Here is a 55,710-nt window from a genome sequence, read left to right on the forward strand (position 1 = left end):
ACTTCGATACGTCCATCGCTTTCCAGGCCGCCTGCGCGTTGGTGTTCGAAGGGCTGGCGCAGCCCAACGGCTACACCGAGCCGCTGCTGCACCAGTACCGCCTGGCCTTCAAGGCGCGGCACAACAAGGGCTGACGCCGGGCGCCGTCCGCGGCGCCAGACGCCCCGCACCGCTAATCAGGGGAAACCTGGATAGGCGGCGCGGGGCTTTTTGCGCAAATTATGGTCTTTGATTTTTGATCAAAGATCTAAATGGCTGGCCACCCCGATCTGGAACCCCTGGTCCACACCTCGGTCAACGAAGCCGTCTACCGCCGGCTGCGCGACCACCTGATGCGGGGCGACTACGCCGCCGGCGAGGTGCTGGGCATACAAGAACTGGCCGATGCCTTCGGCACCAGCGCCATGCCGGTGCGCGAGGCCCTGCGCCGACTGGCCGCGCAGCAGGCGCTGGAACCGATGAAAAGCCGGTCGATGCGGGTGCCAGTAGTTTCGCGGGCGCGGCTGGAAGACATCCGCCGCACCCGAGTCCTGATCGAAGGCACGGCGACGGCCTGGGCGGTTGAGCACATCGATGGCGATACGCTGGCCACCTTGCGCGGCCTGGCTGAGCAAATCGGCCAATCTCTGGCCAACCCCACGTCGGTGCGAGACGGCCTGGAACACAACCAGCTGTTTCACTTCACCATCTACCGCGCGGCCCAGTCGCCCTCGATGATGGCCATGATCGAAAGCCTCTGGCTGCAATCCGGTCCTTATCTGCGCGCCACCCGCGAGCTCATGCATTCCGACGAGCGGCCCACCGCCGAATTCCATGCCGCCATCGTGCAGGCCATCGAGCAGCGCGACGCCGGCAAGGCCCGCGTGGCCATGGAGCGCGACATCTGCTGGGCGTTCGACAAACTCACGGCCCACCGCGCCATGCTGGCTGGCTGATTCACCAAGGAAGCTCGCATGTCACTGCACAAACACCGCTCGCGGATGGTCACCGACGGCCTGACCCGGGCGCCTCACCGGGCCTTTCTGCGCGCCACCGGGTTCGACGACGAAGCCCTGAAGAAATCAATCGTTGGCATTGTCAGTACCCAAGGCGAAAACACGCCCTGCTCGATGGCCCTGGCGCCCCAGGCGGACCGCGCCCGCCTGGGCGTGGCGGCCGGGGGCGGCGTGCCGGTCAGTTTTTCGACCATTTCGGTGTCGGATGGCACGTCCATGAACCATGCCGGCATGCGCATGAGCCTGCTTTCGCGCGAGGCGATCGCCGACAGCGTGGAAATGGTGATGCGCGGCCACGCCTATGACGGACTGGTGGCGTTCGCCGGCTGCGACAAGACGCTGCCCGCCATGATGATGGCGATCGTGCGCCTGAACGTGCCGGCGGTGTTTCTCTACGGCGGCGCGACGTTGCCCGGCCACGCGCTCGGCAAGCAGGCCACCATCCTGGACACCATCGAGGCAGTGGGCCGCGTGCAGCATGGCGGCATGACGGCCGCCGAGCTCAAGACCATGGAGCGTACTTGCACGCCATCGGCCGGCTCGTGCCCGGGCCAATTCACCGCCAACACCATGGCCATGGTCGGAGAAGCCCTGGGCTTGTCGCCCCTGGGCACCGCCATGATGCCCGCGGTGTACAGCGAACGCCTGGCCATCGCCCAGCGGGCCGGCGAACAAGTCATGCGCGCCCTGGCCCAAGGCGGCCCCCTGCCGCGCGACCTGGTCACGCGCGCCAGCCTGGACAATGCCTGCGCCGCGGTGGCTGCCACCGGCGGCTCGACCAACGCGGCGCTGCACATTCCCGCCATCGCTCACGAAGCCGGCATCCGCTACACGCTGGATGACGTTGCCGCCGTATTCCAGCGCACGCCATTGATCGCGGACTTGCAGCCGGGCGGACGCTTCCTGGCGCGCGACCTGCACGAAGCGGGCGGCGTGCCCGCCGTACTGAAAGCCCTGCTGGAAGGCGGTTATATCGACGGCAACGTGCCGACGCTCGACGGCCGGCCGCTGGCGCGAGCCCTGGTCGACTTCGCCGGGCCGGACGGCGAGGTGGTGCGCCCCTGCTCGCGCGCGATCCACCCTTCGGGCGGCGTCACGGTGCTGAAAGGCAACCTCAGCCCGCAAGGCGCGCTGCTCAAGATCGCGGGCCTGAAATCGCTGCAATTCTCCGGGCCGGCGCGCGTGTTCGAAAACGAAGAAGACTGCATGCGCGCGGTGTCACAGCGCACCTACCAGCCCGGCGACGTGCTGGTCATCCGCAACGAAGGCCCCCAGGGCGGGCCGGGCATGAGAGAGATGCTCAGCGTGACCGCCGCACTGTATGGACAGGGCATGGGCGAAAAAGTGGCCCTGCTGACCGACGGCCGCTTCTCGGGCGCGACGCGCGGGCTGTGCATCGGTTATGTGGGCCCCGAGGCCGCGGCGGGCGGCCCCATCGCCTTCGTTCGCGACGGCGACATCATCCATATCGACGCCCAGGCCAATACCTTGCGCGTCGAACTCAGCGACGCCGAACTGGCCGCCCGCCGCGCCAGCCATGTGCCGCCGGCACGGCCGCGCCTGGCCGGCGCGCTCGAAAAATACGCCTTGCTGGTGCGGCCGGCGCACGAAGGCGCCGTCACGCACTCGGGGGGATTGGATTGGCCCTACGAAACCCCGGAGGCCGAATGAGCGCCGCATTGGCATTTTGCGGCACCGGCCTCATGGGCGCGCCCATGGTGCGCCGGCTGCTGGCGGCAGGGCATCGCGTGCGGGTCTGGAACCGCAGCCCCGACAAAGCCCGCGCGCTGGCGGCCGACGGCGCCGAGCCTGCCGACACGCCGGCCGAAGCCGCCGACGGCTGCGCCGGTGTATTCCTGTGCCTGACCGACGAGCGCGCCGTGCAGGACACCGTGTTTGGCGCCCAGGGCGTACATCGCGCCCGCGGCGCCTGGCTGGTCGATCATTCCAGCATTGCCCCTGAAGCGGCGCGCCGCTTTGCAGCACAGCTGCAGCAAATCAACGGACGCACCTGGATCGATGCGCCGGTCTCGGGCGGCGTGGCGGGGGCGCGGGCCGGCACGCTGTCGGTCATGGCGGGCGGTCCGGCCGATGCCATCCAGGCAGCCTCCGCATGCATGCGAGCGTACGCGGCGCGCATTACCCGCATGGGCCCGGTAGGCGCAGGGCAGATCGCCAAGCTGTGCAACCAGACCATTGTCGCCAGCACCGTCAACGCGATCGCCGAGGCCGTGGCGCTGGCGCAGCGCAGCGGCATCGATGCGGCCACGCTGAATACCGCCCTGGCCGGTGGCTGGGCCGACTCGGTCCTGCTGCAGATCTTCGTGCCGCGCATGACCGCTGCCGTCGAGCAGCCTCTGGGCACGGTGGACACCATGCTCAAAGACGTAGAGAACATAGCGGCGCTGGCGCGCGCCACCCACACCGAGCTGGCCGGCCTGAATGGCGTGCTGGCCAGCTACCGGGCCGCCGCCGCGCAGGGCCTGGGACCGGCCGACCTGTCGGACATCGTGCGCGTGGCCTGGCCCGAGCGGCCGCACGGGCACGGGCACGGGCACGGGCACGGGCAGCCATGATGACGCCGCCCGCCTGCCTGTCGCCGTCCATGCCACACGTGGCCGCGCGATGCGATTCCGGAGTATCGCCATGAATATTCTCGTCACAGGAGCCAACGGCTATATCGGCAGGGAACTGGCGCGCCAGCTGTGCGCCATGCCGGCCGTGGCCGGATACGAGGCCACCGGTACCATCACGCTGTGCGACCTGGCCTTTGACGCGCCCCCCAGCGACCCGCGCGTGCGGTGCATCGAAGGCAACTTTGCCGACTCCGCCACGCTGGCCGCCATGACCGAGCCGGCGCCGGACTTGGTGTTTCACCTGGCCAGCATCGCCAGCGGCCGGGCCGAGCAGGAATTCGAACTGGGATTGCAGGTCAACCTGGAGGGCTCGCTGCGCCTGCTGGAGCGGCTGCGCCGGCAAGGCCGCGCCCCCGCGCTGGTATTCACCAGCAGCATCGCGGTATTCGGCGCCCCGCTGCCCGAACAGGTCGACGATCACACGCCGCTGGCGCCAGCCCTGAGCTATGGCGCGCACAAGTACGCCATGGAGATACTGCTGGCCGACTACACGCGCCGCGGTTTCGTGCGCGCGCGCGCCGTGCGCCTGCCGGGCATCGTTCCGCGGCCGCCGGTATCCAACGGTGCCTGGTCGGCGTTTTCCAGCACGCTGATACGGTCGCTGGCCGCAGGCCAGCCCTGCACCATGCCGGTCAGTCCGCAAGCCACGCTCTGGCTCATGTCGCTGTCGTGCTGCGTGGCCAACCTATTGCACGCCGCCAGGCTCGCCACGCTGCCTCCCGGCGAGCTTACGGCCTGGACCCTGCCCGCCCTGCGCGTATCGGTGCAAGAAATCGTGCAGGCTTTCGACGCGCGCAGCGGCGACCAGGCCAGCAAGTTGGTGCGCTATGCGCCCGATCCGGCCATCGAAGCGCAGTTCGGGGCGCAGCCCCCTTTGCATACCCCGGCCGCAGAAGCCGCGGGGTTTCGCCATGACGGCGACCTGTCGGCGCTGCTCGGCAGCGCGGCGCCCATACCACCATAGCAGCCCTGAGCATAAAACCGAGACCCTACCGAGGAGACACCATGATCAAATCCCTGGCCATCATCCTTACCGCCGGCGCGGCCCTGGCCGCGCCGCTGGCTGCCCATGCGCAGAAAGTTGAGCTGACCGTGTCCAGCTGGCTGCCCCCCACGCACGCCGTCGTCGCCGACTTCCTGGTGCCTTGGGGGCAGGAAATCGAAAAAGCGACCGAGGGCCGGGTCACGTTGCGCCTGCTGCCTAAGCCGGTCACCAACCCGGCGGGCCATTTCGATGCGGTGCGCGACGGCCTGGTGGACATCTCCTTCGTGTCGCACGCCTATTATCCGGGCCGGTTCCAATTGACCAAGTTCGCCGTCATGCCGTTTTCGGGCAACACGGCCGTGTCCCGCTCGGTCGCGGCGTGGGACACCTACGAGAAATACCTGTTGAAAGCCGACGAGCACAAAGGCGTGAAACTGCTGGGCATCTACGCGCACGGGCCGGGCATCACGTTCACGACCAGCAAGACCGTCGCCCGCATCGAGGACTACCAGGGGCTGAAGATCCGCGTGGGCGGCGGCATGGCGGCCGACGTGGCCAAGGCTGTGGGCGCCACGCCGATTGCCAAGCCGGCTCCCACCTCGTACGAACTGCTCAGCACGGGCGTCGTGGACGGCGTTTTCTTCCCGGCCGAATCCCTGGTTTCGTTCAAGCTGGACGGCATCATCAAGCATGCCACCGTCTTCCCCGGCGGCCTGTATTCCGACACGCACGCGGTCATCATGAACCCCGACGCCTTCGCACGCCTGTCGAAGCACGACCAGGCGGCCCTGCTGAAGTTGTCGGGCCGCCACCTTGCCGAACTGGCCGGCAAAGCATGGGACAAACACGATGCCGAAGCCCACAAGGTGCTGGACGGCGGCGGCATACAGGTCGTGAAAGCCGACGATGCCCTCGTGGCAGCCGTGCGCGAGCGCACGCAGGGCTTCGAGCAAACCTGGCTGGACGCCGCCGCCGCGAAAAACATCGACGGGCCGGCGGCGCTCGCGGCATTTCGCGCCGAGATCAAGCAGCTCGACAATCAATGACTGTGGCCGGAAACGGCCGGCAGACCCCGCCCGGCCATCCGGGCAGGGCGGGGACCGTTATTGCGAGAACGCCATGAAACACCTTAACTGCGCCATCGTGGCGGCGCTGAAGGCCATCGCGGTGGTCAGCCTGTGCGGCATGAGCCTGTTGACCGTGATCGACGCGGCGGGCCGCTATCTGCTGAACCGGCCCATCATCGGCTCGGTCGAACTGGTCGAGCTGCTGATGATCGCGGTGATCTTCTCCAGCGTTCCCCTGATGACGCGCGCGCGCGGCCACATCACGGTAGACGGCTTCAGCCATTTGTTCTCGGCCCGGGCAGTACGCCTGCAAGACCGATTCGGCGCACTGCTGGCCACGCTGGTCAGCGGCTTCCTGGCGTGGGTGACCTGGGCCAAGGCCGAGAGCACGGCCGAATATGGCGACATCACCGCCATGCTGAGCATTCCGCTCGCCCCGTTCGTCTATTTCATGGCGGTCATGCTTGCCCTGGATGCGATCTGCCACGCAGCCAATTTCTTCTACGCCGGGCCCGCCACAGGAAGCCATAAATCATGACCGAATCGCTGCTAGCCCTGGGCGCCATGCTGACGCTGGTATTCCTGCGCGTTCCTGTGGCGTTCGCCATGGCGCTGGTGGGGTTCATCGGCCTGGGCCTGTTGCGCAACTGGCATTCCGCCTATGCCATGGCGGGTTCCGTCATCTATGAAAGTGGGTTCCAGTATTTGCTGTCGGTGTTGCCGCTGTTCATCCTGATGGGCAATTTCGTGACCCAGTCGCGCATGTCGCGCGAACTCTATACGGCGGCCCACGCCGTGCTGGGGCACCGCCGGGGCGGGCTGGCCATGTCGACCATCGTCGCCTGCGGCGGCTTCGGCGCGATCTGCGGCTCCAGCCTCGCCACCGCGGCCACCATGGCCAAGGTCGCCTACCCGGAAATGCGCCGCATAGGCTACAGCGAAAAACTGGCTGCCGGCTCGATCGCCGCGGGCGGCACGCTGGGCATCCTGATCCCGCCCTCCATCATCATGGTGGTGTATTGCCTGCTGACCGAGCAGAGCATCGGCAAAATGTTCGCCGCCGGCGTGCTGCCCGGCCTGCTGGCCATTGCCTGCTACATGGGCGCCGTGGCCTGGGTCGTGCGCCGCGACCCCGCCGCCGGCCCGAAGGGCGAACGCAGTACGTGGCCACAGATCCGCCAGGCGCTGGGCCAGGTATGGAGCGTGCTGGCGCTGATCGCCATGCTGATGGGCGGCATTTATGCCGGCGTGTTCACTCCCGCGGAGGCGGCCGGTATCGGCGCGTTCCTGGGCTTTGTCTTCGCATGCAGCCGCCGCAGCATGAGCTGGCGCACCTTCGTCGAGGTGGTGGTCGAGTCGGCCAAGACCACCGGCATGATATTCCTGGTGATGATCGGCGCGCTGATGCTGGCCAACTTCATCAATTTCACCTCATTGCCCGGCGACCTGCTCGAACTGGTGGAACGCTATCACCTAAGCCCGCTCGCTGTGATCTTCGCCATTTGCGGCATCTACATCGTGCTGGGCTGCGTGCTGGAAAGCATGTCGATGATTCTGCTGACCGTGCCGGTGTTCTACCCGCTGGTGCAGAGCCTGGGGTTCGACCTGATCTGGTTCGGCATCATCGTGGTCGTGGTCACCGAGATCAGCTTCATCACGCCGCCGTTCGGCATGAATGTGTTCGTGCTGCGCGGCTTGCTGCCCGGCGTCAGTACGCAGACCATCTTTCGCGGCGTGGCGCCCTTCGTAGTAAGCGATATCGGGCGGCTGACCGTACTGATCCTGTTTCCGGCGATATCGCTGTACTTGCCCCAATTCGTGAGCTAGCGGCCCGCCACGGCCTCCCCGGGCCGCGGTGCGACCAGCCGCTGGCTGAAGCGCTGCACCGCCGGGCCCGTTGCCAGCATGATCATGAAGGCCGCCGGCCAGGCGGCAAAAAAGGCCCGCGCCCATTGCGCGGCGAAGTCCGGGCCCAGGCCCAGATTCATCCACGACACCCACCCGGTCATCAACATCGACATCAGGCAGGACATCAACAAAGCAAAAATGAAACGCAGGCGAGTGGGGTTGATGGTGGCCATGGCCGAGGCCGGGCTGGGCATCATGTACTGCCCGCACACGCTCACCCGCGAAGCGCTGGCCAGCGGCCGCCTGCAACGCGTGCTGACCGGCTGGCGCACGCCGCACCGCACCCTGTACGCGGTCTGGCCGCAACAGCAGTTGCCACGCAAAGTGCGCGCGCTGCTCGAACACTTGTCGGACTTCGCCCGGCAGACGCCGCTGCTGCAGGGCGACGAAGCGCCTGCCGCGTAACGTACCCCTTAGTTCGCCTTAGTACCCCTTGGCCGGATCGTACAAGTTCGGCAGCGGCTCGCCTGCCTCGCAGCGGCGGATCAGCTCGGCCACGTAGCGGGCGCGTTCGCGCCGGGTGGGCGTGGCGGCGCAATGCGGCGTGATCATCACGCCCGGATGCCGCCACAGTGGCGAGTCGGCCGGCAGGGGTTCGGCCTCGAAGACATCCAGCACCGCTTGCGACAACTGGCCGCTGTCCAGCGCGGCCAGCAGGTCTGGCTCGACCATGTGCGAGCCGCGCCCCACGCTGATCAACGCCGCGCCGCGCGGCAGTTGCGCCAGGGTCTCGGCGCCCAGGATGCCGCGCGTGGCCTCGGTGCCAGGCAGCAGGCAAACCAGGATGTCGGTGCGGGCCAGGAACGCCGGCAGTTGCTGCGGCCCGCCATAGGTGTCCACGCCGGCGATCGGGGCGGGCGCCCGCGACCAGCCGGCGGTGGGAAAGCCCGTGCGCGCCAGCAGCGCGGCGGTGGCCGAGCCCAGGTAACCCAGCCCCATGACGCCGACCCGCATATCGCGCATCATGCGCGGCACCTCGGGCGTGTCCCAGCGGCAGATGGCCTGGTCGTTGGCGAAACGCTTGAACTCCTTGGTAATGGCTAGCGCCGCGGCCAGCACGAACTCGCTCATTTCGCCGGCCGTTTCCTGCGTAACCAGCCGCGCAATCGGCACATGGGCCGGCAATTGCGGATCAGCCAGAATGTGGTCAACGCCCGCGCCCGAACTGATGATGAGCTTCAGGTTGGGAAACGACGCCAGCCAGCCGGGGTCGGGTTCCCACACCAACGCATAGCCGACCTGCCCGGGGTCGGCCACGGGCTCGTGGCGGCCGCTGATCTGCAGGCCGGGCGCGAACTCGCGGAAATGCTCGCTCCATTCGGGCAGGGCCTGCGCCCCCCCAGACTTGATCACCAACTGCATGAGTGCCGGATTTCCCTTTTCGAACAGCCGCGCGGCCTGGTGCGCGCGCGGCCCCGTATTAAACCAGCTTCCATTTTTTCAGCAGCGCGTCGAGCTCGCCGCTGCGCTTGACCTCATCGAGCGCGGCCTGCAGCTTCTGCTTCAGCGCATCGTCGCCCTGCCGCAAGCCCAGGCCAATGGAGCCGGGCAGCGAAGCCTTGTAGCTCTGCACCAGCCGCGTGCGGGGAAACTGGCCCAGGCCCAGATAGTAGGAAAGCGTGGGATAGTCGGCAATGCCGGCCTCGATGCGCCCGGCATTGACGTCGCGGATGATGGCCGGAATGGTGTCGTACACCTTCACTTCCTTGAAAATGCCCGCGGCCTTCAGCGCGTCGACATAAACGGTGCCTACCTGCGCGCCCACCACACGGTCTTTGAACGGCTGGTACGAGGGGTAGTCGGTCTTGTCGGTGGACGGCACGATCATGCCTTCCCCATACGTGTACACCGGCCGGGTGAAGTCGATCACCTGCTTGCGCTTGTCGGTGATGTACATGGCCGAGGCGATGATGTCGATTTTCTTGGACGTCAGCGACGAGATCAGGGCGGAGAAATCCATGGCCTCGATAGCCGGCGTGAACCCGGCGTGCTTGCCCACGGCCTGGATCAGGTCGATCATGAATCCCTGCATCTGTTGTGTGGCAGGGTTCAGGAACGAGAATGGCACGCCGTTGGTTTCGGTGCCCACCTTCATCACGGTTTGTGCGGTGGCGGGCGCCGCGCTGGCGGCCAGGGAGACCGCCGCGGCGGCCAGGGCAAATTGCACTCTTCGGATCATCGTCATGCTCCAGGAGATGGCTTGCGCCGTTGGGAATGCCTGCGGGCATTGTCCTACTTTTCTCGCCGCGCGGTCGCTTATCTCGCCACGGGCCACCGGCTAGGGTAGATCAGGCTTGACACCGATTTATGCTCAGACGTAGCATAAATACAGGTTCCTCTTTTTTTACCCTAAAAATGCTCGATATGAGCATAAATTGGCCGTCGCGCCAGACAGCTCGCCACGGAGACCCCGCCATGCACACACTTGCCGCTCGGCCAGTGGAATTCGACCTGCCCGCCTCGCCGGCCCAGGCAGCCTGCCCCACCACCATCGGCCAGGCCTGGGCCCGCGTGCCAGAACCCTTGCCCCCCGGCCAGCGCGCCGCCTTGATCGAGCGTATTCGCGAGCTGCTGGCGCGCGAGCGCGCCGTGCTGGTGGCGCATTACTACGTCGACGCCGACCTGCAGGAACTGGCCGAAGCCACCGGCGGCTGCGTGGGCGACTCACTGGAGATGGCCCGCTTCGGCCGCGACCATCCGGCCGACACGCTGGTCGTGGCGGGGGTGCGCTTCATGGGCGAAACCGCCAAGATCCTCAGTCCGTCCAAGCGCATCCTGATGCCCGACCTGCAGGCCACCTGCTCGCTGGACCTCGGTTGTCCCGACGATGACTTCACCGCCTGGTGCGACGCACATCCCGACCGCACGGTGGTGGTCTACGCGAACACCAGCGCGGCCGTGAAGGCGCGCGCCGACTGGGTGGTAACTTCATCCATCGCGCTGGACGTCGTGGCCAACCTGCACGCGCGCGGCCAGCGCATCCTGTGGGCGCCCGACCGGCACCTGGGCAGCTACGTGCAGCGCCAGACCGGCGCCGACATGCTGCTGTGGCAGGGCGCCTGCGTGGTGCACGATGAATTCAAGGGCGTCGAACTCGAACTGCTGCGTGCCGAACACCCCCAGGCCCGGGTGCTGGCGCACCCCGAATCGCCCCAGGCGGTGCTGGCCCAGGCCGACGTAGTGGGCTCGACCACGCAGCTGATCGACGCCGCGCGCGCGCTCGACGCCGGGCAATTCATCGTGGCCACCGACCAGGGCATTCTGCACAAAATGCGCGCGGCCGCGCCCGGCAAGCAGTTCATCGCGGCCCCCACGGCGGGCAACAGCGCCACTTGCAAAAGCTGCGCCCATTGCCCGTGGATGGCCATGAACGAGCTGGCCGGACTGGCCAACGTGCTGGAACACGGCCACAACGAAATCACGCTGGACCCGGAGCTGGGCCGCCGCGCCAAACTGCCTATCGACCGCATGCTGGCCTTCGCCGAACAGCGCAAGCAACGCGTGCGCGCCAGCGGCGACCTGGCGCGCGACACGGCGCTGTACGAACGGGTCGGCCCGGCCTGACAGGAGTGCCCACCATGACATACGACGTCATCGTCGTCGGCAATGGCCTGGCCGGGCTGGCCACCGCGCTGGAACTGGCGCCGCGTTGCCGCGTGGCGCTGCTGGCCAAGGGCGGCGTCGAGCACAGCGCGAGCCATCGGGCGCAGGGCGGCATCGCCGCCGCGCTAGACCCGCAGGATAGCGTGGCCGAGCACGTGCGCGATACCCTGGTCGCGGGCGGCGGCCTGTGCGACGCCGACGCCACGCACCGTATTGCCGCCGATGCGCGCCGCGCGATCGGCTGGCTGCAACAGCAAGGCGTGGCCTTCACCCCGGAAGCACCCGGCCAGCCGGCATTGCACCTGACGCGCGAAGGCGGACACGGCCGCCGGCGCATCGCGCACGCGGCCGACGCCACCGGCCGCGCGGTGGTGGCCGCACTGGCCGAACGCGCGCGCCGCCATCCGAACATCACCTGGCTGCAAGCGCATTGCGCCATCGACCTGGTGCTGGCCGGGCCCGCCGGCACGCCCGCCGCCCGCTGCCTGGGCCTGACGGTGCTGGACACGGCGCACGGCCGGCTGGCCACGCTGGCCGCGCCGCGGGTCGTGCTGGCCACCGGCGGCGCGGGCCAGGTCTACGCGCAGGCCACCGCGCCAGCGGCGGCCACCGGCGACGGCATCGCCATGGCCTGGCGCGCGGGCTGCCGCGTCGCCAATCTGGAATTCATCCAGTTCCACCCCACCAGCCTGCACCACCCGCAAGGCGATGCCTTCCTTATTTCCGAAGCCGTGCGCGGCGAGGGCGGCCTGTTGCGCCTGCCCGATGGCACGCGCTTCATGCCCGCGCACGATGCGCGCGCCGAGCTCGCGCCGCGCGACGTGGTGGCGCGCGCCATCGATACGGAAATCAAGCGCCACGGCCTGGAATGCGTGTACCTGGACATCAGCCATCGCCCGCGCGAATTCCTGCAGGAGCACTTTCCGAACATCTATGCCCGCTGCCTGGAACTGGGCATCGACATGGCGACCGAGCCGATTCCGGTGACGCCGGCGGCGCACTACACCTGCGGCGGCGTGCTCGCCGATACCGCGGGCCGCACCGACCTGCCCGGGCTGTACGCCGTGGGCGAAACCGCCTGCACCGGCTTGCATGGCGCCAACCGCCTGGCCAGCAATTCACTGCTTGAATGCGTGGTAATGGGCCACGCCGCGGCGCAGGCCATCCTGGCCGAGCAGCGGGCGGGCACCATGACGGCCAACATCGCGACCGCGGGCGCGGCGGCCGGCGGGGCGAACGCGCCGCACATGCGGGCCGGCAGTGCGACGCACCCATCGGTCGCGCGCGACCGCCAGGCCCTGCGCCAACTGATGCGCGACGACGTCGGCATCGTACGCAGCAACGCATCGCTGGCCCGCGCCGCGCAACGCATCGCGCAATGGGAGGCCGACACGGCCCGGCGCTGGCAGGCTGGCGGCATCAGCCGCGGCCTGCTCGAACTGCGCAACCTGCTGCAGGTGGCGGCCCTGATCGTGCGCGCCGCCAGCGCGCGCCACGAAAGCCGTGGCGCGCACTTCAACCAGGACTGGCCCGCCACCCTGCCCGAGGCGCACCCCAGCATCATGCGTGCCACAGCCCTGCACGAAACGCAGGCCGCCGCATGACCGGATAGGCCGGGCGCCAGGCGCTCATGGCGCAACCTTAAGGCGAAGAACTGCGCGTTGCCTGCGTATAGGCCAGGTGTCAGGCTCCCGAAGGGTGCCTGACACCGTACGACTGAGATCGCTGAGGCATACAGCGGGTGTCAGACACCTGGCGCTTCCGGCGGCAAGCCCGGTATCAGGCCTTGGCCTGCACGCCGAAACAATGTTCGGGCGCCGGGAAGGCCCCCGCCCGCACATCCTGCGCATAACGCTGCGCCGCGCGCCCGATCTCGTCGCCCAACTGCGCGTACTGCTTCACAAAACGCGGCACCCGGGCGCCCGACATACCCAGCATGTCTTCGGTAACCAGGATCTGGCCGTCGCACGCTGGCGAGGCGCCGATGCCGATCACGGGAATCTGCAGGGCCTCGGTCACGCGCCGGCCCACGGCCTCGGCCGTGCACTCGACCACCAGCGCGAACGCGCCGGCCTCCTGCAGGGCTTGCGCGTCGCGCAGGATGCGCTCGCTGCCGTCGGCCTGCATGCCCTGCGCCTTGTAGCCGCCCACAGTGTTGACCTGCTGCGGCATCAGGCCGATATGGCTGACCACCGGCACGCCGCGCGCCGTCAGGAATTGCACCGTTTCGGCCATCTCGACGCCGCCTTCCAGCTTGACGGCCTGCGCGCCGGTCTCGGCCAGCACGCGCGCGGCCGACTCGAACGCCTGCATGGGCGAGGCCTGGTAGCTGCCGAAAGGCAGGTCGACCACCACGCAGGCCTGCGTCGAGCCACGCACCACAGCGGCCCCGTGCGCGATCATCATGTCGAGCGTCACGCCCAGGGTGCTGGGCAGGCCATACACCACCATGCCCAGCGAATCGCCAACCAGCAGCAGGTCGGCGTGGGGGTCGAGCTGGCGCGCCATGGGGGCGGTGTATGCCGTTAGCGCCACCACTTTGCCGGGGCCCTTGGCCTGGCGGATGGCGGTCGTGGTCTTGCGGGACTGCGATTGCTGTGCACTCATGATGGACGCCTGGAAATGTCGATACCGAAAAATGCCGGAACTGAAAACGGTCTATGGTAGCGCCATGGCCCGCGGCCCGCGCCGGCGCGCGGTCAACGGTATGATCGGGCCATTCAGGCATCTGGCTATTCATGCCACCAACCTCGCATCTGTCATGACCGGTTTCGAACACAATCCGTTTCTGCACTCGCTGGGCGCCGTCATCCAAAGCTGGGGCGACGGCAAGATTGTGCTCAGCATGGACCTGCGTCCGCAGCACCTGAACCGCCAGGGAGCGCTGCAAGGGGGCGTGGTCTGCGCCCTGCTCGACGCCGCCTGCGGCTATTCCGGCCTGGTGCCGCAAATGGACGACAGCCAGGGCAACGCGGTCACCATTTCGCTGGCGATCAATTTCATCGGCTCGGTCACGGGCGGCCAGGTACTCGCCACCGGCACCGTTACCGGGCGCGGCCGCAAAATCTATTTCGCGCGCGCCGAAGTCTGCACCCCTGATGGCCGCATCCTGGCTTCGGCGCAGGGGTCGTTCAAATACGGCGGGCCACAACTGATGGCCAGCTCGTCCACGGAGAACCCTGCATGACGGACACCTCGCATACTGTCGAACAAGCCATCGTGTCGCGCCAGAGCGTGCGCGGCTTCCTGCCCACGCCGGTGCCGCCCGACCTCATCCGCCGCATCCTGCAGGCCGCGGCGCGCGCGCCCAGCGGCAGCAACATCCAGCCCTGGAAGGTGCACGTGGTCACGGGCGCCCGGCGCGATGCGCTGTCGCAGGCCCTGGTGCAGGCGCATGCGCGCGGCGAGCCCGAGCGCCGCGAATACCAGTATTACCCGGTAGCCTGGCGCAGCCCGTACATCGACCGGCGCCGCGAAACCGGCTGGGGCCTGTACAGCCTGCTGGGCATCCAGAAGGGCGACCGCCAGGCCTCGGCGCGCCAGCATGCGCGCAACTTCGAATTCTTCGGCGCGCCTTGCGTGCTGCTGTTCACCATCGACAACGACCTGGACAAGGGCAGCTGGCTCGACTACGGCATGTTCCTGCAGAACATCATGGTCATGGCGCGCGGCTGCGGCCTGGACACCTGCCCGCAGGCAGCGCTGGCGAACTACCCCGACATCGTCAAGCAGCACCTGGGCATTCCCGACGACCAGATCGTGGTGTGCGGCATTTCAATCGGCTACCAGGATGAAGCCGAGCCCGCCAACCAGTACCGCACCGGCCGCGTGTCGGTTGACGACTTCACGACCTTTCACGAGGCGTAGCGCCGACCGCGCGCGGCGATACGCCGTAGTGCCTGCGGAACGCGGTAGAAAAATTGCCGGCATGGTCGTAGCCCACCTCAAAGGCCACCTGGGTCACCGGCAGGCGGGCGCGGATCAGCGCCATGGCATGGCGCATTCTTACCGCCAGCAGGTATTCCGACAGCGTCGCGCCATGCACGGCCTTGAATATGCGCGACAGCTTCGACACGCTGACGCCGGCCTGCCGCGCCAGCTCCCGCACGCTGGGCGGGTCGCGAAAAGTTTCGGCCAGGCGGGCCGCCACGCGTTCCGCGATGGCCTGGTCGCGCGGCCGGATCTCGCCCGCCGCCTCGCCCGCGCACATACAAGCGAAAAAATGCCGCACGATGTCCTCGGCCCGCGCCTGCAACAGCAGGCGGCGCATGTAGCGGTCATCCGTGGTTTCAAAAAAGCACTGCGCGGCCTGCTGCATGGCGGCCGTCATGCCGGCCCGGAACAGCGCGAACGTGCCCGGATCGTCGTCCAGGTAGCGGCCCAGCGCGCCCCCGTAGCGGGCGGCGTCCAGGCCCAGTTCGTGCACCAGGTAGTCGCGCGTGCACGATACCGTCACCGAGCGTTCGCGCTCGCCAGCATCGAATATCTCGATCTTGCGGGCGCCGCGCGGCTGCAGCAGCGCGCTGCACGACAGGCCATCCACGCCGTGCGGCGGCTCGCGCCCGTCGGTCACGGATGAATGGCCGGCCATGCGCAAATGGATTTTCAGGGCGCCGCTGCAGTCGTAATGCTCTTCCATGGCGCGCGGGCGGGTAATGTCGGCCCAACTGGCCGACAGGCCCGAGCCCAGCACCAGCGTATCGCGGTAGCCTGTCAGTCCGGCGCCGGCCGGACGCGTCTTGATGAAACAGGCCGACCCGGCCGGTTCCACGCCGATCACCTCATAGGTGTGCGGCACGTAGGCATGCAGGCGATTGACAACAAGGTTATCCACGGCGGGGGCAGTCCAGGCGGACCGGAAAGGTGGCAATAACATTACCGGGGCGCTTCGCGCAGCGTCAAGCCAACGGGCCAGGCGCGCCGATACCTACGGGAAAACCCTCAGACACGGTGGCGTGTTCGCAATTTCGCCCGTCCGGCAAACAAAGCATACACGTGCGCATAAGCGCGCCGGCGCGCACAAGACTAAGCTGGCCGGCACCGACCGCTCTGGAGCCTGTACATGCAGCACGATGCCGCCCCCCGCCGCCAACCCCACTTTTCCATGATCCGGCGCGCCGGCGAACTGGTATTCGTGTCTGGCCAGATGGCCTTCGGCGCGGGCTTCAGCATCGTTGGCGACGACGTGGCGGCCCAGACCCGCACTTGCCTGGACAACATCGCGCGCCAGCTCGCCACGGCCGGACTGACAGCCCGCGACATCGTCAAGACCACCGTCTGGCTGGCCCGAGTCGAAGACTTCGCCGCCTTCGACGCGGCCTATGGCGCCTACTTCGGCAACACCGTGCTGCCGGCCCGCTCGACCGTGCGCGCCGACCTGATGGTGCCCGGCGCGTTGGTCGAGATCGAAGCCGTGGCCAGCCATACAGGGGAGCCGGCATGAGCCCGGCCGATCCGGCCCTGGGCGTGGCCCACGACGCCGTCGACTGGATCAAGCGGCTGGTCAGCATCGACACGACCAGCCGCAATTCGAACCTGGGCCTGATTGAAATGGTGCGCGACGAATTGCGCCAGGCCGGTATCGAATCGCACCTGAGCTACGACGCCGGCGGCGCCAAGGCCAACCTGTACGCCACCGTGCCGGCCGCCGATGGCGGCACGCAGGGCGGCATCGTGCTGTCGGGCCACACCGACGTGGTGCCGGTCGACGGCCAGGATTGGGACAGCGACCCGTTCCAGCCCCAGGTGCGCGAGGGCCGGCTGTATGGCCGTGGCACCTGCGACATGAAAGGCTATATCGGCACCGCGCTGTCGCTGCTGCCGCGCATGACCGGCGCAACCCTCAAGAAACCCATCCACTTCGCGCTGTCGTACGACGAAGAAGTCGGCTGCGTGGGCGCGCCCCTGATGCTGGCCGACCTGCAGGCGCGCGGCGTGCGGCCCGAAGGCTGCATCGTGGGCGAGCCGACCTCGATGCGCGTGATCGTGGCGCACAAGGGCATCAACGTATGGCGCTGCTGTGTACGCGGCCATGCCGCGCATTCTTCGCTGACTCCCAAGGGCCTGAACGCCATTGAATACGCGGCGCAGCTGATCTGCCACATTCGCGAACTGGCCGACCACATGCGCGCGGTGGGCCCGTTCGACGACGCGTTCGACGTGCCTTTCAGCACCGCCCAAGTGGGCACCATCCAGGGCGGCATCGCGGTCAATACCATTCCCGGACAATGCCAGTTCGAGTTCGAGCACCGCAACCTGCCCGGCGCGGATCCCGACCAGTTCTTCGCGCGCATCCAGTCGTACGCCCACGATACGCTGTTGCCTCGCATGCGCCGCGAACATCCCGATGCGGCCATCGAACTCACATCGCTGGCCAGCGCCCCGTCGCTGGACGCATCGGAACAGGCCGCCATCACCCAGCTGGTGCGCGCGCTTACCGCCGACAGCGCCCACCGCAAGGTCGCCTATGGCACCGAGGCAGGCCAGTTCCAGCGGGCCGGCATTCCGGCAGTAATCTGCGGGCCGGGCGATATCCAGCAGGCGCACAAAGCCAATGAATTCGTCGCGCTGGAGCAAGTGGCGCAGTGCCACGCGTTCCTGTCGCGCGTCATCGACAGTCTTGCACAACCATAATCACAACTCCAGGGAGAGCCTTTCATGACTACCGCAACGACGTTCAACCCGGCCGCCGGCAGAGCGTCACCGGCCGCGTGGCGCATCATCGCCGCCGCCTCGATCGGCAACGCACTGGAATGGTTCGACCTGGTGGTCTACGGTTTCTTCGCCGTCACGATCTCGCGGCTGTTCTTTCCCTCTGACAACGACAGCATCTCGCTGCTGCTGACGCTGGGCACCTTCGGCGTATCGTTTTTCATGCGTCCGCTGGGCGCGGTGGTGCTGGGTGTATACGCCGACCGCGTCGGCCGGCGCGCCACGCTTACGCTGTCGATCGTGCTGATGATGCTGGGCACGCTGCTGATCGCCGTCATGCCCACATACGACGCCATCGGCATCTGGGCGCCCATTGGTATCGTGGCCGCGCGCATGATCCAGGGCTTCTCGGCCGGTGGCGAGTTCGGCAGCGCCACGGCCTTTCTGGCCGAACACACGCCTGACCGCCGCGGCTTCTTCGCCAGTTGGCAGGTTGCCAGCCAGGGCCTGACGACGCTGCTCGCGGCGGGCTTCGGCGCCGGCCTGAACGAATGGCTGACGCCCGAACAAATGCAGTCGTGGGGTTGGCGCATTCCCTTCTTGTTCGGCCTGGTGATCGGACCGGTGGCGTATTACATCCGCACCCGCATCGACGAAACGCCGGAGTTCCTGGCCGTCGAACGCACCGAGACGCCGCTGAGCGACACCTTCACCACCCATCGCCTGCGCCTGCTGCTGGCCATCGGCACCGTGGTGCTGGGCACCGTGGCCACCTACCTGGTGCTGTACATGCCCACCTTCGCGGTCAAGCAGCTGGGCCTGCCGCCCGCGGCGGCTTTCGCAGCCACACTGCTTACCGGCGTGGTGCAGTTCATCGTCGCGCCCATGGTCGGCCACTGGTCCGACCGCCACGGCCGCACCGGCATCATGGTCGCGGCAGCCGCACTGTTCCTGGTGCTGATCTACCCGCTCTTCCTGCTGCTGGCGGCCTCGCCCACCTTCGGCACCATGATTGTGGTGCAGATCATCATCGGCCTGCTGCTGTCGGGCTATTTCGGCGCGTTGCCCGCTCTGCTGACCGACCTGTTTCCCACCCAGTCGCGCACGACCGGCATGTCGCTGGCCTATAACATTGCAGTAACCATCTTCGGCGGCTTTGCGCCCTTCATCATCGTGTGGCTGATCTCGGCCAGCGGCAACAAGCTGGCGCCCAGCTTCTACCTGATCTTCGCGGCCCTGGTCAGCCTGGCCTCGCTGTTTGCCGTGCGCAAACGGCTGGGCCTGAAGTAAGGCGCGCCGCACCGAACCCCGGCATCGTTACGTACCCGGCAGTACCAAGCAGGAATCCTCATGACCCAGCTAGACACCACCACTCTTCCCGACCTGTCCGCCATCGCCGGCCTGCGCGCCCAGCTGAAACAGTGGGTGCGCACCACACCCGTATTCGACAAGACCGACTTCGAACCCATGCCGGGCACGGCGGTGAACTTCAAGTTCGAACTGCTGCAGGCCAGCGGCACCTTCAAGGCGCGCGGCGCGTTCTCGAACCTGCTGGCGCTGGACGACGATCAGCGCGCGGCCGGCGTCACCTGCGTGTCGGCGGGCAACCATGCCGTTGCGGTGGCCTACGCCGCCATGCGCCTGGGCATCCCGGCCAAGGTGGTCATGATCAAGACCGCCAGCCCGGCCCGCGTGGCGCTGTGCCGCCAGTACGGCGCCGAAGTGGTGCTGGCCGAAAACGGCCAGACGGCATTCGACACCGTGCACCGCATCGAAGACGAGGAAGGGCGTTTTTTCGTGCACCCCTTCAATGGCTACCGCACGGTGCTGGGCACCGCCACGCTGGGTCACGAATGGCTGGAGCAGGCCGGCGCGCTCGACGCCGTGATCGTTCCCATCGGCGGCGGCGGGCTGATGGCGGGCATCAGCACCGCCGTGAAACTGCTGGCGCCGCAATGCCAGGTCATCGGCGTAGAGCCCGAAGGCGCCGCCGCCATGCACCGCAGCTTTGAAACCGGCGGCCCCGTCAAGATGGGCCCCATGCAGAGCATCGCCGACAGCCTGATGGCGCCGCACACCGAGCAATACAGCTACGGACTGTGCCGCCGCAACGTCGACCGCCTGGTCAAGGTGTCCGACGATGAACTGCGCGCCGCCATGCGCCTGCTGTTCGACCAGCTCAAGCTGGCCACCGAGCCGGCATGCGCCACCGCCACGGCCGCGCTGGTCGGCGGGTTGAAGGCCGAACTGGCCGGCAAGCGGGTTGGCGTGCTGCTGTGCGGCACCAATACCGACCCCGCCACCTTCGCGCGGCACCTGGGCCTCGGCTGAAGGCCCGCGCCGCCGGCGGCACCTGGGCGGCCAAGCGGTACGCTCCGCTAGCGCGGAATTGGTACTTTGGCGCGCGCCCGATCTGGTCCACAATGCCCCAGATCGCCAACCACCCGGGCGCCCCGCCCGGGCCTGCGCCCTATTACGGACCGCCATGAAAGCCTATTACCATCCCGACCAGGCCCAGCATCACCCGCAAACCTATTTCTCGCGCGGCAAAATGCGCACCCCCCAAGAAGTGCCCGACCGCGCCAACGCCCTGGTCGGGGCAGTAAAACAACTGGGCTTCGACCTGCGCCAGCCGCCCGACGCGGGCATGGCGCCGCTGACGGCCGTGCACGCGATCGACTACCTGCAGTTCCTGAAAACCGCCCACCACGAATGGAAACAACTGCCCGAAGACTGGGGCGATGAAGTCGTGTCCAACGTGTTCGTGCGCGAACCCAACGCGCTGCGCGGCGTGCTGGCCAAGGCGGCGCGCTACCTGGCCGACGGCAGCTGTCCGGTAGGGCCGTCGACCTGGCATTCCGCCTACTGGTCGGCGCAATCGGCCGTGGCCGGCGCCGACGCCCTGTTGGCCGGCGACCGGCACGCCTACGCTCTATGCCGCCCGCCCGGCCACCATGCCCGCCGCGACGCCGCGGGCGGCTTCTGCTACCTGAACAACTGCGCCATCGCCGCGCAGCGCCTGCGCGGCAAATACGCGCGCGTGGCAGTGCTGGACACCGACATGCACCACGGGCAGGGCATTCAGGAAATTTTCTACGAGCGCGACGACGTCTATTACGTGTCGATTCACGGCGACCCGGAAAACTTCTACCCCGTGGTGGCCGGCTACGACAACGAAAAAGGCGCGGGCCGGGGTTTCGGCTACAACCTGAACCTGCCCATGCCGCACGGCTCGCCCGAATCGGTGTTCTTCGACAAGCTCGACATCGCCGTCAATGCCATCCAGGTGTTCCAGCCCGACGTGCTGGTGCTGGCGCTGGGGTTCGATATTTTCGAGCGCGACCCGCAGGCCAAGGTCGCGGTCAGCAGCGCCGGCTTCGAGCGCATCGGCCGCGCCGTAGCCAGCTTCGGCGTGCCCGTGCTGGTGGTGCAGGAAGGCGGCTACTACATCGAAGGCCTGCCGGAAAACGCCGAGGCGTTTTTCGCGGGATTGCGCTGATTTCCACCCTGGTGCGGGCGCAGGCCACCCTGGGTCGACGCTAGCGGGCCGGCAGAGCAGGCTGCCGCCGCGCCACCGGTATCATGTACCCAGCGCATCCCCCTCTTTTGCCGGCACGCTATCCGCACCATGGTCGATCCCGCCAATCTGCTTGCCATCGTCCTGATGGCCACCGTCACGTACCTGGCCCGCATCGGCGGCTATATCCTGCTGCGCAACCGCAGCCTGGGCCCCCGCGCGATGGCCGTGCTGGAAGCCGCTCCCGGCTGTGTGCTGCTCTCGGTCATCGCGCCCGTCTTCGTGGCCGACCGGCCCGCCGACCTCATCGCGCTGGCGTGCACCGTGATCGCCGCCATGCGCCTGCCCTTGCTTCCCACCGTCATCATCGGCATGGGCAGCGCCGCGCTGCTGCGCCACCTGCTGCCCTGACGCCGCCTGTCCGCGCACATGAGCACCCCGACATCCCGCCGCGCCGACGCCCGCCAGATGCCCGGCCCTGCCACCACCTGGACCCAATGCTGTGCCGGCGCCACGGCCAGCCTGCCGGTGTTGTTCGGCATCATTCCATTCGGCCTGGTGCTGGGCGCGCAAGCCGCTCAAAAGGGCCTGACCCCGTTCGAAGTGCCGCTCATGACCGGCCTGAACTTCGCCGGCGGCTCGGAGTTCGCCGCCCTGGGCCTGTGGAGCTCGCCGCCGCATGTTCTGCTGATCATGGCCGTGACCTTCCTGGTCAACAGCCGCATGCTGGTCATGGGCGCCGCGCTCACGCCCTTCCTGCAGCACCTGCCCAGGCGCAAAGTGCTGCCCGCGCTGTTCCTGATGACCGACGCCAGCTGGGCCCTGTCCATGGCCGACACGCGGCGGCGCGCCGAACAGGGCATCGGGCCGGCCTTCAGCCTGGCCTACTACATGGGCTCGTCGCTGGTGTTCTACGTGGCCTGGATAAGCTGCACCACCCTGGGCGCCATCCTGGGGCCGCTGCTGGGCCACCCCGAAGCGTACGGCCTGGACATGGCCTTTCCCGCCGTGTTCCTGGTCATGCTGCGCGGCATGTGGCGCGGCCTGCGGCGCGCATGGCCATGGCTGGTCAGCCTGGTCGTGGCGGCGCTGGCCAGCAAGCTCCTGCCCGGCGCCTGGTACGTGGCGGCCGGCGCGGTAGCGGGCATCCTGGCCGCGCTGGCCTGGGCGCCGGCGCAGCCCGCAGCCAAGCCCGGCCCCTGAGCCTACCGGCCACCTGCCGTAGGCCGCACGCAGGCCCATCAGCGGCCCGCATACGTTTTAACGTATGAATAATATGAATATTTCATTTTTTCCCGCATACCTGGCCCGCCCATAATGGGTGCGCGCCGGCGGCTGTACGCCAGGCGTCCACGCGGCACACACGATGCCGACAACGACAACAGATCCTGGAGAGACAAAGCATGCCGTCCCCACTCCGCCGCACGATGCTGGCCGCCGCGCTGGCCGCCGCCAGCCTGGTCAGCATCGCCTGGGCCCAGACTCCCGGCTCCTACCCTACCCGCCCTGTCACGCTGTACACGGCTTTTTCCGTGGGCAGCGGTCCCGATGTCGTGCTGCGCATGTTGGGCCAGGCGCTAAGCAAGAAATGGCAGCAGCCGGTCATCGTCGAAAATCGCCCCGGCGGCGGCGGCTTCATCGCCCTGGAGGCCGTGGCGAAGCTGCCGGCCGACGGCTACGCGCTGCTGCAGCTCGACAGCGAACATGTCTCGGCGCTGCCGCACCTGTACAAGTCGCGCCATTACGTTCCACTGGAAAAGTTCGACTTGGTGGCGCCCGTGTTCTACACACCCTTCATGATCGCGGTCGGCAGCCAGCCGCCCTGGAAGAACGTCACCGACCTGGTCAACGCCGCCAAGGCCAAGCCCGACCGCGTGACCTACGGCTCGTGGTTCGTGGGCAGCCCCGGGCACCTGGGCGGCGAATGGCTGGGCGCGCTGACCGGCACCAAGATGGTCCACGTGCCCTACAAGGAAGTCAGCCAGCTGTACACCTCCGTAGCCACCGGCGAAGTGGACTGGGCATTCGGCACCATCCCGTCCACGCGTCCCGTGTACGAAACCGGCAAGCTGCGCTACCTGGCCATCGCCGCGCCGCGCCGCCATCCTCAGTATCCGGACGTGCCCACCGTGGCCGAAGCCGGCGGCCCTGCCGAGCTCGACGTCAATTCAATTGTGTCGCTGCTGGCCCCCAAAGGGCTGCCCGACGACGTGCGCGACAAGATCTACACCGACGTGACCGCCGTGCTGGCCGATCCGGCCCTGCGCAAACGCTTCGACACCTTCGCATTCGAACCGCTCGACTGGCCGCTGCCCGAACTGCGCAAACGGCTCGACGAAAAATCGGCCACGTACGAAAAGCTGATCGAAAACGCGAAGATCAGCCTGGACTGAGCGCCGCGCCCGCACGCGGCAGGCGGGCGCCCCGGCGCCCGCTCAGTCGCCCGGTCAGGCGGCCGCTTCGAGCACTTGCCCGAACTGATACAAGCCGGCCTCGCCCAGTTGCGGTCCGATCAGTTGCATGCCCACCGGCAGGCCTTGGGCATCCGCGCCGAACGGTACCGACAGGCTGGGATGGCCGGACAAGTTGGTGGGCGCGGTCAGGCGCGTCAGCAGCCAGGGCGTGGCATAGTCCTTGCCGTCCAGCACAGAAGCGCGCGTATCGCGCGGCGGCGCGGTAATGCCGCAGGTGGGGCACAAAATCACGTCGACCTGCGCCAGCACCTCATCGAACGACTGCCGCGCCACGGCCTGCATGGACATTGCCTGCAGATAATCGGCCGCGCTCACGTCGCTGCCCGTCAGCAGCCGCGTCCGTACTTCGGCCTGGTACGGCGCCCCGGCATCGAGCGCCCGCCGGTGCGTGGCGTAGGCCTCGGCCTTCAGCACCAGTTGCTGGGCATCGTAGATGGCCTGCACGCGCGGAATCTCCACCGGCACGACGCGCGCGCCGGCCTGTTCGAACACGGTGCGGGCGCGCTCCAGCGCCTGCCGCACCGGCGCATCCAGAAAATCGTTATAAAACCCCATCGCCAGGCCGACGGTGCGCCCGCGGATCGGCTGGCCGATCAGGCGCGCATGGCTGTCGCGGGGCATGCCGGTCAGCACGTCCAGCAGCAGGGCGTTGTCGCCCACCGTGACGGACATCGGCCCCACGTGGTCCAGCGTGTGGCTCAGCGCGAAAATGCCATCGCGCGGCAGCAGGTCGTAGGTGGGCTTCATGCCCACCACGCCGCACAGCGCCGCCGGCAGGCGAATCGACGCGCTGGTATCGGTGCCCAGCGCGCCCGCGCACAGGCCGCCGCCCAGCGCCGCGGCCGAACCGCTGCTGGACCCGCCCGTCATGTGCGCCGGATTGTGCGGGTTGCACACGGCGCCAAAGTAAGAGCGGTCGCCGGTCGGGCCATAGGCGAATTCATGCGTATTGGCCTTGCCAATGACGATCGCGCCCTGGGCGCGCAAGCGCCGCACAACCTCGGCATCGCCGGTGGCCAGGTTCTGCGCATACTGTTCCGACCCCATGGTCGTGCGCATGCCCGCCACGTCGATCAGGTCCTTGACGGCAACGGGAATGCCGCACAGCGCGCCAGCGGCGCCCGCCGGCCCGGCGTATGCCTGGTCGGCGGCCTTGGCGGCGCGCATGACGGCCTCGGCGTCCACGCTGATAAAGCTGTTCAGCGCAGAGGCGGCGATCTGGTCCAGCAGGGATTGCAGTGTTGCGGAAGGGGTTGCTTGGCGCGTGCGGTAGGCCGACGCAAGTGCAGCGATGTTCAGCATATTGAAGAAAAAACAAAGAAGAAGGGCGCGGCGTTGACGCGTTAGCCCGCACGGCAAGACCGTGCGGGCGCCAGCCGGTTACTGCATGGGAACGATCTTCCCGTCGTGGAAGTGGGCCAGCTTGATCGCGCCGTCATTCTGGTTCTTCTGGTCGAAGTGCACCGGGCCCAGCAGCGTGTCGAAACCCTGCAGCTGGGCCAGGCCCGCCTGGATCTGCTCGGCGCTGGTGCCGCCGCCCTTGCGGGCCGCTTCCACCACGGTGTAGACCGCTTCGTACGAACCCGCGGCGAACGCGCCGGGCTCGGTGTTGTAGCGCGCGCGATAGGCCGTCTCGAACTGCTTCGAGCGCTCGTCACTCAGGCCCGGCAGCCAGGTTGTCGGAAACACCGCGCCCTCGGCGGCGTCGCCGGCCAGTTCCTGGAACTTGGCCACGCCCTGGCCTTCGTTGACGATCAACTGAGTCTTGATACCCAGCTCGCGAATCTGGCGCGCGATGATCGAGCCCTCGGTGTAGTAGCCGTGCACGAACAGCACGTCGGGAGCCTGATCGCGGATATTGGTCAGCTGGGCCTTGAAATCAGTTTCGCCGCGGTTGTATTCCTCGTACGCCACCACCTCGGCGCCCAGTTCTCGGGCGCGATCGGCCGCTGCCTTGGTGGGCGGCTTGCCGTAGTCCGAGTTCTCGGCCAGGAACGCGATCTTGTGCGCTTTCTTATCCTGGATGTAGTACTCGATGGCCTTGGTGTCGAGCTGGTTGTCGGTGATCTTGATACGCCAGGTGTACTTGAAGCCCTGCTCGGTAATCGTGGGCGAGCCCGCCATGCCGTTGACCAGCGGCACCTTGTACTTCTCGTTCTCTTTCGAGAACGCGATCGTGACCAGGCTCGCGTCCGAACCCACAATGGCGTCGACCTTGCGCTGCGTAATCAGCTTCTTGGCGGCATTGATGCCGGTGGCCGGATCGCTCTTGTCATCCTCGGCGTGAACCTCGATGGGCAGGCCATTGACACCGCCCGCCTTGTTGATTTCGTCGATAGCCAGGCGCGTACCCTTGTTATGGGCATCGCCATACGATGCCGCCGCGCCCGTAATCGATTCGATGATACCCAGCCGCAGCGGGGTGCCGCCGGTGGCCGCGGCGGCCTCTTCCTTCTGGCCGCAGCCGGCCAGCGTAACGGCCGCCGCGATAGAAGCAACGGCCAGGGTGCGGGAAGAAAACTGGATCATGATTTCGTCTCTCTGGTCATGGGAATGGAAATGCCGCACAGCGGCGCAACCGGCGTGGCGCGTATCAACTGTCCATGCCGAGGTAGGTCTTGCGCACCAGGTCGCTGCGCAGCAGCGTCTGGGTGTCATCCGAGCCGACGATCTGCCCGGTTTCAAGCAGGTAGCCGCGCTGAGCGGTCTGCAACGCCAGCGTGACGTTCTGCTCCACCAGCAAGATGGTGGCGCCGCCCGCGTGGATCTCTCGCAGCTTCTCCATCAGTTCGGCCACCACCAGCGGCGCCAGCCCCAGCGACGGCTCGTCCAGCAGCAGCAGCTTGGGCCGTCCCATCAAGGCGCGGCCAATGGCCACCATCTGCTGCTCGCCGCCGCTCATGGTGCCGGCCTTCTGGCGAAAACGTTCTTTCAGGCGCGGAAACTGCACCAGGACGCGTTCAATATCGTGCTGCACTTCCTGGTGGGTCGAGCGGCGCGCGCGCGCCCCGATGACCAGGTTCTCGGCCACCGTGAATTCAGGGAAAACACGGCGGCCCTCGGGCACGATGCTGATGCCCTTGCGGATAATGCTGTCGGGCGCCTGGCGTTCGACCGACTCGCCCATGAACTCGATACGGCCGCCGCGCACCGGCTGCAGGCCCAGAATCGACTTCAGCAGGGTGCTCTTGCCCGCGCCATTGGCGCCGATCAGGGTCACGAATTCGCCCGTGGCCACATCCAGGCTGCACTGTTTCAGCGCCTGCACGCGGCCGTAGTAGGTGTCGATGCGGTCGATCTTAAGCATGCTGTGCTCCGGCGCCCAGGTAGGCGGCAATCACTTTTTCATCGCGCTGGACTTCCTGCGGCGTGCCGTCGGCGATCTTGTGGCCGTACTCCAGCACCACTATGTGCTCGCACAGGCCCATCACCAGCTTGATGTCGTGCTCGATCAGCACCACCGTATAGCCCAGCCCGTGCAGCTTCAGGATCAGGTCGCGCAGCGCCACGCGTTCCTGCAGGTTCAACCCGGCCGCGGGTTCGTCCAGCAGCAGCATCTTGGGGTCAGTGGCCAGCGCACGGGCAATGTCCAGCTGGCGCTGTTCGCCGTACGGCAGGTTCGAGGCCAGCTCGTCCGCCTTGCTTTCCAGGCCCACGTACGACAGCAGCTCGAGCGCGCGCTCGCGGGTGGCGCGGCGTTCGGCCCGCTCGCGCGGCGTGCGCAGTATCGACGCCATCACACTCGCGTGGGTGCGGTCCTGGCGGCCGATCATCACGTTCTCGGCCAGCGTCAGGTCGGGAAACACCATAATGTTCTGGAACGTGCGGGCCACGCCCAGGCGGTTGATCTGGTGCAGTTTCAGCCGGCTGATTTCGCTGCCGTTGAAATGCACCGAGCCGGCCGTGGGCACGTAGATGCCGCTGACCACGTTGAACAACGACGTCTTGCCCGCGCCGTTGGGTCCGATCAGGCCGTGGATAACATTGGCCTGCATGGTGAACGACACATCGGAAAGCGCCTTCACGCCGCCAAAGGCCAGGGTCAGGTTCTCGACAGAAAGCATGCTTACCTCGCGCGCAGTAACTTGAGCTTGTTGGGCAGGTCCACCAGCCCCTTGGGCAGGAACAGAATCACCAGCGCCAGCAGCAGGCCGTAGACCAGCACGTTGTATTGGCCGAATTCCTGCGCGTACTCTTCGATGATGGTCAGCGCGAACGCCCCGATGACCGAGCCATAGATGTTGCCGATGCCGCCCACGAAGGTCATGATCAGGAACAGCACCGACACGTTCAGGCCCAGCCGGTCAGGGTCGATGAAGCCGTCGTAGTGCACGAACAGCGTGCCCGCAAAGGCCGCGAACAGCGTGCTGATGGTGAACGACAGCACCTTGTAGCGAAACACCGGTATGCCCAGCGACTGCGCGGCCAACTCGTTGTTGGCGATGGCCTGCAACGCGTCGCCCGTACGCGAATCGATCACCCGCTGCAGGATGATGAACCCCGCGAACATGCACAGCAGCACGTAGTAGTAGTAGCCCAGGTCGCTGGTAAGCGACCAGCCGAAGAACTCGGGCGCCGGCACGCCGGTCAGGCCCGAGGGGCCGCCGGTGATGTCGCTGTTCTTGATGATGACCTGGATGATCACCGCAACGGCAATACTGGCCAGCGCCAGATAGTGGCCGCTGGTGCGCAGCACCAGCATGCCGACCAGGCACCCCAGCACGCCGACCGCTGCGGTGGCCAACGGCACGGCCACCAGATAAGGCATGCCGGCCTTGACCATCATCCCCGACAGGTACGCCGCCAGCCCGAAAAAGGCCGCGTGGCCTATGGAGATCTGGCCCGTATAGCCGGCAAACAGCGTCAGGCCCATGACCACGATGGCGTAGGTGGCGGCGCGGATGCCCAGGTGGGTAATGAACGGGTCATTCAGGATGACCGGCAATGCGATCAGGGCCAGCGCGCACAACGCGGCGCCATACTTGCGTCGAGACATGATGACGGTGTCCTTAGACTTTCTTGATCTGTTTCTTGCCCAGGATGCCGTTGGGCTTGACCAGAATGATGAGGAGCAGGATCGAGAACGAAACCAGATCCTTGTAGGCGGAGTTGATCAGCAGCGTGCCGAACTGTTCGATCACGCCCAGCAGGATGCCGCCCACCACCGCCCCCGACAGCAGGCCCAGCCCGCCCAACAGCGCGGCGGTGAAGCCCTTGAGCATGATCAGATTGCCCATGTCGAACGACAGCACCGCAATCGGCGCGTACACGATGCCGGCGGCCGCGCCCAGCGCCGAGCACAGCGCCACGGTGAAGTTGTTGATGCGCGACACGTTGATGCCCATCATGCGCGCGGTGGTCTTGTCCTGCGCCACGGCCCGCACCGACAAGCCCAGCGGCGTGCGCGTGAACAACACGTACAGCAGCGCCATGATCAGCAGCGTCATGCCGATCACGATCAGGTACTGGTCGCTGATCTGCACCGCGCCCAGCTTCGCGGTGTGCGCGCTAAGGGGCGGGAAGCGGTACGCCGAAGACCCGAACACCAACTGCGCCGCGCTGCGCAACAGAATGAACAGCGCCACGGTCATCATGAACAGCGAGAGCTGGTTGGCGTTTTCCAGGCGGCGCATGAAAACCCGTTCGAGTATCGACCCGAACAACAGCGCCGAGGCAATGGCCAACGGGAATGCCAGCCACATCGACAGGCCCATGTCCACATGAAAGACATAGCCCAGGAATGCGCCCACCATGAAAATCTCGCCTTGCGCGAAATTGATGATGTCCATGCCGCGGAACACCAGCGTGATCGCCAGCGCGATCATCGCGTAGGTGCTGCCCACAGACAGTCCGTAAATCAATTGCTGCAGAAAATGGTCCATTTCCCGGTCTCTACCCAAACGTTCGGGTTGCACTGTATGGGCAGGCGCAAGCATTGGCAATCTAGTATTTACCCGAACGTTTGGGTAAGAGGGCAAAATTGCTATCATTCGCCCAAAAGGAACGAGCGCCATGAAAGGAAAGCAGTCTCCGGTAACCTTGCGTTCGCTGGCACAACAGCTGAATGTCCACGTCTCGACCGTGTCCCGGGTGCTCAACGGCACTGACGACGACGCGCGCACCGCCGCCGCGCCCGAAACGGTCGAACGCATCCGCGAACTGGCGCACCAGCTCAATTACCGCCCCAATCCACATGCCATCGGCCTGCGCACCCAGAAAACACGCACGGTCAGCGTGCTGGTACCGCAGCTGTCCGACCTGGTGGTGGCCACCATCTACGAAGGCATCGACGCGGCGGCGGCCGATTCCCGCTACCTGACTTTCGTCGCCAATACGGGCGACGCGCCGGCGCGCCAGCGGCAGCTGGGCGAAATGGCGCTCGACCGGCGCGTCGAAGGGCTGATCTTCGCCGACGCCCGCCGCGACGACACTCGCTTTCTGGACGAAACCGCCAAGCGGGGCATCCCCATGGTGCTGGTCAGCCGCCATGTGGGTTCGCACTGTTCGGTTACCTGCGATGATCCGGCCGGCGGCCGCATGGCGGCCGAGCACCTGCTGGCCCTGGGACACCGGCACATCGCCGTGCTGGCGGGCGAAGAATACGCCAGCACCGGCTGCGACCGCAGCGCCGGTTTCATCGAACACTGCCGCGAACACGGGGTGGGCATTCCGGCCAAATGGATCCTGCACGGCCCGTTCGACACCCGCGCCGGACGGCGCGCCGGCGAAAAGCTCTTCAGCCAGGCGCGCAAACCCACCGCTGTGTTCGCGGTCAACGACTTCCTGGCCATCGGCCTGATGGGCGCGGTACGCGATCGCGGCCTGGTGCCCGGCCATGACGTAGCCATCGTGGGCTTTAACGACACGCCGCTGGCCGCCGAGCTGCCCATCAGCCTGACCACCATCAATTCACCCATGCACGCCATGGGCTATCGCAGCATGGAACTGCTGCTGGCCCGCATCAACGGGGGCCGGCCCGCACCCGAGCGGCTGGCGCCGCGGCTCATGATACGGCGCAGCACCGATCCCAACGCGCAGCCGCCATCCACCGCGCGCGGCGCCGCGTAAGCTACCAGGCCGGCAACCGCCACGGCGCGCCGCCGCTCAATGCCCGCGCGTCATGGCGTGCAGCACCCCATCGCGCCGAATCCAGCCGTGGAACAGCGCGGCAGCCAGGTGCAGCAGCACCGTGGCCAACAGCGCAAAGGCCAGGTACCGGTGCGCGCCGCGTAGCCACGCGAACAGCGCCGCATTGGCGGGCGCAATGGATGGCAACTGCCAATTACCCACCATCACCGGGTAGCCACCGGCCGACACCATGGCCCATCCGATTAGCGGCATGGCGAACATCAACGCGTAGAGCAGCACATGCGAAACATGCGCGGCCTGGCGCTGCCATGCCGGCAGGTCGGCCGGCAACGCCGGCGCGCCGCCGTACAGCCGCCGGGCCAGGCGCAGGCATGCCAGCGCCAGCAGCGCCAGGCCCAGGGGCTTGTGGATCTGTATCAGCCACTGGTGCCGCTCGGACACCGAGGCCACCATGCCCACCCCAATAAACAGCATCGCGATGATGCCGGCCGCCATCAGCCAGTGCAACAGGCGCGCGGGCAGGCTGAAGCCCTCCGTAGGTTGTCGGGTCGAACGGCTCATTGCGCGTGCTCCTGCTGGGTAGATGGGGAAGTGGCGGCGGCATCCCGCGGCGGCCCTTCGCGGGTACGGCGTTCGTACGACGCGGCGTAGGCAGCCGAACGCGCCGGCAGCAGCGGGTCGTCAGAAATCGCCATGCCGCGCGGCAGCACGGTCGGGTCATAGTTCACGTCGCGGCAGGGGCCTTCGTCCTGCGTCGCACTGCGGGTGATCACCACGGTACCCGCGTCGATGGTGGGCCGTTCAGCCGGCCATTGGCGCGTGGCATCGTTGGTGGGGTCGCCCGGCTCGCCCAGCGTGACCAGTAACCGCCACCGCAAGGGGCCTTGCGCCAGGCGCCGCTGCAAGTCGGCCTGCAAATAGTCTGCATCGTGCGCCGGCGCGGCGGCGGGCGCGGGCGCGGTATCCACGGGCGCCAGGCGCCAGCGCACCGGCTGCCGCTTGCCCTGGGCATCGATGAAGTAAAACGCGTGCAGCGCGTAATAGCTTTCAGTGGCGTAGCTGGCCGACGGCTTGGCCGTCTTCACCCAGGCAAGAAATGCCGCGGTCTCGGGATGTGCGGCAAAAAACGCCTGCATGCGCCGGGGGTCGGGCTTGCCGGTGGCGGGATCGCGCCTGGCCGCGAGCTGCTGCTCATAGAAGGCCTCGGGCGTGGCCACCGGAAATACCGGCATGCTGTTCATGCCGGTGCGCCATTGCTCGCCGTTGGAAGAAGTAAAACGCAAGGCAAAGCTGCGTATGGGCACACTGGAATCCGGCGCGTAGGGGTTGCCGCCCGGTAAGGCCAGCCGCCCCACGATCGGAGTATCGCCCGGGGCGAACAGCGCAGCGGTCGACAGGGCGTGCGCCGCGCCATTGCTTTCAAAATGGCCAACCACACAGACGCCTTTGGCATGGTTGCGCCGGTAGCCGGCGTGAACGCCGCTGTTTGCTTCCAGCGCATCGACCACGCGGTCGGGCGTCAGCCGCTGTGGGTCGAGCCAGCCGCCCACGTAGGCGAAAGCGGCGCCCGAGGCCAGCACAATGACGCCGATGGCGCCCAGGCGCAGGAAAATTTGCCGGGCAGCTAGCGGCCGGGCGTCGCGTTGAGGAGGATACGGCATAGAACTCCTGGCTTTTACGATGAATACCCGGGTAGGACGATGCGGCAAAAAATTTATTCCCGCGGGGAATAAACTGGCGCGGCGGGCGTCTTACGTCATTGGCCTGTAAGCTTGTGGCGCATAGGCGCGGGCCCGCACAGGAACCCCGACATGATCCAACCGGTACGCTTGCCTTTGCCCGAGCCCGTGTCCAGCGAAGATGATGCCCTCCAGACAGAAGAACTGTCCGATGCCGTGCTGCGCCTGCTGCTGCCCCGGCTGCGCAGGTTCGCCCTGCGGCTGGCGCGCGACCCCGCGTCCGCCGACGACCTGGTCCAGGCCACTCTCGAACGGGCGCTGACGCGCTGGCCGGGCCGCCGCCCGGAAGGCAACGTGCGGGCCTGGCTGTTCACCATCCTGTACCGTCAGTTTCTCGACTCCCAGCGCCGCGGACGCCGCTACGCGCGGCTGCTCGAATGGTTCTCCGGCGCCGACTCGGCGGCCCCCTCGGCCGAGCGCCAGGTGCTGGCCCGTTCTTCGCTGGACGCCTTCGAACGCCTGCCGGAAGCGCAGCGCACGCTGCTGTGGCTGGTCAGCGTGGAAGGCCTCAGCTACAAGGCGGTGGCGGATCTGTTCGACATTCCCGCGGGCACGGTCATGTCGCGCCTGTCGCGCGCGCGGCGCGCATTGCGCGACCTGAACGAAGGGCAAACTGTCGCCGCGCACTTGAGGATACTGAAATGAGCCAATCTCCCATCGACGACCTGGCACGCAATGCCTATGTAGACGGGCAGCTCGACGCCGCGCAGCGGCGCGCCATGGAGGCCTACCTGCTGGCGCACCCCGAACAGGCTCAGGAACTCTCCGCATGGCAGCGCGACGCACAAGAACTGCGCCGGGCCGCCGGCCAGGACAGCCTGCCGCCCAACCCCGAGCTCGACCCTGCCGCGGTACGCGCGCGGCTGCGCGCGCGCACGCGACGCCGGCTGGCGATGGCGAGCAGCCTGTGCGTGGCGCTGGTGCTGGGCGGCGCCACGGGCTGGAGCGCGCGCGACAGCGCCTTGGCGCACCGGGTACTGCCCATGCAGGATGCCGTGCAGGCCTACCGCCTGTTCGCGTCCGACCATGCGCCCCAGCCAGACCTGCGCGCCGATGCGGGCAGCCTGCAAAGCTGGCTGGACGATTATTTCGCGCACGCCCAACGCCTGCCCGACCTCAGCGCCAGCGGCTACAAGCCGGTGGCGGCGCGCCTGCTGGCCACAGACCAGGGCCCGGCGGCAATCGTCATCTACGAAAACGCCGGGCAGCGCGCCAGCTTCTATATCCGTCCGCCGGGGCCGGGCATGCAGATGCTGCCCGAGGGCAGCCGGCGCGATGGCAAGCTGCTGGCCCGCTATTGGTCCGGGCAAGGGTACAACTACGCCCTGGTCGGCGTGGGCGATGGCATGCCCGACGCGCCGCCGCCCATGCCCGTCCAGGCGGCCAGCCAGGCCTCGTAGATTCTCGCGTGACCTATCATTGGCGTTTCCCTGCCGCACCCGGATTCGCCATGACCGATCGCCCGCTCGCCGGCATTGCCTGCGTGTCAGTCGGCGTGCTGTTCCTGACCTTCAGCGACGCGTTGGCCAAATGGGTCAGCCAGCACTACAGCCCGATTCAGATTCTGTTCCTGCGCGCCGCCATCGCGCTGCCGTTCGTGCTGGCCCTGGCCGCCGCGCTGGGCGGCCGCGCGGCGCTGCGCACGCGCCACCCGGGGCTGCACCTTCTGCGCGGCGCCCTCAACGTCATCTCGGCCTGCTTCTTCTACCTGGGCCTGCAAGCCCTGCCGCTGGCCGAGGGCATCGCCATCGTGTTCGCCGCGCCGCTGTTCGTCACCGCACTGTCGGTGCTGGCGCTCAAAGAGCGCGTTGACGGCGCCCGCTGGCTGGCCGTGGCCGCCGGGTTCGCGGGCGTGCTGGTCATCGTGCGCCCGGGCGCGGCCAGCTTCCAGGTAGAGGCGCTTTATCCGCTTGCCACGGCGGTGCTGTACGCCGCCATGATGCTCACCGCGCGCGCCATCGGGCGCGCCGAAAGCATGCTCACCACCACCGTCTACATCGTGGTCGGCCAGTTCGTCTGCAGCGCGGTGGCCGTGCCGGCGTTCTGGACCCCGCTGCAATGGCCACATCTGCCTCACTTCGCCGGTATCGCGCTGTTTAGCACCCTGGGCCTGACCTTCATCACCCAAGGCTTTCGCATCGGCCCGGCCTCGGTGGTGGCGCCGTTCGACTACGGCGCGCTGCTATGGGCGTCGCTACTGGGCTGGCTGGTGTGGCACGACGCCCCCGACCTGTACGACTGCGTTGGCGCGGCGCTTATCGTGGGCGGCGGCGTGTACATCGCCTGGCGCGAATCGCGCACGGCCCGCGCGCGCCGGCATGACGATACCCCCCGGCATGGCGATACCCCATGAGCACGCCACAGCCGCGCCGGATTTGACCGTTTTAGATCAAATGATTTAAAACTATTCGCGCAGGGTGCCCGGGCACCGCCATTCACTTTTCTGAAGAGCGCGAACATGAACGTACAGGGTAAGAGAGTCCTGATTACCGGCGGATCCAGCGGCATCGGCCTCGCTACGGCCGCCGAGCTGGCGCGCAAGGGCGCCACGGTGTTCATCGCCGGACGCCGGGCCGCGGTCGTGCGGCAAGCGGTCGAGCAGCTGCGCGCGCAGGGCGCGCAGGCCGACGGAACCGATGCAGACGTGGCCACCGCCGAAGGCCGGCAGCGGGCCTTGCAGGCTGCCTGCAAGGCCATGGGCGGCCTGGATATTCTGGTCAACAGCGCGGGCGGCGTGCGCGCCGGGCGGCTGGAAGACATTCCCGAAGACGACATCGCCCAGATGGTGGCGGTGAATCTGCTGGCGCCCGTGCTGCTGGCGCGCGCGGCCCTGCCGCACCTGCGCGCCTCGGGCAACGGAATGATCGTCAACATATCTTCCGGCATCGCGCTGGTGGGCGTGCCCTTCTACACCGCCTACGCCGCCGTCAAGGCCGGCATCTCGCATTTCGGCGAAGCGCTGCGGCGCGAACTGAAAGGCGAGGGCGTGCATGTCCTGACGGCGTATCCCGGCGCGACCGACACGCCGATGATGGCGTCCTCGCGGGCGGGCCCAGACCTCGGTTTTGTGCGCGAACCGGCCGCTGCGGTTGCCCAGGCCATTGTTGAAGGCATCGAGACCGACGCCTTGCAGGTGATTCGGGGCGGCGACGTCCGGGCCGCCATGATCGCCCAGAACCGCTCCGATCCCGAATCGCTGGATGAGCGGTTTCAGACGCTCAAACCAAAGCTTGCCGAAGCAGTGAAAGATCACTCGGCCCTGTAAAGTGTCCCCCATCCGCCGCGCGCGGCGAACGACCGGCGTCCCGGGAAGGAACCAGCCATGACCCAAGCACAGGCCATCGTCTTCGATCTTTACGGAACGCTCTACGACGTTCATTCGGTCGTGCAGCGTTGCAACGCCGCATATCCCGGCCAGGGCATGCAGATCAGCGAACTATGGCGGCAGAAGCAGCTCGAATACACCTGGCTGCGCAGCCTGATGGGCCAGTATGTGCCATTCGAGCAGGCCACCGATGACGCGCTGGTCTACACCTGCCGCCGCCTGGGCCTCGATCTCGACCCGGCCACCCGCGCCGCGCTGTGCGAGGCCTACCTGAAGCTCGACCCGTATCCCGAAGTGCCCGCCGCATTGCAGCAGTTGAACGAACTCGGGCTGCCGCTGGCCATCCTGTCGAACGGATCGGTCTTCTCGATCGACAGCGTCGTCAGGCATTCCGGCCTGCAACACCACTTTGCCCATTTGCTCAGCGTCGAGCGCGCCGGGGTCTTCAAACCCGATTTCAGGGTGTACACGCTGGCCTGCCAGGCGCTCGGGCTGGCGCCGGGCCAGATCCTGTTCGTGTCGTCCAATGCCTGGGATGCCGCGGGCGCGCGCCATTTCGGCTTCGAGGTCTGCTGGGTGAACCGCCGTGGCAACACCTTTGACGAACTGGGCGTCACACCGCACACCGTAGCCGGCGGGCTGGACGAAGTGCCGGCATTGTTCCGCACCGCCGGCGTTAATAGCGCCCATCGCGCCGGGTAGCCCGCGCCTGCGTCATTCGCCGGCCGCAAGGCATGAAAAAGCCCCCGTTAACCGGGGGCTTTCGATCGACCGCTTGCGCCGTGCGAAGGCGGTTAAAACGGAATATCGTCGTCCATGTCCGCCAGGTTGGCGGCGCCGCCCGCGGCCGGCGCGGCGGCGGCCGGAGCCGGACGTTGCGCGGGCGGACGCTGGGCCGCAGCGCGCTGCTGGCGCGGCGCTTCATCGTAGCCGCCGCCGCCACCGTAGCCGCCTTCGCCGCCGCTATCGCGGCCGCCCAGCATCTGCATCTGGTCGGCAACGATTTCGGTGCTGTAGCGGTCGGCGCCGGTGTCTTTGTCTTGCCACTTGCGGGTCTTCAGGCGGCCCTCGATGTACACCGAGCGGCCCTTCTTCAGGTATTCGCCGGCGATCTCGGCCAGGCGGTTGTACATGACCACGCGGTGCCATTCGGTTTCTTCGCGGCGCTCGCCGGTGGCCTTGTCTTTCCATTGCGAGGTGGTGGCAATGGAAACATTGCAGATCGCCGCGCCATCGGGGCTGTAGCGGACTTCGGGATCGCGTCCCAGGTTGCCGACGAGAATGACTTTATTGACCGATGCCATGGGGATTTTTCCTCTGGTGCCCTGGTGCAATCGAATTGCCCAAGAGACAAAATTTGTTCCAAACTGCCAGACCTGAACAGGGGGTGATTTGCCAAGTTTCTGGCTCTTGCAGCGGGCGGCGCGCGTATAGCCGGGGAAGCTATCCACCGCCCTTCATTACCGTAAGCTTACCGCACCTTGCCCGGATTTTACCGGCGCAAGAGACACGCCTGTCACTGCGGTTCGAGCCGCTATCGGCCCCGCCACTGGCCCCTGGGTATGCCTTTATGACAGCGGCTTGAGCGCCCAGGTCACCGCCAGCCACACGGCCGCCAGAGCCGCCGCGCCAAGGAACACCGCATTGGCGCCGGCGTGGGCGGCCAGCCAGCCGCCCAGCGCGCCGCCGCAGAACAGGCCGGCGGCCTGGGCGGTGTTGTAGAAGCCCAGGGCCAGGCCCTTGTACTGGGCCGGCGCCACCCGCGAAACCAGCGAGGGTTGCAGGGCTTCGAGAATGTTGAACACCACGAAAAAGGCCGTCATGACGATGGCCAGGGTGTAAAAACCGTGGCTGGCGGCCGGCAGCAGCGCGCACACCACGATCAGGCCGGCCACCGAGGCGCGCAGCGCCCCACGGTGGGCGCGGTGCCGTTCGGCCACGAAAATCACAGGCACCATCAGCACGAACGACACCACGATAATCGGCAGGTAGGCCTTCCAGAGATCTTGCGCGGCCAGGCCGCCAGCTTGGGCCAGCAAGGCCGGCACCACCACGAACAGCGCCACCTGGGTGCAATGCAAGGCGAACACACCGAAATTCAGGCGCAGCAGGTCGGCATGGGCCAGCACCTGGCGCGGCCGCACGTTCATGCTGCGCGCGTCGCCGCGAGGCACCACCGGCACCACCCAGCGGGCCACCGCCAGGCTGGCCACACCCAGGCAGGCAATGGTCCAGAACAGGCCCGACAACCCCCACCAGCCCACCAGCAGGGGCGACAGCACCAGCGAGGCCGCGAACGACAGACCTATGGAGCCGCCCACCATGGCCATGGCCCGGGTACGCACCTCGTCACGAGTGGCGTCGGCCAGCCAGGCGGTCACGGCAGCGGAAATCGCGCCGGCGCCCTGGATGGCGCGGCCGATGGTGATCCAGAACACGTCCTGGGCCTGGGCGCACACGACGCTGCCAACAATGAACAACAGCAGGCCGGCCACCACCACCGGCCGGCGCCCCCAACGGTCGGACGCCAGGCCGAAGGGAATCTGCATGAAGGCCTGGGTGAGCCCGTACATGCCCAGCGCCAGGCCAACCCTTGCCGGATCGTCGCCCCCGGGCAGGCCGCGCGCGGCGACCGCGAAAACAGGCAACAGCAGGAACAGGCCCAGCATCCGGCAGGCGAACAGGCCCGCCAGCGCGACGCTGGCGCGGCGCTCGGAAGGGGTCAATTTCAGTTTGGTATCAGCCGGCATGCGGAAACGGGCGGGTCAGGGCCTTATACGAGAAAAGACTCGGCGCGCTATAGTACCAAGTTGGCCTTTGAAACCGCTGAAACGCCTGATGGACGCGATACGCATTCGGGGTGCGCGCACCCACAACCTCAAGAACGTCTCGCTCGACCTGCCCCGCCACAAGCTGGTGGTGGTAACGGGCCTGTCCGGCTCGGGCAAGTCCTCGCTGGCGTTCGACACCCTGTACGCCGAAGGGCAGCGCCGCTATGTAGAAAGCCTGTCGGCCTACGCGCGGCAGTTCCTGCAGCTGATGGACAAGCCCGATGTCGACCTCATCGAAGGCCTGTCGCCGGCGATTTCCATCGAGCAGAAGGCCGCCGGACACAACCCGCGCTCCACCGTGGGCACCATCACGGAAATCCACGATTACCTGCGGTTGCTGTACGCCCGGGTGGGCACGCCGTACTGCCCCGACCATGGCCTGCCCCTGCAGGCGCAAAGCGTCAGCCAGATGGTCGACGCCGTGCTGGCCTGGCCGGCCGACACGCGGCTGGCGGTGCTGGCCCCTATCGCCCGCGCGCGCAAGGGCAGCTTCGAAGACGAATGCGCCAGCCTGCAGGCCCAGGGCTACGTGCGCCTGCGGGTCGACGGCCAGATGCAGGAAATCAGCGACATGGCGCCGCTGAAGAAAAACGAAAAGCACGACATCGACGTCGTGGTCGACCGCCTGCGCATCAAGCCCGAAAGCAAACAGCGCCTGGCCGAAAGCTTCGAGACCGCCATGCAACTGGCCGACGGCCGCACGGTGGCCCTGGACATGGACAGCGGACGCGAGCAGGTATTTTCCAGCCGGTACGCCTGCCCGGTATGCAGCCACAGCCTGCCCGAGCTCGAACCGCGGCTGTTCAGCTTCAACAACCCCATGGGCGCCTGTCCCACTTGCGATGGCATCGGTCAGGTCGGCTTCTTCGACCCCAAGCGGGTGGTGGCGTTTCCCGAACTCAGCCTGGCGGCCGGCGCCATCCGGGGCTGGGACCGCCGCAACGCCTTTACCCACTCGCTGCTGACCAGTCTGGCCGCGCATTACGAGTTCGACATCGACACGCCCTTCGAAGACCTGCCGGAAGACTTGCGCCGCAAGGTGCTGTACGGCTCGGGCGATGAAGAAATCGCGTTCGTCTACCTGAACGAGAAGGGCCGCAGCACCGTCAAGCGGCACACCTTCGAGGGTGTCATTCCCAACCTGGAACGCCGCTGGCGCGAAACCGACTCGGCCACCGTGCGCGAAGAGCTGGGCAAATACCGCAACATCAAGACCTGCCCCGACTGCGGGGGCTCGCGCCTGCGCGCCGAGGCCCGGCATGTGCTCATCGGCGACAACCCGCGCGAAGGCGAACGGCGCGGCCAGGCCATCTACGAAGTCGAGGCAATGCCGCTGTCGGATTGCCTTGCGTGGTTCCAGGCGCTGACCCTCACTGGCGCCAAGCAGGAAATCGCCCAGCGCATCGTGCGCGAAATCGAGGCGCGCCTGAGCTTTTTGAACAACGTGGGGCTGAACTACCTGTCGCTGGACCGCAGCGCCGACACCATTTCCGGCGGCGAAGCGCAGCGCATCCGGTTGGCCAGCCAGATCGGCTCGGGCCTGACCGGCGTGATGTACGTGCTGGACGAACCCTCCATCGGCTTGCACCAGCGCGACAACGACCGCCTGATCGGCACGCTGCAGCACCTGCGCGACCTCGGCAACAGCGTCATCGTGGTCGAGCACGACGAAGACATGATCCGGCTGGCCGACTGGGTGGTCGACATGGGCCCGGGCGCGGGCGAGCACGGTGGCCAGGTGGTGGCGCAAGGCACGCCCGCGGCCGTGCAGGACGACCCCGCCTCGCTGACCGGCCAGTACCTCAGCGGGCGGCGCGCCATTCCTGTTCCTGAACGGCGCGCGGTAACCGACGAGCAGTCCTGGCTGGTGCTGGAAGGAGCAAGCGGCAATAACCTGAAGACCGTCGACTTGCGCATCCCGGCCGGGCGGCTGGTGTGCGTCACGGGCGTATCGGGGTCGGGCAAGTCGACGCTGGTCAACGACACGCTGGCCGTGGCCGTATCGCGCCAGCTGCACCATGCCCAGAGCGAGCCCGCGCCGTACGCGTCGATCAGCGGCCTGGAGCACTTCGATAAGATCATCAGCGTCGACCAAAGCCCCATCGGCCGCACGCCGCGCAGCAACCCGGCCACCTATACCGGCCTGTTCACGCCCATCCGCGAGCTGTTCGCCGGCGTGCCCGAAGCCCGCGCGCGCGGCTACGACCCGGGTCGCTTCAGCTTCAACGTCAAGGGCGGGCGCTGCGAGGCCTGCCAGGGCGACGGCGTGGTCAAGGTCGAAATGCACTTCCTGCCCGACATGTACGTGCCGTGCGACGTCTGCCACGGCCGGCGCTATAACCGCGAAACGCTCGAAATCCGCTACCGGGGCCGCAACATCAGCGAAGTGCTCGACCTCACCGTCGAGCAGGCGCTGGAGTACTTCGAATCGGTTCCGGCCATCGCGCGCAAGCTGCACACCCTCATCGACGTGGGCCTGTCGTACATCCGCCTGGGCCAGAGCGCCACCACGCTGTCGGGCGGCGAGGCCCAGCGGGTCAAGCTGTCGCAAGAACTGTCGCGCCGCAGCACCGGCCGCACGCTCTACATTCTGGACGAGCCCACCACGGGCCTGCATTTCCGCGACATCGAAATGCTGCTGCAGGTACTGAACCAACTGGTCGACAGCGGCAACACCGTGCTGATCATCGAGCACAACCTCGACGTCATCAAAACAGCCGACTGGGTCGTCGACATGGGGCCGGAAGGCGGCGACGGGGGCGGGCGTGTGGTCGCCACCGGCACGCCGGAAGATGTCGCGGCCAACCCCGAGAGCCATACCGGGCACTATCTGGGCCGGGTGTTGCAACGCAACCAATCGCAGTAGACTGAGCCATCCCAGGTATCGGGCACTCCGCAAGAACGCCTGATACCGTGCGATCCAGAACGAAAACCCCCACTCGTTTCGCCTCCGTCGCCATGTACACGCTCATCATCGGCAACAAGAACTACTCGTCCTGGTCCCTGCGCCCATGGCTGGCGCTGCGCGCCGCCGGCATTGCCTTCCAGGAACAGAAGCTGGGCCTGTTTACGCCCGAGTTCGCCCAGCGCCTGGGCGGCATCACGCCCGCGGGGCTGGTGCCCGTGCTGCTCGATGGCGACTTCGCCATCTGGGATTCGCTGGCCATCTGCGAATACGCGGCCGAACAGCATCCGCAAGCGGGCCTGTGGCCGGCCGACCCGCGCGCGCGGGCCCGCGCGCGCTCGCTGGCCGCTCAAATGCACAGCGGCTTCGGCCAACTGCGCCAGGTCATGCCCATGAATGTCGAGGCCCATCTGCCCGGCATTGATATTTCGGCAGCCCAGGGCGACGTGTCTCGCGTGCAAGCCATCTGGCATGACACGCGCGCCGAGTTCGGTCAGGGCGGCCCATTCCTGTTCGGCCGCTTCAGCATCGCGGACGCGTTCTACGCGCCGGTTGTGTCGCGTTTCACCACCTACGGCGTGTCGGCCGCGGGCGCGGTGCGCGATTACATGGATGCCGTGCTGGCGCTGCCCGCCATGCGGGAATGGACGCGTGAAGCGCGCACCGAAGGCGTATTCGTGCCCGAAGACGAGCCGTACCGCACGCAACGCTGACCGCCAGCCTCAGTACAACTAGCCCATCTCGAACAACCGCCGGTGTTCGCGGATCGCATAGCGATCCGTCATGCCGGCGATGTAATCGGCGATGGCGCGGGCCTGGTCCGGCGCGTCGCGGCGGTGATCCGGCGGCAGCAGGCGCGGATCGGAAAGGAAGGCCTGGAACAGCTCGCGCACGATGCGGCGCGCCTTGTTGGTCATGCGCACCACGCGATAGTGGCGATACAGGTTGTCGAACAGGAATCGCTTCAGCTCGTCGGCTTCGCGTCGCACGTCATCGGAAAAGCCAGCCAGCGGCGGCGCGAGGCGCACCGCATCGGCATCGGCCGGCGCCGCATCGGCGATGCGCGCCAACGATGTGGCGGTCAGGTCGACAATCAGCGTGTTGATCATGCGCCGCACGGTTTCGGCAATGGCGCGGCGTTCGGCCAGCCGCGGATAACGCTCGGCCACCTCGGCGTAATGGCGAGCGAAGATCGTTACGTCCTGCATCTGCTCGAGCGTGATCAGGCCCGAGCGCAGGCCATCGTCGATGTCGTGGTTGTTGTAGGCAATTTCGTCGGCCAGGTTGGCCAACTGCGCTTCCAGCGATGGCTGGGTGCGGTTCAGGAAGCGCTCGCCCACGTCGCCCAGCTGTCGCGCATGCGCGGCCGAGCAGTGCTTCAAGATGCCTTCGCGCGTCTCGAAGCACAGGTTCAGGCCGCTGAACTCGGCGTAGCGTTCTTCCAGCTCATCGACCACGCGCAGGCTTTGCAGGTTGTGTTCGAAGCCGCCTGCCTGCGGCGCCAGTTCGCGCATGCAGGCGTTCAATTCATCCTGTCCGGCGTGCCCGAAAGGCGTGTGGCCCAGGTCGTGGGCCAGGGCAATGGCTTCGGTCAGGTCTTCCGACAGGCGCAGGCTGCGCGCCAGCGTGCGGGCGATCTGCGCCACTTCCAGGCTGTGCGTCAGGCGCGTGCGGAACAAGTCGCCTTCGTGGTTGACGAACACCTGCGTCTTGTATTCCAGCCGGCGAAAGGCCGTGGAATGAATGATGCGATCGCGATCGCGCTGGAACTCGGTGCGGTTCTGCGGAGGCGGCTCGGCGTGCCGGCGCCCGCGGGTGGCTGAGGGATCGGATGCGTAGCAGGCCAGTTCGTTCATTGGCGGCATCGTCCCGGCGCGGTCATTGCACCGTGCGGGCCAGCACGGCTTGCACCGCATCGAGCGGCGCGGCCCGAGTCAGCGCCTGACCAATGCGCGGCATAAGCACGAAGCGGATTTCGCCGCCCTCGGTCTTCTTGTCGACCTGCATCAGGGCCAGCCAGCGGTCGGCCCCAAGATCGGGCGCCGTGGTAGGGCAGCCGATGGCCTGCACCAGCGCACGCACCCGCGCCACGTCGGCACGTGGGAAACCGGCCACCTCGGCCGACAGCTCGGCCGCCTGCACCATGCCACAGCCTACCGCCTCGCCGTGCAGCCACTCGCCATAGCCCAGGCCCGACTCGATGGCGTGGCCGAAGGTGTGGCCCAGGTTCAAGATGGCGCGCAGGCCCGATTCACGCTCGTCTTTGCCCACCACCTGCGCCTTCAGTTCGCACGAGCGGCGTATGGCATGGGCCAGCGTGGCCGGGTCCAGGGCCCGCAATGCGGCGGCATGGGCTTCGCACCAGCTCCAGAACTCGGCATCCAGGATCAGGCCGTACTTGATCACTTCGGCCAGTCCCGCCGACACTTCGCGCGCCGGCAACGTGCCCAGTACGTCGGTGTCGATTTCCACCGCCACCGGCTGGTAGAACGCGCCGATCATGTTCTTGCCCAGCGGATGGTTCACCGCCGTCTTGCCGCCCACGGAAGAATCGACTTGTGCCAACAGAGTGGTGGGCACCTGCACGAAACGGATGCCACGCATGTAGACCGCCGCGGCGAAACCGGTCATGTCGCCGATCACGCCGCCGCCCAGCGCCACCAGCACGGCGCGGCGGTCCAGGCGATGGGTAAGCAGCGCGTCGAAGATCAGGTTCAGGGTCTGCCAGTCTTTGTGGGCCTCGCCGTCGGGCAGTTCAATACGCAGCACGCGGCGGCCGGTACGGGCCAGCGCCGCCTCGACGCGCTCGCCATACAGGGCGGCCACGGTGGGGTTGGTCACCACCGCGATGGCCGTGGCGTCGGCGGGAATGGATTGGTCCAGCGCATCCAGGCGGCCCGGGCCGATATGAATGGGGTAGCGGCCACCGGGGGTATCGACGTCGACAACGGTCATGGGTTCTTCTCGTAGGCTTGCAGCAACGGCAGCAGCGACTTCACCAGGTGCGACACCGGCATGGTGCCCGTATCGACCACCAGATCGGCCACTTCTTCGTACAAAGGTTCGCGCCGGGCCATCAGGTCGCACAGGGTGCCGCGCGGATCGGGGTTGGCCAGCAGCGGGCGGTTGCGATCGCGGCTGGTGCGCCGGAACAGTTCATCGACGCTGGCGCGCAAGTACACCACCACGCCGCGTTCGCGCAGCAGACGGCGGTTTTCGGGCGCCAGCACGGCGCCGCCGCCGGTGGCCAACACGATGCCGCGCCGCTGGGTGCAATGGTCGAGGGCGGCCGCCTCGCGTTTGCGAAAGCCGCCTTCGCCCTCAATCTCGAAGATCACCGGCACCCGCACGCCACAGCGCGCCTCCAGTTCATGGTCGAGATCGATGAATTCGCGGCCCAGCACGCGCGCCAGGCCGCGGCCGATGGTGGTCTTGCCCGCCCCCATCATACCCACCAGGAAAATAGGCAGGTCGTGCGGCAGGCGCACGCGCGGCCCCGCCTCGGCCGCCACGCAGGGGCTGTCGGCAGGGCCGGCGCCCGGGGCCAGATCTGTATTCGCCAAACCATTCATGCGTGCATTATCCCATCGCCGGCCAGTTGCCCGCTTACCACACTGAACGAATTTGTTACAGAAACCCGGTGACCACCACCAAGCGCACCTACAGATGCCCGTAAAATCGCCGCGATGAGCAAGTCGCAGAATTCTTCCAAAAAAGCCCCACCTCCCAAAAGCGGATCGCCCATTTTGCGGTTTTTCGTGAAGATGGGCATTTTCTTTGGCGGCCTGGCGCTGTGTGGCGTCTTGCTGGGCGGCATGGCGCTGGCGTTGGCCTGGCCCAACCTGCCCGACCTGCACGCCATGACCGACTACCGGCCACGCGTACCGCTGCGCATCTACACGGCCGACCACGTCCTGATCGGCGAATTCGGCGAAGAACGCCGTAACGTGCTGCGCTTCAATGAATTTCCCGACGTCATGAAATCGGCCGTGCTGGCCGCCGAAGACGACCGCTTCTACCAGCACGGCGGCATCGACTGGACCGGCGTGGTGCGCGCCGGGCTGGCCAACCTGCTCAGCATGTCGAAATCGCAGGGCGCCAGCACCATCACCATGCAGGTGGCGCGCAACTTCTACCTGTCGTCCGAGAAAACCTATTCGCGCAAGTTCTACGAACTGCTGCTTACCTTCAAGATCGAATCCGAGCTCACCAAAGACCAGATCCTCGAGCTCTACATGAACCAGATCTACCTGGGGCACCGCGCCTACGGCTTTGCCGCCGCGTCGCGCACGTATTTCGGCAAGCCCGTATCGCAGGTCACCGCGGCCGAGGCCGCCATGCTGGCGGGCATACCCAAGGCGCCGTCGCGCTTCAATCCCATCGCCAACCGCCCGCGCGCCGAACTGCGGCAGCATTACGTGCTGGGCCGCATGCATTCGCTGGGCTACCTGACCGACGCCGAATACCAGCAGGCCAAGGCGCAACCTATCGTCATCAAGGCGGCCGAAGGCACGCCCGCCGGCGGCTATGCCATCCATGGCGAATACGTGGCCGAGCTGGCGCGCCAGCTGCTCTACGGCATCTACCAAGACGATCTGTACTCGCGCGGCATCAACATCTACACCACGGTGCGCTCGAAAGACCAGGAATCGGCCTATCACGCGGTGCGCGACGGCGTGCTGCAATACACGCGCCGCGCCGTGTACCCCGGCCCGGAAGAGCAGCTCGACATGCCCGCGGGCATCGAAAGCAACCCCCAGGCGCTGGACGACTACCTGGACGGCGTCTTCGAAAAGTACCCCGACAGCGACGACCTGCTGACGGGCGTCGTGCTGTCGGCCAGCCCCACCGAAATCAAGGTGGCGCGCAGCGCCAACGAAATCATCACCATCACCGACAAGAAAGTGTTGGCGGTGGTGGCGCGCTCGCTGGGCAGCAAGGCCTCGGCCGAGCGGCGCCTGCAGCGCGGCTCGGTGGTCTACATCCACAAGCTGGGCGACGGCTGGGAAGTCATCAACATGCCCTCGGTGCAGGCGGCCTTCGTGTCACTGTCACCGCAAGACGGCGCGATCCGCGCCATGGTGGGCGGCTTCGATTTCTACCGCGGCAAGTTCAATCGCGTCACCCAGGCCTGGCGCCAGCCCGGCTCGAACATCAAGCCTTTCATCTACGCGGCCTCGCTCGAGCGTGGCCTGACGCCCGCTACCCAGATATCCGACCAGCCGTTCGAGCTGACCGCAGAGCAAACGGGTTCGAAGGCCTGGCATCCCAAGAACTACGGCAACGTGTACGAGCCCATGCTGACCATGCGGCAGGGTCTGTACAAGTCCAAGAACATGGTGTCGATCCGCATCCTGCAAGCCATCGGCCCGCAATACGCGCAAGAGTATCTGACGCGCTTCGGCTTCGATAAGGCGCGCCAGCCAGCCGTGCTGCCGTTGGCGCTGGGCGCGGGCTCGGTCACGCCGTTGCAGCTGGCGGGCGCGTACGCGGTGTTCGCCAACGGCGGCTACCGCATCGCCCCCTACCTGATCGACCGCGTCACCGACAGCAGCGGCAAGGTGCTGATGCAGTCCAAGCCCATCGTGGCGGGCGACGCCGCTGCCCGGGCCATCGACCCGCGCACCGCCTATGTCATGGACGACATGCTGCGCGGCGTGGCCACCAGCGGCACCGCGGCGCGCGCGCGCGCCACGCTCAAGCGTTCCGACATCGCGGGCAAGACCGGCACCACCAACGAATCGGTCGACGCCTGGTTCTCGGGCTACGTGCCCAGCCTGGTAGCCACGGCCTGGATGGGTTTCGACCAGCCCAAGTCGCTGGGCTCGCGCGAAACCGGCGGCGGCGTGGCCATGCCGATCTGGCTGGACTACATGGGCGATATGCTCAAGGGCGTGCCCGAGCAAAAAGAACGCCCCCGCCCCGACGGCCTGCTGGTCGACCGCGGCGATTTCTATTTTTCGGAGTTCCCGCCGGGCCAGGCCGTGGCGCGGCTGGGGCTGTCTGAACCCACGCCGGCCGAAACCGACCAGTTGGGCGAGTTCCTGAACGATCTGGTGGGCGGCGGCGGGGGCGGCGACAACAGCATCCGCGTGTCGCCCGACCTGAACCCCGGGAAACAAACGCCCTGGTCGCAGAAAATCCCGTTCTGACCGGCGCCTGTGGCGCCAGCCGGCACGGGCCCGCTATTACAGCCGCACGGCTACCGGCACGCCGGCGGCCTCGGAGCAGATCTGCGAAAGCGCGTCGGGCAGCCGCGGGCCGCCCCGGGTGTCGTTCCAGTGCTGGCCGTCATACCGGTAGTGGAATCCGCCACTGCGGGCGGCAACCCAGATCTCTTGCATGGCGGCCTGGCTGTTCACGACCACGTGGGTGCCGTCTTCGAATACCAGCGTCAGCACATTGCCGCTGCGGCTGGTCTCGATATCGACATCCTGCGAGGCCGCCCAGTCGTCGGCCTGGCTTTCGATGCTGTCCAGTACTTGGTCGACCAACGCAAGGAATTCGGTTTCAGTCATAATCGAACCTGCAAGAATTACGGAGTTTCGAGTGTTCCATTTGGCACGCAGCCGCATGGTCTTACGCATTGTAGCCACGCTTGCCGCGACCGGCCTGGTCGCGGCCTGCGGCTTCAAGGGTCCGCTGTACCTGCCGCCGCAGCCTGGCCAGTCGGGGCCGGAATACCCCGACCCGCCCAAGATCCCCGCCCCCACCACGCTTCCATGACATCCCCGAACTCCACGTTGCCCGGCCTGGCCGGCCATCCGCATTTCCATTACCAGAACGGCATCCTGCACGCCGAAGGCGTGGCGCTCGACGCCCTGGCCAGCCAGCTCGGCACGCCGCTGTACGTGTATTCGCGCGCGGCGCTGGCCCAGGCCTGGCGCACGTACAGCGACGCCATCGGCACCCGCCCGGTGCTGGTCTGCTACGGCATGAAGGCCAATTCGAACCTCGCCGTGCTGAAAGAATTCGCCCGCCTGGGCGCCGGTTTCGACATCGTGTCGGGCGGCGAACTCAAGCGAGTGCTCGCCGCGGGCGGCAACCCCGCCAAGGTGGTGTTCTCGGGCGTAGGCAAGCAGGCCTGGGAAATGCGCGCCGCCCTGGAGGCCGGCGTGAAATGCTTCAACGTCGAATCGCAGGCCGAACTGCAATGCCTGTCCGACGTGGCGCAGTCCATGGGGCAACGGGCGCGGGTGTCGCTGCGCGTCAATCCCGACGTCGACGCGCAAACCCATCCCTACATTTCCACCGGCCTCAAAGAAAACAAATTCGGCATTGCCATCGAGTCCGCGCTCGACGCCTATCGCACCGCCGCGGCGCTGCCGGGGCTGGAAATCGTCGGCGTCGACTGCCACATCGGTTCGCAGCTCACCGACATCAGCCCGTATTTCGATGCGCTTGAAAAACTGCTCGACCTGATCGAACAGCTCGACGCCGCAGGCATCGCCATCCAGCACCTCGACCTGGGCGGCGGCCTGGGCATCCGCTATACCGACGAAATTCCGCCTTCGCCCAAGGCGCTGCTCGACCAGGTGTTCGAGCGCCTGCAGGCGCGTGGCATGGCGCACCTGCATCTGGTGCTGGAGCCGGGCCGCTCGCTGGTGGGCAACGCCGGCGTGCTGCTGACCACGGTGCAGTACCTGAAGCACGCGCAGGCGCGCAATTTCGCCATCGTCGATGCCGCCATGAACGACCTGCTGCGCCCGGCCCTGTACGACGCCTATCATGGCGTGCAGCCGGTGGCGCCGCGCGACGGCGCCGCCATCGAGTACGACATCGTCGGCCCGGTCTGCGAAAGCGCCGACTGGCTGGCCCGCCAGCGCAAGCTGGCGCTGCAGGCAGGCGACGTGCTCGCGCTCGAGTCCGCCGGCGCCTACGCCATGGTCATGGCCAGCAACTACAACACCCGGGCGCGCGCGGCCGAGGTCATGGTCGACGGCAGCCGCCACTACATCGTGCGCCAGCGCGAAACACTAGACGACCTGCTGCGCGGCGAATCGACGCTGCCGTGAAAAAGGGCGGCTCGGCCCGGACACCCAGGGTGTTTGTCGCCAGCTATCAGGCTCCCGCAGGTGCCTGACACCGTCCTGTTGAAGTGACGTTTGCCGTGTCGGTGTCTGACACCCTGCGGGAGTCAGACACCTGGCAACGGCAACTGGCCGATGCGCACGGAGCTATTGCCAGGTGTCTGGCTCCGCAGGTGCCTGACACCGTCCTGCTGAAGCAACGTCTGCAGTGTCGGTGCCTGACACCCTATGGAAGTCAGACACCTGGCAACGGCAACTGGCGATGCGCGCCATGCTATTGCCAGGTGTCTGGCTCCGCAGGTGCCTGACACCGTCCTGCTGAAGCAACGTCTGCAGTGCCGGTGCCTGACACCCTATGGAAGTCAGTCACCCGGCGGCGGCAACTGGGCGATGCGCACGGAGCTATTGCCAGGTGTCTGGCTCCGCAGGTGCCTGACACCGTCCTGCTGAAGCAGCGTCTGCAGTGTCGGTGCCTGACACCCTATGGAAGTCAGACACCCGGCGGCGCGCCTTATGACGCTCATTGCAAGTCGTCGCGCGGTGGCGCTCACGCCACCGCGCGACGACGCCAGAAGCACTCCACGTCCCACCCCGGCACCCAGGCCAGGCAAGAGGCCGCCTACAGCTCCCCGTAGGAATGCAGACCCGAAAGGAACATGTTCACCCCCAGGAACGCGAATCCGGTCACCAGCAAGCCCACCAGCGCCCAGTAAGCCGCCAGGTGCCCGCGCAGGCCTTTCATCAGCCGCATGTGCAGCCACGCGGCGTAGTTCAGCCACACGATCAGGGCCCAGGTTTCCTTCGGGTCCCATTGCCAGTATGCGCCCCAGGCGTCGGCGGCCCACAGCGCCCCCAGGATGGTCGCCACCGTGAAAAAGGCGAAACCGACGGCAATCGCGCGGTACATGATGTCGTCCAGCACCTCCAGCGACGGCAGCGCCTGGGCGATGCGGCGCCGGCCCAGCAAGATGCCGCCCACTATGACCACGCCCACCCCGAAATAGACCATCCAGGTGGCCGACAGGCCATCGGTGCGAAACACCATGGGCTCGACGCACAGCAGCACGCCCAGCACGAACAGCGGCGCCAGCCTGGCCCACGACGTCGTGGTGCCATGCTGCTTGATCAGGTAGGCAAACCCCACCATGGCCGACAGAGAAAAAGTGCCGTAGCCGATGAAATTCGCGGGCACGTGCAGCTTCATCCACCAGCTTTTCAGGGCCGGCACCAGGGGCTGGATCTGGGCCGCGTCGCGGGTGAAGGCGTACCACAACAGGAACACCGTGGCCGACGAAATCACAAGCAGCACGAAGCCGCCCAGCGCGCGCGTTGCGTACTTGCGCTCGTAGTAAAGGTAGAACAGCGCCGTGATGAGCGAGAACAGCACGAACACTTCATACAGGTTGCTGACCGGAATGTGGCCCAAGTCGGGACCCATCAGGTGGCCTTCGCGCCAGCGCACCAGCATGCCGGTCACGCCGGCGAATACCGCGCCCCAGGTCAGGGCGGTGCCCAGCCACGCCGAGGTCCGGCTGAAAATGCCGATCCAGTAGCAGACCGTAGCCAGGATGAACAAGGCGCTCATCCACAAAATGGCCGATTGCGACGAAAACAGGTACTTCAGGAAGAACACCTGCTCGGCCCGCGCCAGGTCATCCTGGTACAGCAGCAGCGCCAGGCCGGCCGCCAGGGCACAAGCGATCATCAGGCGCCGCAAGGGCCGCCACAGCCAGCCCAGCCAGGTCAGCACGAAAACCGCTCCGCACAGGATGATTTTCTCGTAGTAGTCCATGGCGCTGCCGTAACCGGTCAGCGCATAGCCGGCGCCTACGGCCAGCAACAGGAAGAAAACGATGTCGGTCCAGTCAGGCCGGCCACGCTGCACGCGCGCGTCGCCGGTGGCCGACAGTGCCGGCTGCCACAGGGCATCGGACGAATGAGAAGAAGTGCTGGCGGACATGGAAAACCTCAGGACCGGTTCCGGCTCGACAAGGCCTGCTTGAAGCGCTCGAACTCATGGTGAAAGTCGAGTGTACGCTTCTGCGAGGTCATCGCGGCCTGGACATCGCTGCCCGCGCCGTCGGCGGCGGGCTTGATCCAGACCCACACGCGCCGGTCGCGGATATAAAACATCGAGAATACGCCGAGCACCAGTAGCAGGCAGCCGATATACACCGCCGTCTTGCCAGGAGTGCGGCTGACCTGGAACACGCTGGCCTGCACGTGCTTGAAATTGCTCAGCGTCAGAAAAACGGGGGCCGGATAGACATTCAGATCGGACAGCGCCGCCACCGCCAGGCGCGACCACTGTGCCGCGCGCTCGGCGTCGGGACCCTGGTCGGGCAGGGCAGGCAACCCGGCGCGTTCGCGGGCGACGTCGCGCAGTTCGGTCATGGACAAGCCGATCAGACGGATCACGACGTCGGCCGCGCGCTCCAGGTCGGCGGGCGGCGTGTTCGCCTGCAGGAAGTCGGCAATAGCCTGCAAGCCGCCCTTGGAAAAGGTATCCAGCGCGCGCTCGGCCGCCGTTTGCAGCGACTGGCGCTCAGCCTGTTCCGAGCTGTTGCGCTCGGCAAAGCGGCGTGCGGCTTCGCGGCGCGCCGCCGGGTCGGCCAGGGTGGCCCGCAGTTGCATGAATTCGGCCAGCGAGCTGTCGGCATCGGCGGGAATGCGCAAATACCGGAAACTCTCGGCTGGGCTGTTGCGCACGCCCGCCAGGAACACGGCGGCGCCGTCCAACTGCACCGGCAGCATGTAGTTCATGAATTCGTGGGCCTGTCCGGCCTGGTCGACCAGCCGGTACTCAACGCTCGGGCCCACGTTGCGCAGGTTTTCGTTCTTCTTGCCCGCCGCGCTGCCGGACACCGCGGCCACGTGCTCGCCCAGCGTCAGACTGTTGCCTCGCGGCGTGCCGCCGGTCAGGTCTTCTACGTTGATGGGCCGCAGCGCCGTGATGTCGACCGTCATGCTGCGGGCGCCCCCATCAGCGCCGCGCGCGGTGATCTCCGTAGACTTGCCCACCGTGCCTTCCACGTCAAACACAGCATCGTTGGCGCCTACCAGCGGATAGCCTTTCAGGCTGACGCTGCTGCCGCCATCGTCGAAGCTCGACTGGTACACCGTCACACCCTTGTAGCGCAGCGGCTCGTTGACCTCGATGGTCGATTCGAAACTCTTGCCCGTGTCGGGATCGGTCACTTCGACTTCACTGGCGAACCGGCTGGGCATGCCGGTAGAGTAGTAGTCGATCAGGAATTTCTTCAGTTTCAGGGTGAACGGCAAGGGCTGCACCAGCGCGCCATCACCCACCATCACCACCGCCGTGCTGGCCTGCCCGCCTTCGGGCACCAGCACGCTGGCGCGGAAGCTGGGGTTGGCCACCGACAGCCGGCCGCTGGCCGGCACTTGCGAAATCAGCATGTTCTCGACGATGGGCTTCTTGCCCGCCAGCAACACCTGCAGGCGCACCGCCAGTTCGCTGTCGAGCAGGCCGCCCAGGCAAATGATCACCATGGCCGAATGCGCGCAGATATAACCCAACCGGTTGGCGCTGCCCTTCTTGGCCGCCAGCATCACGCCATCGCCGTCGCGGCGCTCGCGCACCGCATAGCCCAGCCGGGCCAGCAGGCCCTTGATGCCGCCCACCGCGTCATCCACCGACGCCGCATCGCGCATTTCGACCCGGTGCGGAAAGGCCTGCAGGCTGCTGGCGCGCACATGTTCGCGAAACGACCGCGCATCGCGCAGCATCTTGGGCGTATTGCGGATCAGGCACAGCGTGGTGGACACCACCAGAAAGCCCATGATAGCCAGGAACCACCAGCTGTTATAGACGTGCCAGATCGAGAACTTGTCGAACACTTCGAACCAGAACGGGCCGAACTGATCGATATAAGTGCTGGACGAGCGGTTCTGCACCAGCACCGTGCCCAGCACGCTGGCCACGCAGATGAACATCAGCAGGCTCACGGCAAAGCGCATCGAGCCCAGCAACTCGAAAAGGTCGCTCGACAGGCTGCGCAGAGGTCGAGAAGGCGGAGAAGTGGTGTTCATGAAAAAAAGGGGGGCCGCTACCGGCTTCCCCCTTATGGACAGCGCTCCCGGAATCCGGTTCCGGGCCGCGCCAGTATTGCTGCGCGGGCCGGCCGCGCGCGGATCGGGCCAGCGCCTAGCGCAGGCCCGCGGCGTAGTCGGCCACAGCCTTGATGTCGGTGTCCGACATGCGGTCGGCGATTTCCTGCATGACCGGGTTGTTGGCGCGATCGCCGCTGCGGAACAGCTTCAGCTGTTCTTCGAGGTAAGCGGGGAACTGGCCGGCCAGGCGGGGGTACTGGGCAGGCAGGCCGGCGCCGTTGGCCGAGTGGCACGACGCGCAGGCGGGCACGTTGCGTTCGGGCAAGCCGCCGCGCCAGATCTTGCGGCCCAGCTCGACCAGGTCTTCCTGGCCGGCGGTGGCGGGCTCTTTCAGCGGCTGCTGGGCCAGGTACAACGCCACGTTGCTCATGTCTTCGGGCGTCAGGTTCTGGGCCATGGCGGTCATGGGGGTGGGATTTCCACCGGCGCCATTGCGCGCGGGCTTGTCGGCGCCCTGCTTGGTCTGGAAGTCAGCCAGCTGCTTGGCCAGGTATTCGTGGGGCTGGGCGGCCAGATTGGGGTTGACGGGAATGCTGCTGTTGCCTCCCGCGCCGTGACAGGACGCACAGGCCACGATGCCGCGCGAGGCATCGCCCTGGTCAAAGAGTTGCGCACCCTTGGTCGCGTCCGGCTTGGCAGCCGCCGCGGCGCCTTCGGCAGCGAAACTGGAAGAAATTACGGACGCACCGAGCATCAGCCCGCTTGCTACCAACATCCGGGACAGCACACGCTTCATTGAAAACCTCGACGATCGGATCTCGATCAAGGCGCCAAAGCGCCCCATGCCTGCCCCATGCCATGCCGGATGAACATACGTTCGCCCTGGCCTTCAGCGCTGCTAGACCGGCGTCTTCAACAGACGGAAAAAGCCAGCGCAATGCAGGGGGACCACTGTTGCAAACGCACGATTATACAATAGGGTTCGCAACCAACCGTATCGGCCCCCCTGTGTCCCTTCTACATCGCGCCTCTTTCTTTGTCTCGGCAGCCCGCCTGGATCAGCTGCCCGCCCCCGGCGCGCCCGAAGTCTGCTTCGTGGGCCGCTCCAATGCGGGCAAGTCGTCGGCCATCAATGTGCTGTGCAACCAGCGCCGCCTGGCCTTTTCCAGCAAGACGCCGGGCCGCACCCGGCTGATCAATCTGTTCGGCCTGCCCGACCCCCTGTCGCCCGACCAGCCGCTGGGCTTCCTGGTCGACCTGCCCGGCTACGGCTACGCGTCGGTGGCCCACAGAGAAAAAGAAAAGTGGGCCGACGTGCTGGGCGGCTATTTGCGCGACCGCTCGTCGCTGGCGGGTATTGTGCTCATCATCGACATCCGCCGCGGCATCACCGAGCTCGACCGCCGCCTGGCCGACTTCATTGCCCCCACCGGCCGCCCCGTGCTGGCCCTGCTGACCAAGGCCGACAAACTGCCATACGGGCAGCGCCAGCGCACCGTTTTTGCCGTGCGCAAAGACCTCGCCGACATCGGCGCGCTGCACACGGTGCCGTTCTCGGCCACCGAGCGCATCGGGCTGCCCGAGGCCACCCAATATATCGAGAACTGGATTTCTCCCAAGGTAGTGCCATGAATCCCCAGATCATTTCCCCCGCCTTCCCCATCTCGCGCCCGCGCCGGCTGCGCCGCGATGACTTCACCCGCCGCCTGGTGCGCGAGCATACGCTCACCGTCAACGACCTGATCTACCCGGTGTTCGTGGCCGAAGGCAGCGGCCTGCGGCAACCCGTGCCCTCGCTGCCCGGCGTGGTGCGTTATTCGCCCGACACCCTGCTGGCAGCAGCCGAAGAATGCGTGGCGCTGGGCATCCCGGTAATGGCGC

The 55,710-nt window shown here is 66.9% G+C and carries 57 protein-coding genes (2 of these 57 only partly in view); 34 read left to right on the forward strand and 23 right to left on the reverse strand.

Going from position 1 to position 55,710, the window contains the following annotated elements; genetic code table 11:
• The 8 genes from BPET_RS24615 to BPET_RS24650 form a co-directional block, all read left to right on the forward strand.
• Positions 1–134 carry the final stretch of a malate synthase G gene (locus tag BPET_RS24615; RefSeq protein WP_012251688.1) on the forward strand. The gene continues 2,047 nt to the left of window position 1, outside the view, so only the last 134 of its 2,181 coding nucleotides appear in the window; its start codon lies off the left edge, out of view; it ends in the stop codon at positions 132–134.
• A 117-nt stretch (positions 135–251) separates the two neighbouring features.
• Positions 252–935 (forward strand): GntR family transcriptional regulator, encoded by a 684-nt coding sequence (locus BPET_RS24620; RefSeq protein ID WP_012251689.1) that lies wholly within the window; start codon positions 252–254, stop codon positions 933–935.
• 18 nt (positions 936–953) lie between these two features.
• Positions 954–2,666, forward strand: coding sequence for a dihydroxy-acid dehydratase (ilvD, locus tag BPET_RS24625; RefSeq protein ID WP_012251690.1), 1,713 nt, complete (start codon positions 954–956; stop codon positions 2,664–2,666).
• Positions 2,663–3,571, forward strand: coding sequence for an NAD(P)-dependent oxidoreductase (locus BPET_RS24630; protein WP_012251691.1), 909 nt, complete (start codon positions 2,663–2,665; stop codon positions 3,569–3,571). Before ilvD ends, BPET_RS24630 begins: the two co-directional genes overlap by 4 nt.
• Positions 3,572–3,641: 70 nt before the next feature.
• Entirely contained in the window at positions 3,642–4,595 is a 954-nt protein-coding gene (locus tag BPET_RS24635) for an SDR family oxidoreductase (protein ID WP_012251692.1), read from the forward strand.
• Positions 4,596–4,636: 41 nt separating this feature from the next.
• Positions 4,637–5,662 (forward strand): TRAP transporter substrate-binding protein, encoded by a 1,026-nt coding sequence (locus BPET_RS24640; protein ID WP_012251693.1) that lies wholly within the window; start codon positions 4,637–4,639, stop codon positions 5,660–5,662.
• 73 nt (positions 5,663–5,735) lie between these two features.
• Positions 5,736–6,221 (forward strand): TRAP transporter small permease, encoded by a 486-nt coding sequence (locus BPET_RS24645; RefSeq protein WP_012251694.1) that lies wholly within the window; start codon positions 5,736–5,738, stop codon positions 6,219–6,221.
• Entirely contained in the window at positions 6,218–7,510 is a 1,293-nt protein-coding gene (locus BPET_RS24650; RefSeq protein ID WP_012251695.1) for a TRAP transporter large permease, read from the forward strand. The genes BPET_RS24645 and BPET_RS24650 overlap by 4 nt, the downstream gene beginning before the upstream one ends.
• On the opposite strand, the gene BPET_RS27130 is transcribed toward BPET_RS24650, so the two are convergent.
• Positions 7,507–7,704 (reverse strand): DUF2798 domain-containing protein, encoded by a 198-nt coding sequence (locus BPET_RS27130; RefSeq protein WP_231852640.1) that lies wholly within the window; start codon positions 7,702–7,704, stop codon positions 7,507–7,509. The genes BPET_RS24650 and BPET_RS27130 overlap by 4 nt on opposite strands.
• 25 nt (positions 7,705–7,729) lie before the next feature.
• On the opposite strand from BPET_RS27130, the gene BPET_RS24660 reads away from it, so the two are divergent.
• Positions 7,730–7,996, forward strand: a complete 267-nt coding sequence (locus tag BPET_RS24660) for a LysR substrate-binding domain-containing protein (RefSeq protein ID WP_081483043.1) — start codon at positions 7,730–7,732, stop codon at positions 7,994–7,996.
• Positions 7,997–8,014: 18 nt separating this feature from the next.
• On the opposite strand, the gene BPET_RS24665 is transcribed toward BPET_RS24660, so the two are convergent.
• Both BPET_RS24665 and BPET_RS24670 read right to left on the reverse strand, forming a co-directional pair.
• Positions 8,015–8,953 (reverse strand): 2-hydroxyacid dehydrogenase, encoded by a 939-nt coding sequence (locus BPET_RS24665; protein ID WP_012251697.1) that lies wholly within the window; start codon positions 8,951–8,953, stop codon positions 8,015–8,017.
• Between the two features lie 58 nt (positions 8,954–9,011).
• Complete coding sequence (locus BPET_RS24670) at positions 9,012–9,770, reverse strand: ABC transporter substrate-binding protein (protein ID WP_012251698.1); 759 nt, start codon at positions 9,768–9,770, stop codon at positions 9,012–9,014.
• A 236-nt stretch (positions 9,771–10,006) separates the two neighbouring features.
• On the opposite strand from BPET_RS24670, the gene nadA reads away from it, so the two are divergent.
• A complete protein-coding gene (gene nadA, locus BPET_RS24675) occupies positions 10,007–11,155 on the forward strand; it encodes a quinolinate synthase NadA (RefSeq protein WP_012251699.1) in 1,149 nt (382 codons plus the stop codon).
• Positions 11,156–11,169: 14 nt separating this feature from the next.
• Complete coding sequence (gene nadB / locus BPET_RS24680; protein WP_012251700.1) at positions 11,170–12,798, forward strand: L-aspartate oxidase; 1,629 nt, start codon at positions 11,170–11,172, stop codon at positions 12,796–12,798.
• A 175-nt stretch (positions 12,799–12,973) separates the two neighbouring features.
• Here nadB and panB read toward each other — a convergent pair whose 3' ends face one another.
• On the reverse strand, positions 12,974–13,801 hold the full coding sequence (panB, locus tag BPET_RS24685) for a 3-methyl-2-oxobutanoate hydroxymethyltransferase (protein WP_012251701.1): 828 nt from the start codon (positions 13,799–13,801) through the stop codon (positions 12,974–12,976).
• Between the two features lie 31 nt (positions 13,802–13,832).
• Between panB and BPET_RS24690 the strand changes: the two genes are divergently transcribed.
• Positions 13,833–14,381, forward strand: coding sequence for a PaaI family thioesterase (locus tag BPET_RS24690; RefSeq protein ID WP_158310102.1), 549 nt, complete (start codon positions 13,833–13,835; stop codon positions 14,379–14,381).
• Positions 14,378–15,061, forward strand: a complete 684-nt coding sequence (locus BPET_RS24695; protein WP_012251703.1) for a nitroreductase — start codon at positions 14,378–14,380, stop codon at positions 15,059–15,061. Before BPET_RS24690 ends, BPET_RS24695 begins: the two co-directional genes overlap by 4 nt.
• On the opposite strand, the gene BPET_RS24700 is transcribed toward BPET_RS24695, so the two are convergent.
• Positions 15,039–16,028, reverse strand: a complete 990-nt coding sequence (locus BPET_RS24700) for a helix-turn-helix transcriptional regulator (RefSeq protein WP_041863299.1) — start codon at positions 16,026–16,028, stop codon at positions 15,039–15,041. The two genes, BPET_RS24695 and BPET_RS24700, sit on opposite strands and share 23 nt — an antisense overlap.
• A 228-nt stretch (positions 16,029–16,256) precedes the next feature.
• On the opposite strand from BPET_RS24700, the gene BPET_RS24705 reads away from it, so the two are divergent.
• The 8 genes from BPET_RS24705 to BPET_RS24740 all read left to right on the forward strand — a co-directional run bounded on the left by BPET_RS24705 (position 16,257) and on the right by BPET_RS24740 (position 23,755).
• Entirely contained in the window at positions 16,257–16,637 is a 381-nt protein-coding gene (locus tag BPET_RS24705; protein ID WP_012251705.1) for a RidA family protein, read from the forward strand.
• Positions 16,634–17,827, forward strand: coding sequence for an acetylornithine deacetylase (gene argE / locus BPET_RS24710; protein WP_012251706.1), 1,194 nt, complete (start codon positions 16,634–16,636; stop codon positions 17,825–17,827). Before BPET_RS24705 ends, argE begins: the two co-directional genes overlap by 4 nt.
• A gap of 24 nt (positions 17,828–17,851) precedes the next feature.
• The gene (locus BPET_RS24715; protein WP_012251707.1) at positions 17,852–19,135 is read left to right on the forward strand and encodes an MFS transporter; all 1,284 of its coding nucleotides are present in this window, start codon (positions 17,852–17,854) and stop codon (positions 19,133–19,135) included.
• 60 nt (positions 19,136–19,195) lie between these two features.
• Positions 19,196–20,176: a threonine/serine dehydratase gene (locus BPET_RS24720; RefSeq protein ID WP_012251708.1), complete on the forward strand. Its 981-nt coding sequence runs from the start codon at positions 19,196–19,198 to the stop codon at positions 20,174–20,176.
• 154 nt (positions 20,177–20,330) lie between these two features.
• On the forward strand, positions 20,331–21,344 hold the full coding sequence (locus BPET_RS24725) for a histone deacetylase family protein (RefSeq protein ID WP_012251709.1): 1,014 nt from the start codon (positions 20,331–20,333) through the stop codon (positions 21,342–21,344).
• 129 nt (positions 21,345–21,473) lie between these two features.
• Positions 21,474–21,773, forward strand: coding sequence for an AzlD family protein (locus tag BPET_RS24730; protein WP_012251710.1), 300 nt, complete (start codon positions 21,474–21,476; stop codon positions 21,771–21,773).
• Between the two features lie 57 nt (positions 21,774–21,830).
• Positions 21,831–22,565 carry an AzlC family ABC transporter permease gene (locus BPET_RS24735; protein ID WP_041863301.1) on the forward strand — a complete coding sequence of 245 codons (735 nt, stop codon included), beginning with the start codon at positions 21,831–21,833 and terminating at the stop codon, positions 22,563–22,565.
• Positions 22,566–22,765: 200 nt separating this feature from the next.
• A complete protein-coding gene (locus BPET_RS24740; protein ID WP_012251712.1) occupies positions 22,766–23,755 on the forward strand; it encodes a Bug family tripartite tricarboxylate transporter substrate binding protein in 990 nt (329 codons plus the stop codon).
• Positions 23,756–23,809: 54 nt separating this feature from the next.
• Here BPET_RS24740 and BPET_RS24745 read toward each other — a convergent pair whose 3' ends face one another.
• The 6 genes from BPET_RS24745 to BPET_RS24770 all read right to left on the reverse strand — a co-directional run bounded on the left by BPET_RS24745 (position 23,810) and on the right by BPET_RS24770 (position 29,718).
• Positions 23,810–25,138 (reverse strand): amidase, encoded by a 1,329-nt coding sequence (locus BPET_RS24745; RefSeq protein ID WP_012251713.1) that lies wholly within the window; start codon positions 25,136–25,138, stop codon positions 23,810–23,812.
• 78 nt (positions 25,139–25,216) lie between these two features.
• Entirely contained in the window at positions 25,217–26,365 is a 1,149-nt protein-coding gene (locus BPET_RS24750; RefSeq protein ID WP_012251714.1) for an ABC transporter substrate-binding protein, read from the reverse strand.
• Between the two features lie 64 nt (positions 26,366–26,429).
• Entirely contained in the window at positions 26,430–27,143 is a 714-nt protein-coding gene (locus BPET_RS24755) for an ABC transporter ATP-binding protein (RefSeq protein ID WP_012251715.1), read from the reverse strand.
• Positions 27,136–27,900, reverse strand: a complete 765-nt coding sequence (locus BPET_RS24760; RefSeq protein ID WP_012251716.1) for an ABC transporter ATP-binding protein — start codon at positions 27,898–27,900, stop codon at positions 27,136–27,138. The genes BPET_RS24755 and BPET_RS24760 overlap by 8 nt, the downstream gene beginning before the upstream one ends.
• 2 nt (positions 27,901–27,902) lie before the next feature.
• Positions 27,903–28,832, reverse strand: coding sequence for a branched-chain amino acid ABC transporter permease (locus tag BPET_RS24765; protein ID WP_012251717.1), 930 nt, complete (start codon positions 28,830–28,832; stop codon positions 27,903–27,905).
• 13 nt (positions 28,833–28,845) lie between these two features.
• On the reverse strand, positions 28,846–29,718 hold the full coding sequence (locus tag BPET_RS24770) for a branched-chain amino acid ABC transporter permease (RefSeq protein WP_012251718.1): 873 nt from the start codon (positions 29,716–29,718) through the stop codon (positions 28,846–28,848).
• Between the two features lie 130 nt (positions 29,719–29,848).
• Here BPET_RS24770 and BPET_RS24775 point away from each other — a divergent pair, with 130 nt between their 5' ends.
• Positions 29,849–30,904 carry a LacI family DNA-binding transcriptional regulator gene (locus tag BPET_RS24775; protein WP_012251719.1) on the forward strand — a complete coding sequence of 352 codons (1,056 nt, stop codon included), beginning with the start codon at positions 29,849–29,851 and terminating at the stop codon, positions 30,902–30,904.
• A gap of 36 nt (positions 30,905–30,940) precedes the next feature.
• Here the strand turns inward: BPET_RS24775 and BPET_RS24780 are convergent, their stop codons facing one another.
• Both BPET_RS24780 and BPET_RS24785 read right to left on the reverse strand, forming a co-directional pair.
• A complete protein-coding gene (locus tag BPET_RS24780; RefSeq protein ID WP_012251720.1) occupies positions 30,941–31,486 on the reverse strand; it encodes a cytochrome b in 546 nt (181 codons plus the stop codon).
• Positions 31,483–32,586, reverse strand: coding sequence for a catalase family peroxidase (locus BPET_RS24785; protein ID WP_012251721.1), 1,104 nt, complete (start codon positions 32,584–32,586; stop codon positions 31,483–31,485). Before BPET_RS24785 ends, BPET_RS24780 begins: the two co-directional genes overlap by 4 nt.
• A gap of 150 nt (positions 32,587–32,736) precedes the next feature.
• Between BPET_RS24785 and BPET_RS24790 the strand changes: the two genes are divergently transcribed.
• The 5 genes from BPET_RS24790 to BPET_RS24810 all read left to right on the forward strand — a co-directional run bounded on the left by BPET_RS24790 (position 32,737) and on the right by BPET_RS24810 (position 36,691).
• Positions 32,737–33,309, forward strand: coding sequence for an RNA polymerase sigma factor (locus BPET_RS24790; RefSeq protein WP_012251722.1), 573 nt, complete (start codon positions 32,737–32,739; stop codon positions 33,307–33,309).
• Positions 33,306–34,064 carry an anti-sigma factor family protein gene (locus tag BPET_RS24795; protein WP_012251723.1) on the forward strand — a complete coding sequence of 253 codons (759 nt, stop codon included), beginning with the start codon at positions 33,306–33,308 and terminating at the stop codon, positions 34,062–34,064. Before BPET_RS24790 ends, BPET_RS24795 begins: the two co-directional genes overlap by 4 nt.
• Before the next feature lie 50 nt (positions 34,065–34,114).
• On the forward strand, positions 34,115–35,017 hold the full coding sequence (locus BPET_RS24800; RefSeq protein WP_012251724.1) for a DMT family transporter: 903 nt from the start codon (positions 34,115–34,117) through the stop codon (positions 35,015–35,017).
• A gap of 105 nt (positions 35,018–35,122) precedes the next feature.
• On the forward strand, positions 35,123–35,929 hold the full coding sequence (locus BPET_RS24805; protein WP_012251725.1) for an SDR family NAD(P)-dependent oxidoreductase: 807 nt from the start codon (positions 35,123–35,125) through the stop codon (positions 35,927–35,929).
• A gap of 57 nt (positions 35,930–35,986) precedes the next feature.
• The gene (locus BPET_RS24810) at positions 35,987–36,691 is read left to right on the forward strand and encodes a haloacid dehalogenase type II (RefSeq protein ID WP_012251726.1); all 705 of its coding nucleotides are present in this window, start codon (positions 35,987–35,989) and stop codon (positions 36,689–36,691) included.
• A gap of 92 nt (positions 36,692–36,783) precedes the next feature.
• Here the strand turns inward: BPET_RS24810 and ssb are convergent, their stop codons facing one another.
• Positions 36,784–37,293: a single-stranded DNA-binding protein gene (gene ssb / locus BPET_RS24815; protein WP_012251727.1), complete on the reverse strand. Its 510-nt coding sequence runs from the start codon at positions 37,291–37,293 to the stop codon at positions 36,784–36,786.
• Positions 37,294–37,557: 264 nt separating this feature from the next.
• Positions 37,558–38,739 (reverse strand): MFS transporter, encoded by a 1,182-nt coding sequence (locus BPET_RS24820; protein WP_012251729.1) that lies wholly within the window; start codon positions 38,737–38,739, stop codon positions 37,558–37,560.
• An 88-nt stretch (positions 38,740–38,827) separates the two neighbouring features.
• Here BPET_RS24820 and uvrA point away from each other — a divergent pair, with 88 nt between their 5' ends.
• Both uvrA and BPET_RS24830 read left to right on the forward strand, forming a co-directional pair.
• Positions 38,828–41,686: an excinuclease ABC subunit UvrA gene (uvrA, locus tag BPET_RS24825; protein ID WP_041863303.1), complete on the forward strand. Its 2,859-nt coding sequence runs from the start codon at positions 38,828–38,830 to the stop codon at positions 41,684–41,686.
• 92 nt (positions 41,687–41,778) lie between these two features.
• A complete protein-coding gene (locus BPET_RS24830; RefSeq protein ID WP_012251730.1) occupies positions 41,779–42,438 on the forward strand; it encodes a glutathione S-transferase family protein in 660 nt (219 codons plus the stop codon).
• Positions 42,439–42,456: 18 nt separating this feature from the next.
• On the opposite strand, the gene BPET_RS24835 is transcribed toward BPET_RS24830, so the two are convergent.
• Genes BPET_RS24835 through BPET_RS27030 form a run of 4 tightly spaced genes read right to left on the reverse strand, consistent with a single transcriptional unit; the run spans position 42,457 to position 45,497 of the window.
• A complete protein-coding gene (locus BPET_RS24835) occupies positions 42,457–43,581 on the reverse strand; it encodes a deoxyguanosinetriphosphate triphosphohydrolase (RefSeq protein ID WP_012251731.1) in 1,125 nt (374 codons plus the stop codon).
• Positions 43,582–43,603: 22 nt separating this feature from the next.
• A complete protein-coding gene (gene aroB, locus BPET_RS24840) occupies positions 43,604–44,680 on the reverse strand; it encodes a 3-dehydroquinate synthase (RefSeq protein WP_012251732.1) in 1,077 nt (358 codons plus the stop codon).
• Positions 44,677–45,297, reverse strand: a complete 621-nt coding sequence (locus BPET_RS24845; RefSeq protein WP_012251733.1) for a shikimate kinase — start codon at positions 45,295–45,297, stop codon at positions 44,677–44,679. Before BPET_RS24845 ends, aroB begins: the two co-directional genes overlap by 4 nt.
• Positions 45,294–45,497 carry a hypothetical protein gene (locus BPET_RS27030; protein ID WP_162098131.1) on the reverse strand — a complete coding sequence of 68 codons (204 nt, stop codon included), beginning with the start codon at positions 45,495–45,497 and terminating at the stop codon, positions 45,294–45,296. The genes BPET_RS24845 and BPET_RS27030 overlap by 4 nt, the downstream gene beginning before the upstream one ends.
• Here BPET_RS27030 and BPET_RS24850 point away from each other — a divergent pair.
• Positions 45,412–47,877, forward strand: a complete 2,466-nt coding sequence (locus tag BPET_RS24850; RefSeq protein WP_012251734.1) for a penicillin-binding protein 1A — start codon at positions 45,412–45,414, stop codon at positions 47,875–47,877. The two genes, BPET_RS27030 and BPET_RS24850, sit on opposite strands and share 86 nt — an antisense overlap.
• A 36-nt stretch (positions 47,878–47,913) precedes the next feature.
• Here BPET_RS24850 and cyaY read toward each other — a convergent pair whose 3' ends face one another.
• Complete coding sequence (gene cyaY / locus BPET_RS24855) at positions 47,914–48,243, reverse strand: iron donor protein CyaY (RefSeq protein WP_012251735.1); 330 nt, start codon at positions 48,241–48,243, stop codon at positions 47,914–47,916.
• A 55-nt stretch (positions 48,244–48,298) separates the two neighbouring features.
• Between cyaY and lptM the strand changes: the two genes are divergently transcribed.
• Together lptM and lysA are read left to right on the forward strand one after the other, a co-directional pair.
• The gene (gene lptM, locus BPET_RS26860) at positions 48,299–48,451 is read left to right on the forward strand and encodes an LPS translocon maturation chaperone LptM (protein ID WP_231852641.1); all 153 of its coding nucleotides are present in this window, start codon (positions 48,299–48,301) and stop codon (positions 48,449–48,451) included.
• Positions 48,448–49,740 carry a diaminopimelate decarboxylase gene (gene lysA / locus BPET_RS24865; RefSeq protein WP_012251736.1) on the forward strand — a complete coding sequence of 431 codons (1,293 nt, stop codon included), beginning with the start codon at positions 48,448–48,450 and terminating at the stop codon, positions 49,738–49,740. The genes lptM and lysA overlap by 4 nt, the downstream gene beginning before the upstream one ends.
• A gap of 634 nt (positions 49,741–50,374) precedes the next feature.
• Here lysA and ccsB read toward each other — a convergent pair.
• The 3 genes from ccsB to BPET_RS24880 form a co-directional block, all read right to left on the reverse strand.
• Entirely contained in the window at positions 50,375–51,715 is a 1,341-nt protein-coding gene (gene ccsB, locus BPET_RS24870; protein ID WP_012251737.1) for a c-type cytochrome biogenesis protein CcsB, read from the reverse strand.
• Between the two features lie 8 nt (positions 51,716–51,723).
• Positions 51,724–53,808, reverse strand: coding sequence for a cytochrome c biogenesis protein ResB (locus BPET_RS24875; RefSeq protein WP_012251738.1), 2,085 nt, complete (start codon positions 53,806–53,808; stop codon positions 51,724–51,726).
• A gap of 115 nt (positions 53,809–53,923) precedes the next feature.
• Positions 53,924–54,625 (reverse strand): c-type cytochrome, encoded by a 702-nt coding sequence (locus BPET_RS24880; protein ID WP_041863306.1) that lies wholly within the window; start codon positions 54,623–54,625, stop codon positions 53,924–53,926.
• Between the two features lie 212 nt (positions 54,626–54,837).
• Between BPET_RS24880 and yihA the strand changes: the two genes are divergently transcribed.
• Both yihA and hemB read left to right on the forward strand, forming a co-directional pair.
• Positions 54,838–55,461, forward strand: coding sequence for a ribosome biogenesis GTP-binding protein YihA/YsxC (gene yihA, locus BPET_RS24885; RefSeq protein WP_041863308.1), 624 nt, complete (start codon positions 54,838–54,840; stop codon positions 55,459–55,461).
• Positions 55,458–55,710 carry the 5' portion of a porphobilinogen synthase gene (hemB, locus tag BPET_RS24890; protein WP_012251741.1) on the forward strand. 761 nt of this gene lie beyond the right edge of the window, so only the first 253 of its 1,014 coding nucleotides appear in the window; its start codon is at positions 55,458–55,460; its stop codon lies off the right edge, out of view. The genes yihA and hemB overlap by 4 nt, the downstream gene beginning before the upstream one ends.

Source organism: Bordetella petrii, assembly GCF_000067205.1.
GTDB lineage: Bacteria > Pseudomonadota > Gammaproteobacteria > Burkholderiales > Burkholderiaceae_B > Bordetella_A > Bordetella_A petrii.

Coding starts and splice junctions, on each gene's coding strand:
- BPET_RS24660 (WP_081483043.1), top strand. CDS start 7,730: ATGAAACGCAGGCGAGTGGGGTTGATGGTGGCCATGGCCGAGGCCGGG.
- BPET_RS24770 (WP_012251718.1), bottom strand. CDS start 29,718: ATGGACCATTTTCTGCAGCAATTGATTTACGGACTGTCTGTGGGCAGC.
- BPET_RS24645 (WP_012251694.1), top strand. CDS start 5,736: ATGAAACACCTTAACTGCGCCATCGTGGCGGCGCTGAAGGCCATCGCG.
- BPET_RS24750 (WP_012251714.1), bottom strand. CDS start 26,365: ATGATCCAGTTTTCTTCCCGCACCCTGGCCGTTGCTTCTATCGCGGCG.
- BPET_RS24790 (WP_012251722.1), top strand. CDS start 32,737: ATGATCCAACCGGTACGCTTGCCTTTGCCCGAGCCCGTGTCCAGCGAA.
- panB (WP_012251701.1), bottom strand. CDS start 13,801: ATGAGTGCACAGCAATCGCAGTCCCGCAAGACCACGACCGCCATCCGC.
- BPET_RS24835 (WP_012251731.1), bottom strand. CDS start 43,581: ATGAACGAACTGGCCTGCTACGCATCCGATCCCTCAGCCACCCGCGGG.
- lptM (WP_231852641.1), top strand. CDS start 48,299: ATGGTCTTACGCATTGTAGCCACGCTTGCCGCGACCGGCCTGGTCGCG.
- argE (WP_012251706.1), top strand. CDS start 16,634: ATGAGCCCGGCCGATCCGGCCCTGGGCGTGGCCCACGACGCCGTCGAC.
- BPET_RS24720 (WP_012251708.1), top strand. CDS start 19,196: ATGACCCAGCTAGACACCACCACTCTTCCCGACCTGTCCGCCATCGCC.
- BPET_RS24800 (WP_012251724.1), top strand. CDS start 34,115: ATGACCGATCGCCCGCTCGCCGGCATTGCCTGCGTGTCAGTCGGCGTG.
- BPET_RS24725 (WP_012251709.1), top strand. CDS start 20,331: ATGAAAGCCTATTACCATCCCGACCAGGCCCAGCATCACCCGCAAACC.
- BPET_RS24820 (WP_012251729.1), bottom strand. CDS start 38,739: ATGCCGGCTGATACCAAACTGAAATTGACCCCTTCCGAGCGCCGCGCC.
- BPET_RS24705 (WP_012251705.1), top strand. CDS start 16,257: ATGCAGCACGATGCCGCCCCCCGCCGCCAACCCCACTTTTCCATGATC.
- nadB (WP_012251700.1), top strand. CDS start 11,170: ATGACATACGACGTCATCGTCGTCGGCAATGGCCTGGCCGGGCTGGCC.
- BPET_RS24735 (WP_041863301.1), top strand. CDS start 21,831: ATGCCCGGCCCTGCCACCACCTGGACCCAATGCTGTGCCGGCGCCACG.
- BPET_RS24775 (WP_012251719.1), top strand. CDS start 29,849: ATGAAAGGAAAGCAGTCTCCGGTAACCTTGCGTTCGCTGGCACAACAG.
- BPET_RS24730 (WP_012251710.1), top strand. CDS start 21,474: ATGGTCGATCCCGCCAATCTGCTTGCCATCGTCCTGATGGCCACCGTC.
- BPET_RS24640 (WP_012251693.1), top strand. CDS start 4,637: ATGATCAAATCCCTGGCCATCATCCTTACCGCCGGCGCGGCCCTGGCC.
- BPET_RS24650 (WP_012251695.1), top strand. CDS start 6,218: ATGACCGAATCGCTGCTAGCCCTGGGCGCCATGCTGACGCTGGTATTC.
- BPET_RS24880 (WP_041863306.1), bottom strand. CDS start 54,625: ATGAAGCGTGTGCTGTCCCGGATGTTGGTAGCAAGCGGGCTGATGCTC.
- aroB (WP_012251732.1), bottom strand. CDS start 44,680: ATGACCGTTGTCGACGTCGATACCCCCGGTGGCCGCTACCCCATTCAT.
- BPET_RS24630 (WP_012251691.1), top strand. CDS start 2,663: ATGAGCGCCGCATTGGCATTTTGCGGCACCGGCCTCATGGGCGCGCCC.
- BPET_RS24755 (WP_012251715.1), bottom strand. CDS start 27,143: ATGCTTAAGATCGACCGCATCGACACCTACTACGGCCGCGTGCAGGCG.
- BPET_RS24785 (WP_012251721.1), bottom strand. CDS start 32,586: ATGCCGTATCCTCCTCAACGCGACGCCCGGCCGCTAGCTGCCCGGCAA.
- BPET_RS24740 (WP_012251712.1), top strand. CDS start 22,766: ATGCCGTCCCCACTCCGCCGCACGATGCTGGCCGCCGCGCTGGCCGCC.
- BPET_RS24795 (WP_012251723.1), top strand. CDS start 33,306: ATGAGCCAATCTCCCATCGACGACCTGGCACGCAATGCCTATGTAGAC.
- BPET_RS24805 (WP_012251725.1), top strand. CDS start 35,123: ATGAACGTACAGGGTAAGAGAGTCCTGATTACCGGCGGATCCAGCGGC.
- uvrA (WP_041863303.1), top strand. CDS start 38,828: ATGGACGCGATACGCATTCGGGGTGCGCGCACCCACAACCTCAAGAAC.
- BPET_RS24690 (WP_158310102.1), top strand. CDS start 13,833: ATGCCGGAACTGAAAACGGTCTATGGTAGCGCCATGGCCCGCGGCCCG.
- BPET_RS24850 (WP_012251734.1), top strand. CDS start 45,412: ATGAGCAAGTCGCAGAATTCTTCCAAAAAAGCCCCACCTCCCAAAAGC.
- ssb (WP_012251727.1), bottom strand. CDS start 37,293: ATGGCATCGGTCAATAAAGTCATTCTCGTCGGCAACCTGGGACGCGAT.
- BPET_RS27130 (WP_231852640.1), bottom strand. CDS start 7,704: ATGTCGATGTTGATGACCGGGTGGGTGTCGTGGATGAATCTGGGCCTG.
- BPET_RS24765 (WP_012251717.1), bottom strand. CDS start 28,832: ATGTCTCGACGCAAGTATGGCGCCGCGTTGTGCGCGCTGGCCCTGATC.
- BPET_RS24670 (WP_012251698.1), bottom strand. CDS start 9,770: ATGATCCGAAGAGTGCAATTTGCCCTGGCCGCCGCGGCGGTCTCCCTG.
- BPET_RS27030 (WP_162098131.1), bottom strand. CDS start 45,497: ATGCCCATCTTCACGAAAAACCGCAAAATGGGCGATCCGCTTTTGGGA.
- ilvD (WP_012251690.1), top strand. CDS start 954: ATGTCACTGCACAAACACCGCTCGCGGATGGTCACCGACGGCCTGACC.
- BPET_RS24830 (WP_012251730.1), top strand. CDS start 41,779: ATGTACACGCTCATCATCGGCAACAAGAACTACTCGTCCTGGTCCCTG.
- nadA (WP_012251699.1), top strand. CDS start 10,007: ATGCACACACTTGCCGCTCGGCCAGTGGAATTCGACCTGCCCGCCTCG.
- cyaY (WP_012251735.1), bottom strand. CDS start 48,243: ATGACTGAAACCGAATTCCTTGCGTTGGTCGACCAAGTACTGGACAGC.
- BPET_RS24665 (WP_012251697.1), bottom strand. CDS start 8,953: ATGCAGTTGGTGATCAAGTCTGGGGGGGCGCAGGCCCTGCCCGAATGG.
- BPET_RS24620 (WP_012251689.1), top strand. CDS start 252: ATGGCTGGCCACCCCGATCTGGAACCCCTGGTCCACACCTCGGTCAAC.
- BPET_RS24760 (WP_012251716.1), bottom strand. CDS start 27,900: ATGCTTTCTGTCGAGAACCTGACCCTGGCCTTTGGCGGCGTGAAGGCG.
- BPET_RS24810 (WP_012251726.1), top strand. CDS start 35,987: ATGACCCAAGCACAGGCCATCGTCTTCGATCTTTACGGAACGCTCTAC.
- BPET_RS24635 (WP_012251692.1), top strand. CDS start 3,642: ATGAATATTCTCGTCACAGGAGCCAACGGCTATATCGGCAGGGAACTG.
- BPET_RS24875 (WP_012251738.1), bottom strand. CDS start 53,808: ATGAACACCACTTCTCCGCCTTCTCGACCTCTGCGCAGCCTGTCGAGC.
- BPET_RS24745 (WP_012251713.1), bottom strand. CDS start 25,138: ATGCTGAACATCGCTGCACTTGCGTCGGCCTACCGCACGCGCCAAGCA.
- BPET_RS24715 (WP_012251707.1), top strand. CDS start 17,852: ATGACTACCGCAACGACGTTCAACCCGGCCGCCGGCAGAGCGTCACCG.
- BPET_RS24695 (WP_012251703.1), top strand. CDS start 14,378: ATGACGGACACCTCGCATACTGTCGAACAAGCCATCGTGTCGCGCCAG.
- ccsB (WP_012251737.1), bottom strand. CDS start 51,715: ATGTCCGCCAGCACTTCTTCTCATTCGTCCGATGCCCTGTGGCAGCCG.
- BPET_RS24780 (WP_012251720.1), bottom strand. CDS start 31,486: ATGAGCCGTTCGACCCGACAACCTACGGAGGGCTTCAGCCTGCCCGCG.
- lysA (WP_012251736.1), top strand. CDS start 48,448: ATGACATCCCCGAACTCCACGTTGCCCGGCCTGGCCGGCCATCCGCAT.
- BPET_RS24845 (WP_012251733.1), bottom strand. CDS start 45,297: ATGAATGGTTTGGCGAATACAGATCTGGCCCCGGGCGCCGGCCCTGCC.